We start from the raw sequence: 56,848 nt of genomic DNA, 5'->3' as shown, positions 1-56,848 counted from the left end.
CATTGTCGGCGATCGTCGCGGGATTGCGCGGGTCGTCTTCCGGAATGCCCGCCTCCACCTTGCCGACGAGATCGCCGCCGACATCCGCGCCCTTGGTGAAGATGCCGCCGCCGAGACGGGCGAAGATCGAGATCAAGGAGCCGCCGAAACCGAGCGCCACGAGAGCATCAATTACCTCGCGCGAGGCAGGGTCATGCCCCAGGCCGATGGTGAGGATGAAATAGTAGACAGCAACCCCCAGCAGTGCGAGGCCCGCCACCAGGAGGCCGGTGATGGCGCCTGACTTGAAGGCGATGTCGAGTCCGGAGGCAAGGCTGACCGAAGCGGCCTGGGCCGTGCGAACATTGGCCCTGACGGATACATGCATGCCGATGAAGCCGGCCGCGCCCGAGAGCACCGCGCCGATCAGGAAACCGATCGCGGCCGCACCCGAGAGAAGAAACCAAACGGCGATGAAGACGACAACACCGACGATGGCAATGGTTTTGTATTGACGCATGAGGTAGGCCTGAGCCCCCTCTCTGATAAAGCCTGCAATCTCCTGCATGCGGGCATTCCCCTGATCGGCAGCCAACACCGACTGTGCCGCCCAGACGGCGTAGGCCACCGAAAGCAATCCGCATGCGATAACGGCCAATAAAATGGTCATTCGCACAATCCTCCGTTACAACCTGCGGGCTCACTCCCTGCCGCAGGCCCCTCAAGCCGCGACTCGCGCACCACCTCCTCAAGCGGCACGTCCTCACGGCGCGGCCAGAGTGCGATTGCGAACAGGGAACGTCAAGCCCCTGAAAATACCCGCATCTCCGGGACTGGGGGATTTTCCGGCAAGCCCGTTGCACGCAATTCAGGCCGCGGCGGCTTTCCTGCTCGCACGCATCAGGAGGGACAAAAGAAGGAGGCACAGGCCGGCGACCGGCCAAACGACGGCGTTGAGCATGTCCCAGCCATAGGCAGCCAGCACCTTGCCGGAGGCGAAGGAGGAAACGGCAACGGCGGAAAAGAGCACGATGTCGTGGAAGGCCTGGACCTTGTCGGCCTCGTGCGGGCGGTAGCTCTGGGCTACGATCGCTGTGGCGCCGATGAAGGCGAAGTTCCAGCCAAGGCCGAGTAGAACCAGCGCGGCCCAGAAGTTCCAGAGTTCGACGCCGAGATGCGCGATCGCCGCGCAGGCCATCAGCAGCAGGAACCCCGAGGCGACGATGCGCTCCGCACCGAAGCGGCTGACCAGCCAGCCCGTGACGAAGCTCGGACCGAACATGGCGAGCACGTGCCACTGGATCCCGAGCGTCGCGAGATCGCTCGAGAACCCGCAGCCGACGACCATGGCGATGGGCGCCCCGGTCATCATGAATGTCATCAGCGCATAGGCGGAGATGCCGCAGATCATGCCGGTCAGGAACCGCTGGCTGCCGGCGATCTCGCGCAGCGGCCGGGCGGGCGCCTCCGACTGCGCAGCGGATGCCGGCGAACCGTCGGGCAACCGCAGGGGCGCAAAGAAGAAGAGGGCGACGAGGCAGACTGGTACGAGGGCGACGAATGCGCCGGCAAACCACACGGGGGCAAAATAATCGCCGGCGAAAATGACGATCTGCGGCCCTAGGACCGCCGAGACGATACCGCCACCGAGAATCCAGGAGATAGCCTTTGGCTTGAAGAAGGACGGCGACGCATCGGCCGCGGCGAAGCGCAATTTTTGGGTGAAGCCGTTGGAGGCGCCGAGCACCGCGAGACCGCCTGCGAAGAGCCAGAAACTCTCCCGGAACAGCGCAGCCGCGGCGATCACGCCTCCGGCCGCGGCTATCAGAGCGCCGATCATGAAGGCGGAACGCCTGCCCGTGAGGCGTGACAGCATGGCCACCAGGATAACACCGAGCGCCATGCCGATATTGAAGGCGGTCAGGGGCGCGGTCGCCAGCGACTTGTCGTCGCCAAGCAGCTGGTGGCCGGCGACGCCGCCAACGGCAAAGCTGATCGGCCCGACGATGCCGAGAAGCGCCTGGGCGATGGCGAGCAGCAGAACATTGCGGCGCGCCTCACGAAGAACCGCCCCGACGTCGTCCACCGCCGCAGTAACCATGGGTTACTTCCGCCGCTCGCCGCGGATCTGCTTAGCGATCCGGTCGAGGACGGCGTTGACGAGCTTCGGCTCCTCGTCCTCGAAGAAGGCCTTGGCGATCTCGACATATTCGGTGACGATCACCGGAACCGGTACGTCCTTGCGCTCCAGAAGCTCGAAGGTGCCGGCGCGCAGGATGGCCCGGACCGTGGAATCGAGCCGGGAGAGAGCCCAATCGTCCTGCAGGGCCGAACCGATGAGGGGATCGAGCTTGCGCTGGTCGCGCACGACGCCGGAAACGATCGAGCGGAACCAGGAAGCGTCCGCCTTCAGATAGGTCTCGCCGTCGAGTTCCTGGCCGAGACGATGCGCCTCGAATTCGGCGACGATCTCCAGCACGCCGGTCCCGCCGACATCCATCTGGTAAAGCGCCTGCACGGCCGCCAGACGCGCTGCGCCACGCTGGTTGACCTGCTTCAGCGGCTGATCAGAGGGGGTATTCGTCACTTTTCTGCGCCCAACTTTTTCTTCAATTCGATCATGGTCAGGGCCGCGCGCGCAGCAAAGCCGCCCTTGTCGGCTTCCGACCTGCGGGCACGCGCCCACGCCTGTTCCTCGTTCTCGACCGTCAGGATGCCATTGCCGAGCGCCAGGCTCTCGCTGACGGCAAGATCCATCAGGGCGCGCGCAGACTCGTTGGCCACGATGTCGAAGTGATAGGTATCGCCGCGGATCACCATGCCGAGCGCGACGAAGCCATCATAGTCGGTGCCGCCCTCGTCCGCCGCATCAAGCGCCATGGCTATCGCCGCGGGAATTTCCAGAGCCCCCGGCACGGTGACGATGTCGTAGGTCGCACCGGTCGCGTCGAGCGCATGTTTCGCTCCGTCCAGCATCGCATCGGCCATATCGTCATAGAAGCGCGCTTCCACAATCAGGATGCGGAGAGGCTCGGTCTTCGCCATGGGTCACCTGTCTTGAAATCTAGGACCGGACTTGGCCGGTGCAGGCGGCGGTCAAACCATGACGCGCGCGGAATGGCAAGCAAATTCCGCGACGCGGAGCCATTTGCCGCGCCGATGCCCGTCGTCGCCTCCCGAGAGCCGCAATGTTTGGATGAAGTCACGGACTACTGTCGCGGCAATCAAAAGTTGAAGACACTTATGCATAACGCCACCTTTGGGATGTATATCATACTTGAAACCTCAAGTATCTTTCCGCCTCCACCGCAAGCTGAAGCTGTCGCCAGAACCAGTCCAGCCGCGGCAGGCGACCGCACTCCCTCGGCGGCCGATGTCCGGGGACGGCCGGGGGTGTATTTCAATTGCAGGCGTGGAAACATTTGGAGCGAAAATGCATCGCGTTCCCGTGATCGAGACCGAGCGGCTTCTCCTGCGCCCCTATCGGCGCGAGGATTTTCCCGTCTACTGTGCGCTTTTCGCGGACGAAGAGGTGACCCGCTTTGTGGGCGGCGTGCCGTATACGCGCGAGCAATCCTGGACGCGCTTCCTGCGCCAGGTCGGCATGTGGCACTATTTCGGCTTCGGCTTCTTCGCGATCCAGGAGAAGGAAAGCGGCGCATTCGTCGGCGAGGCGGGCTTCCACGATGCCCATCGCCAGATCACTCCTTCGCTTGAAGGAACGATGGAAGTGGGATGGGCAATCTCGCCGAAGTGCCATGGCCGAGGCATAGCAACAGAGGCGGTCGCCGCCGCCCTCGCCTGGGGCGACCGCGCCTTTCCCGCCCTGAGAAAGACCTGCATTATCGAACCCGGTAACCAGGCTTCGATCCGCGTCGCGCTTAAGCACGGCTTCACGGAATTCTGGCGCACAAACTATCACGGCCGGCCGATGATCATGTACGAAAGGCGTCCGGCGACCACCGCCTGAACCGGTGCGGCCGACCGCATTAGCGACTTCGGCCGCCCCGACAGGTTGCGAACATAAATTTTATTAATTATTTTTCAGAGAGTTACGCCACGGTTTCGGCCATATTCGCGCCCAGCTTTGCAACCGTCGGCACGGCGCGAGACCTTCTGAATGAGGAAACGCCGCCCCGGCAGTTCGAAACAGCCAGACGCCTTTCGCTGTGGGACCTCCCCCCGCAAACGGCCGGCGCTGGCCTGCGGAGCCATGCACGGTCGAGCCAATCGCGGACGCAATGGCCGGCGAAGCGAGCATCGCAAACCAAAGGAGCACGACAATGAACCGCATTGCAAGGGCAACCGTCATCGGCGCTCTTTCCGCCCTGACCTTCGGCGGCATCGCGCAAGCCGCGAGCGTCGAGATGAACTGGCCAAAGCAGATCGAGCAGACGGTGCGCGGTTTCAAGGGCAACAAGCTCAGGATTGTCAATGTCGACACGCTAAGCCGGCAAGACCAGACCCGGAGCTGGATTGACGAAGCCACGCCGCAGCAGCGTGCCGCGCTGCATTCTGCGGTCCAATCCAACAAGCCTCTTGTCGCCAAGCTGAAGGCGCATGACGTCGAGTTGAACAATATCGCCGGCGCCGAGCAAGCTGCCGATGGCGGGCTGACGATCTATCTCCGCTGAGCCTCATACAGAGCCGCGCGTCTTTTCAGGCGCGCAAAGCGGTCCGCCCTCCACGGGGGCGGACTGTTTTGGCGGCAGTGGCGAGCAATCACTCCGGCTTCGGAGCGGGAAACTCCGCCAGGCGCGCCGCATAGCGGGCCATCGTATCGACCTCGAAATTGACGAGATCCCCGGCCTCGCGCTCTCCCCAAGTGGTGACTTCGAGCGAGTGGCGGATCAACAGCACATCGAACTCGGCGCCGTCGACCTTGTTGACGGTGAGCGAAGTGCCGTCGAGCGCCACTGACCCCTTCGGCGCGACGAAACGGGCAAGGTGGTCCGGCACTCGCAGCCGGAAGCGCACGGCGTCGCCTTCCTGCTCCACGGCAAGGATCTCCGCGACGCCGTCGACATGGCCGGAGACGATATGACCGCCAAGCTCGTCGCCGATTCTCAGCGACCGCTCGAGATTGATTCGGGTGCCCTCCCGCCAAGCGCCGATGGTCGTGAGCCTCAGCGCCTCCTCCCATGCCTCGGCTTCGAACCAGCGCCCGTTGCTGCCGGCCGCCGGCAGTCCCGTCACCGTCAGACACACGCCGGCATGGGCTATGGAGGCGCCCATGTCGATCGTCTGAGGATCGTAATTGGTGGCGACGCGAAGCTTGATCCCCTCGCTAAGCGGCGTGACCTTCTCAACCGTGCCGATGTCGGTGATTATGCCTGTGAACATCCGGTATCTCTCTCGTATTCCTCGAAAATGTCGTCACCGTAACGCGCTGTACGCCGGAGCGTAAAGCCGGGCGGAACGGACGTCCGTTCAAATGGTGATCTGATGCCCCTGTCGCCAATGGCTGCCGGACCGGTAAAGAGCAGGATGCGGTCGACCAGATCGGCAACGAGAAAATCGCGAGCGGCACGGGCGCCGCCCTCGACCAGGAGCGAAGAAATGCCACGGGAGGCGAGTGCCGTCAGAAGGTCGGCTATGGAGTCCGCACCGATGACCTCGACGCCGGCCGACTCCAGCGCGGCTCGGCGAGCGGGATAATCGCCCCTTCTCCCCGCCTCGCCCCCCTCACGGGAAGAAGGGAAACTGGCATCGTCCGCCACCACGATGAGCGGCACGTCGCGTGCCGAGCGCACCAATTTCGACTCGATCGGCAGTTCCAGGCGCCGGTCGAGCACGATGCGAACGGGGGAGCGCTTCTCAAGACCGCCGAGCCGCACCGTCAGTTTCGGATCATCGGCACTGGCCGTACCGACACCGACAAGGATCGCGTCGGTTTCGGCGCGCAGGACCTGTACCTGCGCACGGGAGATCGCGCCGGTGATTCTGACCTGACCCTCCCCCTCCTTACCGATCATGCCGTCGGAGGAAACGGCAAGTTTCAGAATCACATGCGGGCGTTTGTTGCGCTGACGCATGAGATAACCCTCCAGCACCCGCTCGCCCTCCTCACTCAGAATGCCGAGATCGACATCGACGCCAGCCTCGCGCAGCCTCACCACGCCGCGCCCAGCGACACGTTCGTCGGGGTCGAGAATGCAAACGACGACGCGGGCCACGCCTGCGGCGACGAGCGCGTCGGCACAAGGCGGCGTTCTGCCGTGATGCGAACAGGGTTCGAGGGTGACGTAGGCCGTTGCCCCCCTCGCCTCTTTGCCGGCCTCCGCAAGCGCCTGCGTCTCCGCATGGGGGCGTCCGCCCGGCGCCGTCGCGGCGCGGCCGACGATCACACCGTTCTTGACGATCACGCAGCCGACGGATGGGTTGGTAGACGTGAGGCCGACGTTCTGCCGAGCGAGACGCAGCGCCGCCGCCATGAATCTTTCGTCTTCATGCACCGGCTCGTTCATGCGCCTTCCTCTCCGCCTCCAAAGCAGGTCCCGCGAAAGTATCCCACGGTTTTGCGATCAGGACCTGCGGCAAACAAAGCAAATCCAAGCAGACCGTCGTGGGTGTGCCCAACAAAAAATCTGCTTAGGCTATTCCCCGGGATCGCGCGCGATCTTGGCGCTGATCTCCGCGATCACCTTCTCGAAATCTTCGGCGTGGGAAAAATCGCGATAGACGGAGGCGTAGCGGACGAAGGCGACGTCGTCCAAACTTTTCAGGGCCTCGAGCACCTGGAGGCCGATTTCCTCCGAGTGGATCTCCGTCTCTCCGGAGCTCTCCAGACGGCGGACAATGCCGGACACCGCCCGCTCGATCCGGTCACGGTCGACCGGGCGCTTCCTGAGCGCGATCTCGAAGGATCGCAAAAGCTTGTCCCGGTCGAAAGGCACCTTCCGACCGGTCTTCTTGATGATCATCAACTCGCGCAGCTGCACCCGCTCGAAGGTCGTGAACCGGCCGCCGCAATCCGGGCAGATGCGGCGGCGGCGAATGGCGTTCCCGTCCTCGGCCGGACGGGAGTCCTTCACCTGGCTGTCTTCTGAACCACAATAGGGGCAGCGCATGCGGCCTTCCGATTACATGTAGCTGTACATGGGGAAGCGATCGGTGAGCTTTACCACCTTCTCGCGGACGGCCGCTTCGACGGGGGCATTGCCCTCGTCGGAATTTGCAACCTTGAGGCCATCGAGGACTTCGACGATGAGCTCGCCGATTTCCTTGAATTCCGCCTCCTTGAAGCCGCGCGTCGTGCCGGCCGGCGCGCCGAGGCGCACGCCCGAGGTGACGAAGGGCTTTTCCGGGTCGAAGGGGATGCCGTTCTTGTTGCAGGTGATGAAGGCGCGGCCGAGCGCGGCTTCGGCACGCTTGCCCGTCGCGTTCTTCTTGCGCAGGTCCACCAGCATCAGGTGATTGTCGGTACCGCCCGAGACGATATCGAGACCGTTGGCCTTCAGCGTTTCGGCAAGGGTGCGGGCGTTCTTGACGATCTGTGCCGAATATTCCTTGAAGGAGGGCTGCAGAGCTTCACCGAAAGCGACGGCCTTGGCAGCGATCACATGCATCAGCGGACCGCCTTGCAGGCCCGGGAAGACGGCCGAGTTGATCTTCTTGGCGATCTCCTCGTCATTGCTGAGAATCATGCCGCCGCGAGGACCGCGCAGCGACTTGTGCGTGGTCGTGGTCGCGACATGGCAATGCGGGAACGGCGAAGGATGCTGGCCGCCTGCAACGAGACCGGCGATATGCGCCATGTCGACCATCAGCCAGGCACCGACCTCGTCGGCAATTTCACGGAAGCGCTTCCAGTCCCAGATGCGCGAATAGGCGGTTCCGCCGGCGATGATCAGCTTCGGCTTGTGCTTGCGCGCCTTCTCGGCAACGTCGTCCATGTCCAGCAGATGGTCGCCTTCGCGCACGCCGTAAGAAACGACGTTGAACCACTTGCCCGACATGTTGACCGGCGAACCATGGGTGAGGTGACCGCCGGAATTGAGGTCGAGGCCCATGAAGGTGTCGCCCGGCTGCAGCAGCGCCAGGAACACCGCCTGATTCATCTGCGAGCCCGAATTCGGCTGCACGTTGGCGAAATTGACGCCGAAGAGCTTCTTGGCGCGCTCGATCGCGAGTTCCTCGGCGATGTCGACGAACTGGCAGCCGCCGTAATAGCGTTTGCCCGGATAGCCCTCGGCGTATTTATTCGTCATGATCGAGCCCTGGGCCTCGAGCACGGCGCGCGAAACGATGTTTTCGGAGGCGATCAGTTCGATCTCATGGCGCTGGCGGCCGAGTTCCTTCTCGATCGCACCGAAGATTTCCGGATCGCTATCGGCGAGAGAGCGGGTGAAAAAGGCGTCGTTGGTTTGTGCAAGCATCGGCTCGAGGCTCCTCTCAAGGGTGGGTGTTCCTTTATCTTCCTCGCACGGCGAGGGCAATATCCGCTATGCGGATTGCGCCATTTCCACCTTCCGGGGCGCACAAATTTCAAGGCATAACTCATACGAAGCCGCGCCCCTTGGAAGAGGCGCGGCCTTATGGATGAAAGAAAGGATTTGCTTATTGCGGCAAGGCGTCCGCGTCGATCGGGCCGGCCGATTGCTCGATTCCCGTCGTAGTCTGCAGGGCGAGTTCGGCCGCGCCGTCGCGCTGGTAGATATCGTCGCGGAACTGGACCACGCGATCCTTCGCCGACCAGGCAGTGACGTAGGTGAAATAGACCGGCACCTCTTCGGCGAGCTTGATCGGCGTGTTGACGCCCGATTTGATCGTCGATTCGATCTGCTGGCGGGACCAGCCCGGCGTTTCCTTGAGCAGCCAGGTCGAAAGGTCACGCACGTTCTGCACGCGTACGCAGCCGGAGGATTCGAAGCGCATAAGCTTGTTGAACAGGCCCTGCTGCGGGGTATCGTGCATATAGACCGCGTGCTCGTTATGGAAGTTGATCTTCGTCGAGGACATCGCGTTGATCTTGCCCGGATCCTGCCGGAACATCAGGTTCGGCGCCTTTTCCGCGTTCCAGTCCACCGTTTCCGGCGAAACCTCATTGCCGCTGGCATCCAAGAGGCGAATCGCATTGCGCTCGAGATAGGTCGGATCCTTGCGCATCAGCGGCATGATGTCCTTCTGGACGATCGAACGCGGCGCGGTCCAATAGGGATTGAGGATGACCTCGTAGATCTTAGAATTGAGGATCGGCGACTGCCGGTCGATCTTGCCGACGACGGCGGTGTGGCGCAGCGCGACGCGGCCGTTTTCGACCGCCTCGATATAGGCCGCGGGGATATTGACCATGACATAGCGCCGGCCGAGATCGCCCGACATGGACTGCAACCGCACGAGGTTGGTCTCGAGCTGTGCCAGCCGGGTTGTGGCGTCGACGTTGAGCGCCTTCAGCGTGAACTCACCGATCACGCCGTCCGCCGGCAGCCCGTGACGTGCCTGGAAGCGCTTGACCGCGCCGTCGACGTAGGAATCGAACGCGGAGGAAATGCCGGCCGCGCGCGGCAGGTCCCCGGAGATCATCAGGCGTTGCCGCAATTGCTGGACGGCGGGGTCGTTGGCCCCGAGTTCCAACCGCACCGTCGACGGGGGCGTGACCATCGGCCAGCCGCCGGCGGCGACGATCTGCTGATAGTCGAAGATCGCCTGCTGAACATGCGCGATCGTCTCCGGTCCGAAGACCGGCGTGTTGGAGAGGACTGCCGTCGCCGTGCGCGAGGCCTTTGCGTCGAACTGGTCGTCCCAGGAGCCGCGGCGCGGCGAATTGATGAGCTCGTCCAGCGCCGTCTGCGCATAGGCAGACCCCGCCCATGCCGCGGCACCGAACGTTACGGCCGAGCGCAGAAATGCGCGACGCGAGTGAGCATCAATTCCGTTCTTTTTCGACATAGTCCCTACCATCTCAATGCGTCGAAACGCGCTGCCCGAGCGCTGCAGCGCCGCGCATCCTTCAGACGCGCAACGGCCCTGCCGCCCTTGAACTGCTGCATGTCTGCTTGAACGAGGCCGATTCAAGCAGGCATGCAGTAGCATGAACATGGTTAACAAAGGTTAACCCGCAAGCCCCATCCGGCCTCTAGCCCCCTCACGATCATGCGAGCGAGAGCCATGCCGGCCGGAGAATGGCGAAGAATCGCAGTCGTTAACGAGACCTGCCGCATGCCTGCGTCGCTGTCACAGCAATATGGCCAATTCGTGTCTCGGCGCCCCAATGGGGACGGGCTCGGCGGAGGGATGCAGCAATCGGTGCGGCAAGATTCAGCAAAGGTCGGACACGCAGGGATTGTGCCCGACCTTTGATGCTGGAGGGTGGGTTATCGCCTGATCAGAGGCGATACATGATACTGTCGTTCCAGAAGCGATCCAGGCGCTGCAGGAGCTTGTTCATCTGTGTGAACTCCTCGGAGCCGATGCCGCCGACCTTGTCGATCGAGCCGATATGACGCTCGTAGAGCTTGGCGACGGTTTCGGCGATCTCCTGGCCCTCCTCCGTCAGGCTGATGCGAACCGAACGGCGGTCGACGCGGGAGCGTTGGTGGTTGATGAGACCAAGATCGACGAGCTTCTTCACATTGTAGGAAACGTTCGAGCCGAGATAGTAACCACGGGAACGAAGCTCGCCGGCGGTCAGTTCTGAATTGCCGATATTGAAGAGCAAGAGCGCTTGGACGGCGTTGACGTCGCTGCGCCCCTGGCGATCGAACTCGTCCTTGATGACGTCCAGCAGGCGCCGATGCAGACGCTCGACGAGGTGAAGGGATTCCAGATAGAGACCACGGATCGTCTCGTCCTGGAGATCGCTTTGGGGGGCTTTGGGCGCTGCGGCCTGCGGCTTCATTTTCGTGTTCATTTTCGTGCCTCACTGTTTCGTTTGGCGGTGTCTCTTTGTTTTCCCGCCTTGAGTGAGACCCTATCGAATACGTATAAAATTCTACTTAAACCGCAGCCTTAACATGTACTTACCATGGGCGGAGCCTGTCTCAGGGTGAATCAACCCTTACCTTCCGCGCCTGGCGCAGCCGCTGGTAAAAAAGCACGGCACGAAAGAGAACGAACGTGACGGCGACACTCCCGTGCAGCAGGAGCAGGAGCGGTCGCGTGCCGAAAATGCCCGGATAGAACTCGTACATCGCGATTTCGACCGCGGCGGCGAGGACCCAGACCACCGGGCCCCAGGAGACGAACAGCCACAGCCCGATGGCCGCGACCGGATAGACCACGGCAAGTGCCGTCGCGGCGGCGCGCCATTGAGGCGGCAAAAGATCGAAACGGCCGGCACCGCCATGGGAAAAGCCGATCAGCATCGCCCAGTATTCGAGCGCGAACCAGAAACAGGCGACGGACACCATGCGCAGAAACCAGCCGAAAAGAATTTCGGCAAGCGATGGCTTCGGCACATGCTGAGAATCATGAAGCATGGGCGGCAAGATAGGCCGAGCGCCTTCGGTGCACCAGCGCGAAGGACGGGAAGGCGGCTCCGGTCACACGTCTGCAAACGAAAAATGCCGCAGGCACGCGGCTCGCAATGCGGTTTTCAACCCGGTCAGGCGCGTGATAAACCGCCTTCACGGACAGAGACGAAGGAAAGGCGCCAAGCGCGATGAACGACAGCACAAATCTTGTGGACAGGATCACCGGGCACCGCCGCATGCGCCGCAACCGCAAGGCGGACTGGTCGCGCCGGCTGGTGCAGGAAAACCGCCTCACCATCGACGACCTCATCTGGCCGATCTTCATCGTCCCGGGCAATGGCATCGTCGAGCCGATCGATGCGATGCCGGGAGTCAACCGAATGAGCGTCGACAGGGCGGTCGAGGCGGCGAAGGAGGCGGCCGATCTCGGCATTCCGGCCATCGCCACCTTCCCCAATATCGACGTGGCGCTGCGCGACGAGACCGGCTCGCACAGCCTCGCGCCCGACAACCTCATCAACCGGGCGACGCGGGCGATCAAGAAGGCCGTCCCCAATATCGGCGTCATCACCGACGTGGCACTTGATCCCTTCACCAGCCACGGTCACGACGGCATCCTGCGCGACGGCGAGATCGTCAATGACGAGACAGTGGAGACGATCGCCAGGGCGGCCGTGATCCAGGCGAATGCAGGGTCCGACATCATCGCCCCCTCCGAGATGATGGACGGGCGGATCGGCGCGATCCGCGAGGCGCTCGATGCGAGCGGGCACCAGAATGTCGGTATCATGTCCTATGCTACGAAATTCGCCTCCGCCTTTTATGGCCCCTATCGCGAGGCGATCGGCACCGGCGGACTGCTCAAGGGCGACAAGAAGTCCTACTATATCGACCCGGCCAACGGCACCGAGGCAATTCGCGACGCCGCGCTGGACGTCGAAGAGGGCGCCGACATGCTGATGGTCAAGCCGGGGCTTGCCTATCTCGACATCTGCTGGCGAATGAAGGAGGCCTTCGGCCTGCCGGTCTTCGCCTATCAGGTCTCGGGCGAATACACGCAGATCAAGGCAGCCGCCGCCAATGGCTGGATCGACGGAGAACGGGTAATGCTCGAAACGTTGCTCGCCTTCAAGCGAGCGGGCTGCGACGGCATCCTCAGCTATTTCGCCGTCGAGGCGGCGAAGATCCTCGCAAAGCGGTGACCCGGTCGACCGCGCATTGTTTTGTCGAAATCGTTCCCCATATGAATCGGGAACGATGCGAGGACTGAAATGAGCATGCACGATCAAGAACTCCGACTTCCTAGCCAGGACTGGCGCGCCTATCAGGGCGTGCTTTCTCGCCGGGTGTTTGCCTTCATCCTCGACTACGTGATCGTCGCTCTTCTTTGGATCCCGGCAGCGGTGGTCGTCTTCTTCATCGGCATTCTGACGCTCGGCCTCGGCTTCTTCCTGTACCCGATCCTCTTCGCGCTGGTGGCAATGCTCTATTTCGGGCTCACTGTCGGCGGACGCGATCAGGCGTCCCCGGGGATGAAGGTGATGGGCGTGGCGATCGCCCGCACCGACGGGCGGCCGATGGATTTCCTGACGGCCATCGTGCACCTGGCGATCTTCTGGATCGCCAATGCGCTGTTGACGCCGCTTATCCTGCTGCTCGGGCTCTTCACCGACCGCGGCAGGCTGCTGCACGATCTTCTGATCGGCACCGTCATGGTCCGGCGCGACATGTACTGATAGCCCGGGCAAGCCCGCCTGAGTTTGCTCGCGCTTTGCAGAACGAGTGTGTTGACGTTTTCTATTCTTCGGCCATCCTATGGCGATGAGCAGCCGCACGAAGAGTGACTCCCACGCTCGATGAACACGCAGACCACACCTTCTCCACAATTCTACCTGACCGCGCCGGCAGCGTGCCCATACCTGCCGAACGAAATGGAGCGGAAGGTCTTCACCCACATGGTGGGTGAACGGGCTCCCGAGCTCAACGATCTCCTGACGCAGGGTGGCTTCCGCCGGTCGCAGAACATCGCCTATCGTCCGGCCTGCGAAACCTGTCGCGCTTGCGTCTCCGTGCGCATCCTCGCCAATGAATTTGCGCCGACCCGGTCGATGCGCCGCGTGCTCGCCGGCAACGGGGACATCGTGTCCGCCGAATACCCGGCCGAGCCTTCGAGCGAGCAATACAACCTTTTCCGCCGGTATCTGGACCACCGCCACCAGAAGGGCGGCATGTCCGATATGTCCGTGCTCGACTATGCGATGATGGTCGAGGACACCCATGTCCACACGCACATCATCGAATACCGGCTAAGGGCCGATGGCGACGGGATCAGCGAAAGGGCCAGGGGTCCGCTCGTTGCCACGGCGCTGACCGACCGTATGGGCGACGGGCTGTCGATGGTCTATTCCTTCTTCGATCCGGCGCTCTCGTACCGATCGCTCGGCACCTTCATGATCCTCGACCACATCCGCAGGGCGAAGGAGCGCAGCCTGCCGCATGTCTATCTCGGCTATTGGGTCAAGGGCTCTCGGAAAATGGGCTACAAGACGAAATTTTTGCCGCAGGAGCATCTTATGGCGCGCGGCTGGGAGCGCTATACTGGCGATCCCTAACCCAGACAAACCTCCACGGACTGATCTTGCGCCCCTCTCCTGACGCGGCCCGGCACCGGCGCGGTCTTGCCATCACCGGCCTTGGCGGCCTTGCGCTTTCCTTCGACATTCCGCTGATCCGCCTGGCGAATGGCGAGGTCTGGTCGCTGCTCGCCTTGCGCAGCCTATCGACCTTCGCCATCGCCATTGTCGCCTGGTTCGTCATCAATCGCGTGCTGCGCCGGCCAATCGCGCTGATCCCCGGCAAGGCCGGTCTCATTGCCGGTCTCTTCTACGGCATCAACTCCTTCACCTTCCTGCTTGCCGTATTCAATACCTCGACCGCGAATGTCGTCTTCATCCTTGCATTCACGTCGATGTTCGCAGCGATGCTCTCCTGGATATTCCTGAAGGAGCGGCCCTCCCGCGCCACGCTCCTGACGATGGCCGTCATGCTTCTGGGAGTCGGAGTAATCGTCGCGGGCGGCCTCGAAAGCGGCCACTTCTTCGGGGATGCCATGGCCGCGTGCTCCGCCTTCCTGCTGGCAAGCGCCATCACCGTCAGCCGCGCCAGCGGTCGGGACATGGCTCTCGTGCCGCTGACGACGGCGATCTTTCCCGCACTCGCCGCTCTCCTTCTCCTGCCGACCAGCGGCTTCTCCGTCGCCGAGCCCGGTTACATTATCTTCAATGGTCTCGTCGTGATCCCCCTCGCCTTCTTCTGTCTGGCGACGGGGCCGCGCTACCTCTCAGCGCCGGAGGTCGGCATGTTCTATCTCCTGGAGACTGTGCTGGCACCGATCTGGGTGTGGATCGTCTTTTCCGAGACGCCCACTGACCAGACGCTCGCCGGCGGTGCGGTCCTGGTCCTTGCTTTGGTCGGCCATTCTCTCCTGCAGATGCGCAAGATGGCAAAGCCGCAGCATTCCTGTCCGGAGCTACCGCTTGCCGGTTAGCGCACCGGCCCGAAATCCTACCCGATTTTCGGGCTTGATGCGCAGATTCAGACACAGCGATCCTTTGCGCGTCTGATAAGACGCGCGGCGCTGTAGATGCCCGCCTCAAGTCTCCTGCATCTGCGAGCGCATCGCCCAGAGTTCGCGGTTGGTGTTGATCCACTCGGCAGCAATTTCCAGCGGCGCAGGATTGGCTGCGACAAGCTCGCCTTCGCCCTGCGGGCGCCGAGAAATCAACTCCGCCTCTTCGAGAATCCTCATATGCATTGAAAGCTCGTCCCGTCGAACACCGACAGCAGTGGCGATATCCGCGTCGGAGGCCTCGCCGGCGAGCAGGACTTCGAGTATGCGGCGGCGCGTCGGGTCGGCGAGCGCCAGCAGGGTGTCGTCAAGGGCCGAAATCATCGCGTTCCTCTCTCCGGGCGCAGGATCCCCCGCGTCTCGTCGGACTTCAGGAATCATGGAACAAAGAGTGATGGCGCCCCTACCGGAAAGTCCCGCCTCGAGAAAAAGACGGGGGCGCTGTCATTCAACATGACGCGGCAACCTATAATTTCAAGATGCCGAATCTTGCAGTCAGCCGCTAAAGCGGCCGCTGCGCGGGAAACCCTTGGGAACGACACGGCCGGCACCGGCACGGTCGCCGAGCCATTCGAGCAGTTCATCCTTGGTCTTGGTGAAGACCCGGCCGGCGCTGTCTTCCCAGGTGAGGCCGTCCGCGATGGCGAAGCAGCGAATGTCGGAAATTCCGCCGTCCTTGTAGCGCTGCAGGCGTACGCCCTTGCCGCGCGCCATTTCCGGGATCTGCACCAAGGGGAAGACGAGCATCTTGCGGTTTTCGCCGACGACCGCGACGTGATCGCCCCTCACGGGAATCACGAGTTTCGCCTCGTCCGGCATGGCGACATTCATCACCTGCTTGCCCTTGCGGGTATTGGCAACGATCTCGCTCTCGGTGACGACGAAGCCGTTACCGGCTGCGGACGAGACGATGAGCTTGCGCATCGGATCATGCACCAGCGCCGTCAGCACATCCTGATCGGTTTCCATGTCGACCATGATGCGCAGCGGCTCGCCGTGGCCGCGCCCGCCCGGCAGCTTGTCGCCGCCGAGCGTATAGACCTTGCCACCGGTGGTGAAGATAAGGATCTTGTCCGTCGTCTGCGCGGGAAACGCGACCTTCAGAGCGTCGCCGTCCTTGAACTGCAATGAGGACGTGTCCGAGATGTGCCCCTTGAGCGCCCGGATCCAGCCCTTCTCCGAGATGACGACGGTGATCGGTTCCTTCTCGATCATCGCCTGCTGGATGGCCTCGACGTCGGCCTCGGGCGCATCGGCGAAGGTGCTGCGCCGCCTGCCGATGTCGGTCGCCTTGGCGAACTTCTTCTTGACCTCGCCGATCTCCCAGGCGACGGCCTGCCATTGCTTCTCATCCGAGGCGAGAAGAGCTTCGATCTCGGCCTTCTCCTTGGAGAGCGCATCGAACTCGGTGCGGATCTCGAATTCTTCGAGCTTGCGCAACGAGCGCAGCCGCATATTGAGGATCGCTTCGGCCTGGACGTCCGTCAGCCCAAAGCGCTCGATCATCACGGCCTTCGGCTCATCCTCCTCGCGGATGATGCGGATGACCTCGTCGATGTTCAGATAGGCAATAAGATAGCCGCCGAGAATCTCCAGCCGCCGTTCGATCGCGGCGAGCCGGTGGCGCGACCGGCGCTGCAGCACTTCGCGGCGGTGCGCCAGCCATTCGCTCAGCACCTCGTTCAGCGCCATCACGCGCGGCACCCGGCCCATCGAGAGGACGTTCATATTGAGCGGAACGCGGCTTTCGAGCTCCGTCAGTTTGAAGAGCGACTCCATCAGGATATTGGCATCGACGGTGCGGCTTTTCGGCACCAGCACGACGCGCACATCTTCGGCCGATTCGTCGCGGACGTCCTCGAGCAACGGCAGCTTGCGCGCCACGAGCAACTCGGCGATCTTTTCGATCAGCCGCGACTTCTGCACCTGGTAGGGGATTTCCGTGACGACGATCTGATAGCCGCCACGGCCCAGATCCTCCACGCTCCAGCGGGCGCGCACGCGGAAGCCGCCGCGGCCCGTGCGGTAGGACTCGATCACGCTGGCGCGGCTTTCGACGATGACACCGCCGGTCGGGAAGTCCGGCCCCTCGATCCCGCCGCGCTGAGGATTGGCCGGATCGAACAGAAGCTCCTCCACAGTCGCATTCGGGTGGCGGATGAGATGGAGCGCCGCGTCGCAGAGCTCATGCGCATTGTGCGGCGGGATCGATGTCGCCATGCCGACGGCGATACCGGAGGCGCCATTGGCGAGCAGGTTGGGGAAGGCGCCGGGAAGCACCGTCGGCTCCTGGTCCTCCTCATTGTATGTCGGGCGGAAGTCGACCGCGTCCTGGTCGATGCCCTCGAGGAGGAGAGCCGCAACCTCGGTCATCTTGGCTTCGGTGTAACGATAGGCGGCAGCGTTGTCGCCATCGATATTGCCGAAATTGCCCTGTCCGTCGACGACCGGGTAGCGCTGGGAGAAATCCTGCGCGAGGCGCACCAGCGCGTCATAGACGGACTGGTCTCCATGCGGATGGAACTTACCGATGACGTCGCCGACGATGCGCGCGCATTTCTTGAACGAGGAATTGGGCCTCAGCCCCATCTCGCTCATGGCGTGGATGATGCGGCGGTGGACCGGCTTCAACCCGTCGCGGACATCCGGCAGCGCCCGGTGCATGATGGTCGACAGCGCGTAGGCGAGATAGCGCTCTTCCAGCGCTGCCTTGAGGTCAACCGGCTGAATGTTGTCGTCCCCGCCAGATGGCGGCAAAAGGCTTTGTCCCATATGCCCTTGCTAGCGCACCGGACCCGCCGCGGCAAGGATTCCGAGGAAATCGCACTGTGGAGAACCTCGCCCTCGCCTTGCCTTACACTCGTCCCGGAGGCATTGCGGCTTACCTTCCGGAAAGCATGATGCGTCATGCATGACGCATGATATCCGGCGGCAATATAAATTTGTCGGGTTTCGTATTAGGGTCGGGCGTGACCGATTGGGACTGAGGGAGAGCGAGTGCCGCAAACGCAACGCACGCATCGGAATGCGCCTGTACGGAAAGGCCGGCGAGGGTTCGCCGGCGGCGTTTCCGCGGCCATTGCCGTACCGGTTTGACGGAAGGCGCCAACATCGCTCAGATTGCAACGGGCAACTCCGGATACGACTTCACAACGAATCATTTTTTCAAAGGAAATCCCACATGATGCACGCGCGCACGATCCGCCTGATGATGGCCAGCGCCGCCGTTCTTACGCTTGCCGGCCCGGCCTTTGCCGTGGACGGCGCGGACATGATGAAGAAGCTGAGCGCCGCCCTCGAACTCAACGGGTCCAAACTCAGCTTCGACAAGGCGGAGGCCGACGGCGATACCGTCACCGCCACGGGCGTCAAGCTGCAGGTGGCGACCAAGTCCGGCCAATCCCTCAATATTGGCGAGGTGACGTTCGAGGGCGTCGAGGAAATGGACGATGGCGGCTACCACGCCGAGACGGTCTCCTTTCCCGACGTCGATGCGACGGACGGAAAGGACGCAATCTCCCTCAAGGATATCGTCATCGGTGGGCTTGAGATCCCCGGCAATCCGTCGGGCGACACCATAGACGATATCCTTCTCTACGAATCGTTCAGCACCGGGCCGCTCGTGCTGACGGTGAAAGGCAGGGAGGCCTTCACCATCGCAAGCATGGAGGGCAATCTGACGCGGCAGGAGAACAATGCCGGGTTCGACTTCGATGCCACGATCGCCGGCGTGCAGGCGGACCTCTCCGAAATGGACGACGCCAAGGCGAAGGAAGCGATCGAGAAGCTCGGCCTGGAGCAGATCGACGGCGAAATCACCATGAAAGGCAGTTGGGAACTGCAGAGCGGCAACCTCGCAGTCGAGGAATACGCCCTGGATTTTCAGAATATCGGGCGGCTGAATATCACGATGGACTTTTCCGGCTACACGCTCGAGTTCCTGAAATCGATGCAGGAAGCGGTCAAGGCCGCCGAGGCAAACCCGAACAAGGAAGAGGCGGAGCAGGCAATGGGCCTTGCCATGCTCGGCCTGATGCAGCAACTGACGTTCAACAGCGCCTCGATCCGTTTCGACGACGCATCGATAACGAGGAAGGCGCTGGATTTCGCGGGCGGCCAGCAGGGCGTCACCGGCGAGCAACTGGCGCAGTCGCTGAAGGGACTGGTACCGATCATGATGGCGCAACTCAACCTGCCGGAACTGCAGAACCAGGTGACTGCGGCCGTCAATGCCTATCTCGACAGCCCGAAGAGCTTGACCATCAGCGCCGAACCGGAAAACCCGGTGCCGTTCCCGATGATCGTCGGCGCGGCCATGGGCGCGCCGAATACAGTTCCCTCCGTTCTGGGCGTGAAGGTGACAGCGAACGACTGATTGCCGCTGCTTCCGACAACCAAGTTCGAGCCCGGCCCTGGCGCCGGGCTTTTTTTCATCCCGACAATTGATGCTATGATGGCGCGCTTGATGCATGCAGGCGGCTGCCTATCTATTGTCTGGGTTGCCGAAAGTCGTGCATCGCCCGACCGATGAAACGGAAGGAGTACGCCATGGGACTGAAGCAGTCGGATATCACCGCTATCCTCGGCCCGGTCGACGAGACTCTGATGGCCGAACTTCTTGCAACGGGCGCGACCGCAAGTGAGCTTGCCGAAGCAATCGCTTGGGTCAACAATGACGAGGCCCTTATCGGCGAGGGCCGCCATCTTCCTGCCGGCCGCGTTGCGGCGCTGATCGACATCCTGACGCCCGACGACGTCGAAGAGTGAGGACAAGTTTACGCCTCGAAGCGGGTTGCTTCCGGGGCCCAGGCGAGAATGCCATAAGGTGCGGACCGGCTGCCTGTGCGGCCGGACGCGGAGGAACGGTAAGGTTTCCGTGTTGAGGGAGGCGCACATGGCTGCCAAAGACGTCAAGTTCAGTACCGATGCTCGCGACCGCATGCTGCGCGGCGTGGATATCATGGCCAATGCCGTCCGGGTGACGCTCGGCCCGAAGGGACGAAACGTCGTGATCGACAAGTCCTTCGGCGCGCCGCGGATTACCAAGGATGGCGTCTCCGTAGCCAAGGAAATCGAGCTTGAGGACAAGTTCGAGAACATGGGCGCGCAGATGCTGCGCGAGGTGGCCTCGAGGACGAGCGACGTCGCCGGCGACGGCACGACGACTGCGACCGTGCTCGCCCAGGCGATCGTTCGGGAAGGCGCCAAGGCCGTTGCTGCCGGCATGAACCCGATGGATTTGAAACGCGGTATCGACCTCGCCGTCGACGCGATCGTCAAGGAACTCAAGGGGCACGCCCGCAAAGTCTCGAAGAACGAGGAAATCGCTCAAGTCGCGACGATTTCGGCCAATGGCGATGCGGAAATCGGCCGCTATCTCGCCGAGGCGATGGAGAAGGTCGGCAATGAAGGGGTGATCACCGTCGAAGAGGCCAAGACCGCCGAAATCGAACTCGAAGTAGTCGAGGGCATGGAATTCGATAGAGGCTATCTCTCGCCTTACTTCATCACCAATCAGGAGAAGATGCGGGCGGAACTGGAAGACGCCTATATCCTGATCCACGAGAAGAAGCTCTCCAACCTGCAGGCGATGATTCCGATCCTGGAATCGGTGATCCAGGCCGGCAAGCCGCTCCTGATCATCGCCGAAGACGTCGAGGGCGAAGCACTCGCCACGCTCGTCGTCAACAAGCTCCGCGGCGGACTGAAGATCGCCGCCGTCAAGGCGCCCGGCTTCGGCGACCGCCGCAAGGCTATGCTGGAGGATATCGCGATCCTCACCGGCGGCACCGTCGTTTCCGAAGATCTCGGCATCAAGCTTGAGAACGTTACAATGGACACGCTCGGACGGGCGAAGCGCATCATGGTCGAGAAAGAGACCACGACCATCGTCGACGGCGCCGGCAGCAAGGAGGATATCCGTGGCCGCGTCGCCCAGATCAAGGCGCAGATCGAGGAAACGACCTCCGACTATGATCGCGAAAAGCTGCAGGAGCGGTTGGCAAAGCTCGCGGGCGGCGTCGCGGTGATCCGTGTCGGCGGCTCGACCGAGATCGAGGTGAAGGAAAAGAAGGACCGTGTCGACGACGCGCTGCACGCGACGCGCGCGGCGGTCGAAGAAGGCATCCTGCCGGGGGGCGGCGTCGCACTGCTCAGGGTGGTCAAGGTGCTCGGCAGCGTGCCCACGGCCAATGACGACCAGCGCGTCGGCGTCGAAATCGTTCGCCGGGCGGTCGAGGCACCGGTCCGCCAGATCGCCGAGAATGCCGGCTCCGAAGGATCGATCATCGTCGGCCGGCTACGCGAGAAGGCGGACTTCTCCTATGGCTGGAACGCCCAGACGAACGAATTCGGCGACCTCTTCGAAATGGGCGTGATCGACCCGGTCAAGGTCGTGCGCGCGGCGCTGCAGGACGCAGCCTCCGTTGCCGGCCTTTTGGTGACCACCGAAGCGATGATCGCCGAAAAGCCGAAGAAGGACGGGCATGCACCGATGCCACCGGCACCGGGCATGGACTTCTGAACGAAATGCCTATCGAGCCTGGATGCCGCCAGGCTCCCTTTTCACGTCCCCATCCGTCAAACACCTCGAAGAGGCTACTGCATGTCTCCTAATCTAGGGACAAAGACATGCAGCAATTTAAAGTGCTGCAGCGACCTTTTGCGCGTCTGATAAGACGCGCGGCGCTGTGGGCCTGGGCTCGTCAGGCAAGCCAGCGATCGCGATGCGCTTGTCTTCGCGGGGACCGGCTGGCGTCCAATTGAATAAATCGAATTCTTTGATATAGAAGGTCGGCAGGATCGTCATTCGTATCAGATCGGAGCCCCATGAGTCGCAATTTTCTTGTCGTCGACCCGGAGGAAGGCATGCCGATTCTGAAAGGGCTGGCCTCCCCCGCAAGGGTCGCTGTCTTGAAGCTGCTGCACGAGCAAGGGCCCCTGAACGTCAACGAGATTGCCGATATTCTCGATATGCCGCAGTCGAGCGTGTCGACAAACGTTCAGATGCTGGAGGAGGCGGGGCTCATCCGCACCGAGGCGCAGAAGGCGCGCAAGGGCAACCAGAAGGTCTGCCACAGCGTCTATGACGAGGTCCTTGTCGTCTTCAAAAATGATATCAAGGAAACCGAACCGGACGCGATCGAAGTGTCGATGCCACTCGGGCTCTATACGAGCGTCGAGGTGACCGCCCCTTGTGGGCTGTGCTCGGTCGACGGCATTATCGGCCTGCTCGACGTCCCCGACACGTTTCTCGATCCCGACCGCATGAAGGCGGCACTCATCTGGTTCACGCGCGGCTATGTCGAGTATCAGTTTCCCAACAATGCGCGACTGACGAATACCAGCATTCGCGAGGTCGAATTCGTCATGGAGTTGAGCTCGGAAGTGCCCGGAACCAGTGCCGACTGGCCTTCCGACATTACGCTGACTGTCAACGGCGTCGACATCGGCACCTGGACCTCTCTGGGTGATTTCGGGGACAAACGCGGGGTTTTCACGCCCGATTGGTGGAAACTCAAGGGCTCTCAATACGGCAAGCTCAAGAGCTTCAGGGTCAATGACGACGGCGCCTTTGTCGATGGGCTGCGTATCTCCAATGTCAAGCTCGCGGACCTGAAGGTCGAAGAACATCACTCAATCCGGCTTCGCGTCGGCGTACGCGACAATGCCCGCCACCCCGGCGGTATCAACATCTTCGGCCGCGGCTTCGGCAACTACGGGCAGGACATCCTGTTGCGCCTCCAGAGGCGCTGAGAGCGCACGGCTCAAATTTCGCCTCTTGACCAACGTCAAAGCTTCCGCTTAGTTATCTCAATTTGTGATATGAATCATGGATTATGATTCACTAGGAGGAGAAGCATGAAGGCTGCGGTTACGGCGCACAGCAAATATACTATCTCGGATATCGATCCCCGCCTTTACGGCTCCTTCATCGAACACCTCGGCCGCGCCGTCTACACCGGCATCTACGAACCCGACCATCCGGCCGCCGACGAGAACGGCATGCGCCGGGACGTGATCGACCTCGTCAGGGAACTCAAGGTTCCGATCGTCCGCTATCCGGGTGGCAATTTCGTTTCCGCTTATAACTGGGAAGACGGAATCGGGCCGAAGGAGAGCCGGCCGACCCGCCTCGATCTCGCCTGGCACACCTCAGAGAGCAACCAGGTCGGCATCCATGAATTCGCCGAGTGGTGCGCGGCCGCCAACACCGAGATGATGCTCGCCGTCAATCTCGGCTCGCGCGGGCTCGACGACGCGCGCAACTTCCTCGAATACGTCAATCACCCGTGCGGCAGCGAATGGAGCGACAAGCGTCGCACCAATGGCCGCGCCGAACCCTGGGGCGTCAAGCTTTGGTGCCTCGGCAACGAGATGGACGGCCCCTGGCAGATCGGCCACAAGTCCGCGGACGAATATGGCAGGCTGGCGCACGAGACCGCCAAGGCGATGCGCGCTTTCGACAGTTCGCTCGAGCTCGTCGTCTGCGGCTCCTCCAATGCGCATATGCCGACATACCCCGAGTGGGAAGCGACCGTTCTCGATCACACCTACGACGAGGTCGATTACATCTCGCTGCATATGTATTTCGAGAACCGCGGCAAGAACACCGCCAACTATCTCGCCCGCAGCATCGAGCTCGACAACTATATCGGCACCGTCGCCGGCGTGATCGCCTATATCAAAGCGAAGAAGCGCTCGACCAAGGACATCTACATCTCTTTCGATGAATGGAACGTCTGGTACCATTCCAAGGAGCGCGACAAGGCGACACTTGCGGGCGCCCATGGCTGGCCGCATGCACCAGCCCTGCTCGAGGATGATTACAATTTCGAGGACGTGCTTCAGGTCGGCTGCATCCTCAACACGTTCATCAACCGCGCCGACGTCGTGAAGATCGCCTGTCTGGCACAACTTGTAAACGTCATCGCTCCGATCATGACGGTGCCGGGCGGCCCGGCCTGGCGTCAGACGATCTTCTATCCCTATTATTTCGCCTCGGTCTTTGGCCGCGGGACGGCGCTCAAGCTGCATGTCGACAGCCCGACCTATCGGGTCGACGGTCTCGGCGACGTGCCGTATCTCGATGTCTCGGCCGTCCACGACGCGGACCAAAAAGCCATCACCTTCTTCATCGTCAACCGGCACCACACGGAAACGCTCGATCTCGATGTCCGCCTGATCGAGTTTGGCGCGCTGACGATTGTCGATGACCAGGTGCTCGCCCATTCGGACATCAACGTCACCAACACGGCCAAAAGGCCGGACAACGTGGTCCCGAGGAAGGGAGACGGTGCCGTGGCTTCGGATGGGAGACTCGGCGCCAGGATTCCGCCCCTCTCCTATCGCATGATTCGACTGCAAGGATTACTATCATAATATTTGATATGTATCGTAAATGGTTGACAGCATAATTGTATGATTTAATGTCGGGGACAGGCTCGACGTGCCGCTAGGAGGAGAAGATGGGAGCCAGCGCTTCTGTTTTGGCACTATCGCTGACGGGTCGGGGCTCGCCAAACGACGCGAAAATCAAGGCGTCCGGCGTGTTTCGGCCAAACGTTATCAGGTTTTCCTGTTCTGACTGCCCGAGCGGAGCGGCAGGATGACGGCCCAAATCGACATCCAGAATGTCAGCAAGCGCTACGGCTCGCTGACCGTCCTTGACGACCTGTCGCTGTCGATCAGGGCCAATGAGTTCATGGTCTTCCTGGGGCCCTCGGGCTGCGGCAAGTCAACGCTTCTGCGCATGATCGCCGGTCTCGATAGCGTCGACGAGGGAACGATCGAAATCAACGGCCAGCGCATCGACAATCTGCCACCGGGAAAGCGCGACATCGCCATGGTGTTCCAGAGCTATGCGCTCTACCCGCACATGACCGTCGCCGACAACATGGCCTTCGGACTGCGCAACATCAACGTGCCGGCCGATGTCATTTCCGCCCGCGTCGCGGAAGCCGCACGCATGCTGGAGATCAGCCATTTGCTCGAACGAAAGCCCGGCCAGCTTTCCGGCGGCCAGCGCCAACGCGTCGCGATCGGCCGCGCCATCGTCAAGGAGCCGAAGGCCTTCCTATTCGACGAGCCGCTCTCCAATCTCGATGCGGCGCTGCGCGTGCGCACCCGCGTCGAGATCGCGCAGCTTCGCAACCGCGTCAAATCGACGATGGTCTTCGTCACCCACGACCAGATCGAGGCGATGACGCTCGCCGATCGCATTGTCGTCATGAACAATCGCAAGGTCGAGCAGATCGGCACGCCGATGGAGATCTATTCGCGGCCGGCAAGCCGCTTCGTCGCGACCTTCGTCGGCTCGCCGACGATGAACTTCCTGCCAGTCAGCCTTTCGAACCAGGGAGGCTTTGTTCGAGCCAGATTGCCGGACGGGACCGAACTCCAGACTGCGATCCCTCTTGCCGGCATTGACGGCAGCGAGCACGCGCTCGGCATTCGCGCCGAGGCGGTCAAGCTCGCGAATGGCGGGACGGCGACGACCACGGGCAAGGTCGACGTGATCGAAAGGCTCGGCGACCGCACGCTGCTCTACACTCGCCTCAAGGAGGGAAGCGTCATCGTCGCCGAGGATATCGGCAATAGCCGCGCCGCGATCGGTGACGAAATTGCGCTTTCGCTCGACGGCGTCCGCACCCATCTTTTCAACACCGAGGGTCGGGCCTGGCACAATGAGGAGGCGGGCCATGGCTGAGGCGGCCCTCCCCGGCAGCAGTTCGACCGCGAGCGCAGCCGCTCGGCGGGCGGTGCAAAACATCAATGCACCGCTTTGGCGCAACGCCATCTTCATCGCGCCCTACCTCCTCTTTTTCGTGACGCTGCTCGTTGTGCCGCTCTTCTGGGGAATTTGGCTCAGCCTGCACAAGGCCGATGCCTTCGGTACCGGGCGGTTCGTCGGCCTCGACAATTATCTTCGGCTCTTCAGGGACAAGATCTTCCTCCAGGCCGTCGGTAATACATTTTATTTCGTTTTCCTGACCGTTCCCGCGCTTGCCCTCATCGGCCTCTTCCTGGCGCTGGCGCTCAATCGCAAGACCAAGACAGCGGCAGCGCTCCGCGCCGTATACTTCTCGTCGTCGGTGCTGTCGGTGACGATCGTGACGCTGATCTGGCGCATTGTCTTCATCGGCAATTTCGGGCTGCTCGCCACCATCTACGGCTGGTTCGGTGCAACCGCGCCGGCATTCCTCTCCGATCCGAAGCTGACAATGATCGGGATTGCGATCGCGACCGTATGGTGGTGCATCGGCCTGCCGATGATGCTGTTTCTCTCAGCCCTGCAGCAGGTGCCTCAGGAGATCTACGAGGCTGCGGCGCTCGACAATGCGAGCCGCTGGCGCACACTTTGGCACATCACCCTGCCCTCGATCCGGCGCACCTTCGTCCTGGTGATCATCATCGAGATCGTCCTGCAGTTTCAGCTCTTCGGGCAGGCGCGGCTCATGACCCAGGGCGGCCCCAACAACGTCTCGAAGCCGATCGTGCTCTATATCTACGAAGCCGCCTTTACCAAATGGGATCTCGGGCTTGGCGCCGCAGCATCCGAGATCCTCTTCATCCTGATCATGATCGCAGCGCTCGCGCAGTACTTCATCTCGCGTCGAAAGGGAGTAGAAGGATGAGCTCCGTCTCTTCCGGCATGGTCGGGCGCTCAACCGGCGATCGCATCATCCTGATCCTCGCGATCAGCCTTGCGCTTCTGATGATGGCGCCGATCGCCTGGGTCGTCGCGATGTCGCTCAAGGACAACAAGGAGTTGATGACGGATATGAACTCCGTCTTCCATGCGCCGTATACGATCATCAACTACATCAATATCCTCGCGACATCCTCGGTCTTCCGCTGGATCCTGAACAGTGTGATCGTCTCGGGCACGCTGACGATCTTCACGCTGGTCCTCTCATCGCTCGCCGGCTACGGCTTTGCTCGATTGAACTTTCCTTTTCGCAATACGCTGTTCGTCATTGTGCTGCTCGGACTTGCCGTTCCAGAGCAGGCGGTGCTGATCGCCCGCCACCAGCTCTTCAGCTGGCTGAAATTTCACAACACCTATCACGGGCTGATTCTGCCGGGCCTGGCGGCACCCTTCGGCGTGTTCCTGATGACGCAATATTTTCGCGCCATTCCGAAGGAACTCGACGAAGCAGCACTGCTCGACAATGCCAGCCGCTTCAAGATCTTCTGGAAGGTGCTCCTACCGCTCACGCTGCCCGCTCAGGCGACCCTCGGGATCTTCACCTTTCTGACTTCGTGGAACGACTACTTGTGGCCACTGATCTCCGGCACGAAGAAGGAAATGTACACGCTAACGATCGGCATCGCTTCGAGCCAGACGAACTTCGCGCAATCGGAAGGGCTGGGCTTCCTGATGTCGCAAGCGGTGTTCGCAGGCGCGCCGATCCTTATTCTCTACCTGTTCTTCCAGAAATACATCGTGACGGCCGTCTCCGGCGCCGCCGTGCGCTGAAGACTTTCTATCGATGGGTCGCAACCGGCTCTCGGGAGGAGGGCCAAACTGGGTCTCGATACCCGAAGGAGGAGATGGAAATGACGCATACCCTGCGCAGATTTATGCTGACGGCCGCCTCGGTGCTCGCCCTCACCGCGGCGGCGCCCGCGCTGGCGGCAACGGAACTCACCGTGCAGCGCTTCTTCGGGGCGTGTGATGCGGAATTCGGCACCAACACCGATGCCAGCAAGGCCGTCGGAGAATGCGGCATCATGACGTCGCTGATCAACAAGTTCAATGCCGACAATCCAGACGTGCACGTGACCGTGACCACCGTCGAATGGCCGGGTTACGACCAGCTCACGGCGCAGTTTGCAGCCGGCGACCCGCCGGACATCGTGACGATCCACCATTCCGTCCTCGGCGACTACCAGTCCAAGGGCCTGCTGATGGGGCTCGACGACCTTCTGAAGTCGGTCGGCGTCGCACCCTCAGACTTCACCGAAGCAAGCCTCAGCGGCGTCACGAAGGACGGCCAGATCTATGCCTTGCCGATCGACAACTGGACGATGCTGTTCCACATCAACATGGACCTCTTCAAAAAGGCCGGCCTCGTCAATGCCGACGGCACGCCGAAGCTGCCGACCAGCGTCGATGAACTGATGGCCCAGGCCAAAGAGTTCAAGGAGAAGACCGACAAACCCTATTTCGTCCAGAACCTGGCGAACGAGGTCGCGCTCTATACTCGCAACCTCTACACCTATCTCTTCCAGCAGGATTCCGGTGCCTTTGCCGATCCCAAGCTGGTGAAAATCAATACGCCCGAGGCCAAAAAGGTCCTCGAAATGTACAAGGCGATCTACGACAACGACTACACGACAAAGGACATGGACTATGCCGCCGGCATCAATGCCTTCCTCGCCGGCGAAGGCGGTGTGCATTTGAACGGCACATGGGTAATCGGCGACTATACGGCCTCCTCGGAAACGCCCGGGACGGCACTCAATGCGGGCGGTTATGCCGTCTATCCCTACCCGCAGCTCTTCTCCGGCAAAAAGGCGCAATATGCGGACGGCCACAGCTGGGCCGTCTCGCAGAAGGATCGCACACCAGAGGAAGAAGCGGCGATCGGCAAATTCCTGAAGTTCTTCAACGACAACGACTTCGAATGGTCGCGCACCGGCCACCTTCCGGCGGTGAAGGCCGTGCTTGGGTCGGAGGAGTTCAAGGCACTGCCGCATCGCGACACGATCTCGGCCGTCGCAACGCTTGGTACGCCGCTCCCGTCGACCGTGCAGCGCCAGTTCGCCATCCAAGACATCATCGGCCAGGAGATGAATGCGGCGGTCACCGGTCAGAAGGAGATCGACGCAGCTCTGGCAGACATGGAGTCCCGCATCAACGACCTGCTCGCCAATATCTAGGCCCGCGTTCTCCGAGCATCGGGGGCGATCTCGCCCCCTCATCCGGCCTGCCCATCCTCCGCAGCAGCTCAGCTGGAGCTGCGGAGGGTGGACCGGCCACCGTCTCCCCGCAAGCGGAGCGAAAGAGACTCGCGGCGCCGATTGGCGCACACCCACATCGCCGGGGGACATGCTGCCGGTGCACCTCGCCCCGCTTGCGGCGAGACAGTTATTAGTTCTCGGGTCAAACCAGGTCAAACCCGAGGAGAGGAGCAATCGGGCACTTGCTGCGCCAGCGCCGGGTTTTCTCAATTCGCCCGGGCGAAATTCAGTCCTTCTTCTGCGGGATTGGACGGATCGACAGTTCCCGCAGTTGCGCGGGCGTCGCCGGCGACGGCGCGCCCATCAGAAGGTCGACCGCCTGCTGGTTCATCGGGAAGAGGGAGATCTCGCGCAGGTTCTTGGCGCCGACCAGCAGCATGACGATGCGGTCGATGCCGAAGGCCATGCCGCCATGCGGCGGAGCGCCGTACTGGAAGGCGCGGTAGAGGCCGCCGAACTGCTCTTCCACATCCGCCTGGGTGAGGCCGACATTCTCGAAAGCCTTGACCATCAACTCCGGCGACTGGTTACGGATCGAGCCCGACGCGATCTCAAAGCCGTTGCAGACCATGTCGTACTGGAACGCCTTGGTCGAAAGCAGGTCGTCGCCCGAGAGCGCCCCGAGGCCGCCCTGCGGCATGGAGAAGGGGTTGTGGGCGAAGTCGACGCGCTTTTCGTCCTCGTTCCATTCGTAGAACGGGAAGTCGACGATCCAGCAGAGTTCGAAGCGGTCACGGTCGACGAGGTTCAGTTCCTCGCCGGCCCGGCTGCGGGCTTCGCCGGCAAACTTGTAGAACTTGGCGGGCTCACCGGCGACGAAGAAGCAGGCGTCGCCATCCTCGAGGCCGAGCTGCGTGCGGATTGCGTCCGTGCGCTCCTCGCCGATGTTCTTGGCGAGCGGACCGGCGCCTTCCAGCTTTTCGCCTTCCTTGCGCCAGAAGATGTAGCCTAGGCCGGGCTGGCCCTGGCTCTGGGCCCAGCTGTTCATGCGGTCGCAGAAGGCGCGGCTGCCGCCGGTCTTTGCCGGAATCGCCCAGATCTCCACCTTCGGGTTGGAGGCGATCATGTTGGCGAAGACCTTGAAGCCGGAGCCGGCGAAATGTTCGGTGACTTCCTGCATTTCGATCGGGTTGCGGAGGTCCGGCTTGTCGGAGCCGTATTTGCGGATCGCCGTGTCATAGGGGATGCGCGGGAATTTCTCCGTGACCGGCTTGCCGCCTGCGAAATCCGCGAAGATCGAGCGGATCATCGGCTCCATCGTGTCCCATACGTCTTCCTGCTCGACGAAGCTCATCTCCAGGTCGAGCTGGTAGAATTCGCCGGGCAGGCGGTCGGCGCGCGGATCCTCGTCGCGGAAGCAGGGTGCGATCTGGAAGTAGCGATCGAATCCGGCGACCATCAGAAGCTGCTTGTACTGCTGCGGCGCCTGCGGCAGCGCGTAGAAGCTGCCGGGGTGAAGGCGGCTCGGAACCAGGAAGTCGCGCGCACCTTCCGGCGAGGAGGCGGTCAGGATCGGCGTCGTGTATTCGGTGAAGCCGATCTCGTTCATGCGCCGGCGCATGGCGCCGATGATCTCGGTACGCTTGACGATGTTCTTGTGCAGCGTCTCGCGGCGCAGATCGAGGAAGCGGTACTTGAGGCGGACGTCTTCCGGATAGTCCGGCTCTCCGAAGACCGGCAGCGGCAATTCCTTGGCGGCCGAAAGCACCTCTATCTCGCCGGCATAGAGCTCGATCTCGCCGGTCGGCATGGTCCTGTTGATGGTTTCATCGGTACGGGCCTTGACCGTGCCGTCGACGCGGATCACCCATTCGCCGCGCACCGTCTCGGCCATCTTGAAGGCCGGGGAATCCGGATCGGCGACGACCTGGGTCACGCCGTAGTGGTCGCGCAGGTCGATGAAGAGCACGCCGCCATGGTCGCGGACGCGGTGAACCCAGCCGGAAAGGCGAACGGTGGAGCCGACATCCGACTTGCGGAGGGCGGCACAGGTGTGGCTGCGGTAACGGTGCATCGTCTAGTCCTGGAAATCGCAAAGACCGCGCGGGGCTCGCAAAGGCGGCGCGCGGCGGCACGGGTCAAAATCGGGCGGAAAAGCGCATGATGCGCCGCTTTTGTCAAGGCCGCGGCGCCATCCAACGGCGATCGGCCCGTCCGAGTGCCCCTCCCGCCGCATTCTGTCGGAGCCGACCCAAAGCGAATGCAGAGGCTACAAATAGCTACTGTCCCCGATCGCCTGCGACCGGTAGATAGAGCGAGCCTCTTCCGCCCCCCAAGCCGCGACTGCAAGTCCGGATGCGACCATGTCAAATATCCGTCCGCTCATCCCGCTCCTCGCCACCGCCGGCATCCTCATCGGCGGCAACGGCCTTCAGGGCACCTTCATTTCGCTCCGGGCACTGGAAGAAGGCTTTTCGACTTCGCTCATCGGCGTGATCGGCGCGGGCTACAATGTCGGATTCGCGCTTGGCTGCGTCTATGTGACCCGTATCCTGCGTTCGATCGGCCATATCCGCACCTTCTCCGCCATGGCGGCAATCGCCTCAGCGGCGGCGATCGCGATGGTGCTCGTCATAGAGCCGTGGTTCTGGTTCCTGATGCGACTCGTCGCCGGCATTTGCTTCGCGAGCCTGTTTGCGACGGTCGAAAGCTGGCTCAATGCCAGCGTCACCAATGCCAATCGAGCGCGCACGCTGTCGATCTACCGTCTCGTCGACCTCGGCTCCGTCACCGCTGCGCAATACCTCATCCCGGGCGTCGGGATCGGCGGCTTCGAGCTCTTCGCCATCATATCCATGGCGCTGACGCTTTCGCTGGTGCCGATTTCCTTTGCCGACCGCTCCAGTCCGGTCGCACCGGAAGCGATCCGTTTCGACGTAAAGGCGCTCTGGAACATCTCGCCGCTCGCCACGATCGGCTGCATCGTCGTCGGGCTCACCAATGCCGCCTTCCGTTCTCTCGGGCCGATCTATGCGCAGGAGATCGGCCTTTCCGTGACCGCAATCGCCACCTTCATGAGCGCCGGAATCATTGGCGGCGTCGTCTTGCAATATCCGCTCGGGCATTATTCCGATCAGCTCGACCGACGTCTGATCATCCTGATCGCCACTTTCGGCTCACTCCTGGCGGGGCTGTTCCTGGCATTCGGCGCCGGCAGCGACGAATGGCTGAACTTCGCCGGCATCTTCGCCTTCGGCGCCTTCGCGATGCCGCTCTATTCACTCTGTTCGGCCCATGCGAACGATCACGCGGCGGAAGGCCAGCATGCGCTCGTTTCCGCCGGAATGCTCTTCTTCTGGTCGCTCGGCGCCATCATCGGGCCGCTCCTCGCCTCCTTTCTGCTCGACCTCTTCGGCCCCCAGGCACTCTTCATCTACACGGCCGTTATCCTCGCCCTTTTCATGCTCTATACGATCCGGCGCATGACGGCCCGAGGCCCGGTTCCAGCGGCGGAACGGTCGATGCCGTTCCGCAGTCTGCTGCGCACTTCCTCCTTCTTCAACAAGCTGGTCGGCGGCCACTCGAAAAACGATCGGTGATCGCCTGCGGCAAGGTGCGCGGGTGATGCGAAATGCTGAAAGTAAACATCAGCTTTAGAAGCGATAGAAACGATCGAGAAGAGCGGGAGGCGACCTCACTCCCGCCCAAGTCCGGGACAGAACGCCATGACGCCGATGCTCAGCCGCCGCTCCTTCCTGCAAGGCTCGGCCGCGCTCGGCGGCGCCTTTGCGCTCGGCGCAGGGCTCTCGGCAAGGGCCGGGGCTACACCGGAAGCACAGATCCTGACCGCGCAAACGGCAGAGACGCAGATCGCGGCCGAGGGCGCCAGTCCGGTCATGACCTATGCGCACGGCGAAACGCCCCATGCCGGCATGCCGCCGACCTTGCGGATGCGCAAAGGCGAAACCTTTGCGGCAAGGCTCGTGAACAGGCTCGACGAGCCGACGACCGTCCACTGGCATGGCTTGCGCATCGCCAATGCGATGGACGGAGTGCCGGAACTGACGCAACCCTATGTCTATCCCGGCGACCAGTTCGACTATGTTTTCCCCCCCCCTGACGCAGGCACCTTCTGGTATCACCCCCATTGCAATACGCTGACGCAGATGGGTCGGGGGCTGACCGGGGTGCTCATCGTCGAAAATTCCGAAGACCCGGACTTCGACGCGGAAATCGTCCTCAATCTCCGCGATTGGCGGCTCGGCGCCGGCGGCAAGTTCATCGCTCCCTTCAAGCCGCGCGATGCCGCGCGCGGCGGAACCTACGGCACGGTCAGGACGGCCAACTGGCAGCGCGAACCGATCTACGACGCACCCGCCGGCGGTCTCGTTCGGGTACGCATCGCCGCAACCGACGTCACCCGCATCTACACGCTCGGTCTAGAAGGCGCGGAAGCGAAAGTCGTCGCGCTCGACGGCAATCCTGTCGAGAGCCCATTCCTGCTCGATCTCTACGACATCGGGCCGGGGCAGCGCCTGGACCTCGTCCTGCGCATGCCAGAAAGCGAGGGCGCGCAGGTCACGCTCGGCAATTTTCGTGGATCGCACCCGTGGACGATCGCCGGCTTCCGCTCGGTTGGCGCCTCGCTGAAGCGGGACCTCGGCGACCTCACGCCCCTCCCCGCCAATCCAATCGCCGAGGCGGACCTCTCGACGGCAAAGCGGATCCCAATCGACTTGACGGCGACGGCCGAGCACAAGGCCGTGTCCTCGATCTGCGGTTCCCTCGGCTACACCTTCTGGGCGCTCAACAAGGTGTCGTGGCCCGGGGACACGCCGGACTCGATCGCGCCCATCGAGGAAATGAAGCTCGGTGAAAGCTATGTGCTGGAGATCGCCAATCGCACGCCGCATGCGCATCCGATCCACCTGCACGGCCTCAGCTTCCGCATCCTGAGCTCGAACAAGCGGAGCTTCCTGCCGCCGCCGACCGACACGATCCTGCTCTTGCCCGATGAGCGGGCGGAAGTGGCACTGGTTGCCGACAATCCCGGCGACTGGGTGATGCATTGCCACATCATCGAACATCAAAAGACCGGCATGACCGGTTATTTCAAGATCCTCTGACATTTTCGATTGTGACAGGTGATGCGAAGCGATACACGGGGGGCACAAGCCTCATTTTCGCCACAGTGAATAAAATTCCAATGATACAAACGACAGCAGATTTGGAGGCCGCCTGCCAGGCGCTGGCCCGCTCGAGCTACATTACCATCGACACCGAGTTCCTGCGTGAAACCACCTTCTGGCCGGAGCTCTGCCTGATTCAGATGGCCAACCCCGAAATGGCCGTCATCGTCGATCCGATGGCGCCGGGGATCGATCTCGCGCCGTTCTTCGCGCTGATGGCCAACGCGGACGTCGTCAAGGTCTTCCATGCCGCGCGCCAGGATATCGAGATCATCCATCATCTCGGCGACCTCATCCCGCATCCCCTGTTCGACACGCAGGTGGCCGCCATGGTGTGCGGCTTCGGCGACAGCGTCTCCTACGACCAGCTCGTCAGTCGCATCAAGAACGAACAGATCGACAAGTCCTCACGCTTCACCGACTGGAGCCGCAGGCCGCTGACGGACAAGCAGCTCGAATATGCGCTGGCCGACGTCACGCATCTCCGAGACATCTACGAGTATCTCAGGACGGAACTCGAGCGTGAAGGACGCTCCTCCTGGCTCGCCGAGGAAATGGCGATCCTCGAAAGCCGCGAGACCTACGACCTCCATCCGGACAATGCCTGGCAGCGCCTGAAGCTGCGCGTCAGAAAGCCGATTGAGCTTGCAGTGCTGCAGAAGTTGGCAGCCTGGCGCGAGCGCGAGGCGCGCGGCCGCAACGTGCCGCGCGGCCGCATTCTGAAGGACGACGCGATCTACGAGATCGCCCAGCAGCAGCCGAAAGATGCGGAGGCGCTCGGCCGCCTCCGGACTATTCCGAAGGGCTGGGAACGCTCCAGCTCCGGCGCGGCCATCGTCGAGGCGGTGAACGAGGCACTTGCGATTCCCAAGGCCGAACTGCCGCGATTGCCGCGACAGAATCATGCCCCGGAGGGCGCGGGGGCAGCGGGCGAGATGCTGAAGGTGCTGCTGAAGCTTATCTCCGAGAAGGAAGGCGTTGCGGCCAAGATCATCGCCAATAGCGAAGATCTCGACCGGATTGCCGCGGAAGGCGAGAAGGCGGACGTCGCCGCGCTCAAGGGATGGCGCCGCGAGCTTTTCGGCGACAAGGCGCTCAAGCTCATCAATGGCGAGGTTGCTTTGCGTTTCGTCGACAAGAAGATCGAGACGATGACGATCAGCGATTGAAGGCGCGCGCGAACAACAACTTTCCGCCCGAATCCGGCCCTATAGGGGGCCTCTGAATCGCTGCATGCCTTTGTCCTTCAATCCAAGTTTCAAGGAAGAGACATGCAGTAACCAGCACGAACGAAAAACTGATCCCGGCGAGACTGCCGAAACTCAGACATTCGCCCTTCCCGGCTGAGATTCTTCATCGTGTTCTCTTTTCCGAGGGCCTTGTGCATGCGCTGGAGGTTCTCCCGGTTCGAATTCATCCTGTCGCTGCTCGTCGTTGCAGGCAGCGGCGTGGCTTATGCCTGGGCCGTCTATGGCGACGGCGCTCTGATCGGAGCGACCTTCGCGGTTTTCGTCTGCATGCCGATCCTCGCCTTCGAACGGCGCCTTATCCTGCGGCGGCTTTATCAAAAGATACACAGCCTTCCGACGCCCGGCTTTCTGCTTTCGTCGGTCGCCGTCTATTTCGCCGTGGAAAATTTAGGTTTCGTGGCGGCGGGCACGGTGCTGAAGCTGACTGGTGTGCTGCAGCAGAACTGGGCCGATGCCGTGGTTCCATCCTTCGAAGTGCTCCTATACGCGCTTGTGGTATCCGGCCCGATCATCTTCGTCCTGCGCGTACGCGAACTGCTTGGTCGCGACGTTTTCCTGAGCCTGCTGACCGGCCGCTATCGTAAGCCGGTCCAGGAAGAGCGCGTGTTTTTATTCATCGATCTCGTCGGTTCGACCTCCTTTGCCGAACGCTTCGGCGATCTCAAGACGCAGGAATTTCTGGGGAAGCTGTTTGCAGCCATGGCCGATCCAGTGCTGCGCTACCGGGGCACGATCGACGACTATATCGGTGATTCCGCGATCATCAGCTGGCCCTTCGACCGTGCCGTCGCCGATGCCGCCTGTATCCACTGCATATTCGACATCCTCGCCGCGATCGAAGCGGATGCCGGTCGTTGGAAAAAGGACTATGGCGAAGTGCCCCGCCTGCGGGCGGCGATCCATGGCGGAACGATCGTCGCCGCCGAAATCGGCGTCGACAAGCACAAGATCACCTATTTCGGAGACACGGTGAACACGACGTCCCGCCTCGAAGGCTTCTGCCGAACGCTCAACCGGCAGGTACTGATTTCCGCCGACCTGCTGCGGCGCATCCGTCTGCCGGACTTCATCCGTGAGGAGGATCTCGGCGCGCACGAGGTCAAGGGCCGCGGCCAAAAACTCGGCGTGCTCGCGCTCCATCGCACCGGGCATGGGCTGCAGCGGCAAGATCTGCAGCAGCACGAGGAGCTCCGTGCATGGGCAAAGCCCGGCTGAATTGAGCTGTCCGCCTTCAGCGCATCGGTTCGAAAATCGTATCCGATTTTCGGAAAACTCGATACGCAGATTCAAAGAGTTACGGTGACCTTCGCGCGTCTGAAAAGACGCGCGGCGCTGTAAGCGCTACGGCGCGTGCATCAGCGCTCGAACCGGAAGGCGAGCCTCTTGCCCGTCAGCTTGGCCAGCTGCTGCAGACGGGCCTCCAGCCGCTCGCCCTCGAAGTCCGCATAGGCGGCAGGCACCACGAATTCGAGGTCGGTGTCGGGCTGAGACGACGGCCGCAATGTGAGGTGACGGGCAACGCCCGGCATGGACGCGGAGAAGAGATAGGCCACACGCAGCAGGCCGCCGAGAAGCTTAGCCAGCTCCAGCAGGCGCGGCGTCGTGACCCGGGCGAGCGGCCCCGTCGCCCCATCGTCGTTAAGCCCCTCGAGCCGGTAGTAATTCGCGAGCGCGATGTAGGCGCGGCCGGCGTGGGTGATTCCGGAGAAGGCGGAGTGGGCGATGATGTTCAATGCCTGCAGACCGCGGTAGTCCGGATGCGCGCGCCAGCTTATATCCGCCAGCAAACAAGCCGCCTGGCGGTAGCGGCTTTCCTCCTCGGTTTCCTCGACGCCGAAGAACGGCACCATGCGGCCGGTCCATTCGGCAAGTTCGCGCGCATGCTCCGGGGACCGCGCCCGCAATATCGCGAGTTCGTCGGCGGCCGTGAGCAGAGGATCCCGCGAGCGCTCCGCCTCCGACAGCAGCGAGAAGAGATACCCTTCGCGCACCCCAAGCGCGGAAAACGAGATGCTCGCGGGCTTCATGGTCGAAATCGCCTCCTGCATCGTCACCGCCCCGAAGGGAAGCAGGCTGCGGCGGCTCTTGGAAATCGTCGAAAAGGCCGATGGCTTGAGGAGCTTCGGCTCGATCACCTCCGCCAGGATCGCCATCGCCTCGTCGGGGGAAATCTCATAGCCCTGCATCATGTGCAGCGGGTAGTTGCGCATTTCCATGTGAAGCTTGGCGATCGCGCGCCAGGTGCCGCCGACAGCGTAGAAAGTCCGCCCTGCTCCTCTTTTGACGACCTCGGCTTCCCTCATGAACTTGCGGGCCCATGTCCTGGCCTTCGGCAGCGAGCCGCCGGAGTGTTCGAAGAGACGAATGCCTCCGAGGGGCAGCGTTATGCCCTTGCCGATCTCCTTGCCCTTGATATCGACGAACTCGAGCGAGCCGCCGCCGAGGTCGCCAACGATGCCATCGGTGTCGTAGTAACCGCTGAGGACGCCCATTGCGGAGAAATAGGCTTCCTCTTCCCCCGTCAGGATGCGTACCTTCTGTCCGAGAATGGCTTCGGCCTTTGCAATGAAGGGGGGGCCGTTTGACGCCTCGCGCGCAGCGGCCGTGGCCAGCACAAACATATTTGTGGCGCGCGCCTGATCCGACAGGGCGCGAAAGCGCTGCAGCGCTTTGAGCGCCCGTTCAACGCTTTCCTCTTCCATGCGGCCGGTCGCATCGATGCCCTTGCCGAGACCGCACATTACCTTCTCGTTGAACAGCGCCGCCGGCGCACGGCTCAAGCCCTCATAGATAACGAGGCGAATGGAGTTGGAGCCGATGTCCACAACGGAAACGGGGCGGATGCCGGGCAGACGCCCCTGCGCTTCAGATTCGACCATGCGATTCCAGTTTACTTGCGCCAACCGCTTTTCCAGCCGGCAATCAGCTTCGGTGCACTGGACTTCAGGGCCTCACCCCGGCCCGAAAGGCTGGGATTGGTCATAAAGTAATGCTGCGCATTGAACGGCTCGGCATCCTTGCCGACTTCCAAGCGGCGCGAGGTGCCGTCCGGAAGAATTTCGTAGCTCTGCTGGTTGTCGATGAGATTGCCCAACATGATCTGCGAAAGAACCTGTTCGTGCACAGTCCGGTTGATCAGAGGCACGAGCGTCTCGACCCGCCTGTCCAGATTTCGCGGCATCATATCCGCCGAACCGATATAGACAAGCGCATTTTCTGAGGGAAGCCCATGGCCGTTGCCGAAGCAGAATATGCGGGAATGCTCGAGGAAACGGCCGACGATGGACTTGACACGAATATTGTCGGAGAGTCCCGGCACCTGCGGACGCAGGCAGCAGATGCCGCGCACGACGAGATCGACCTCGACGCCGGCGCGGCTTGCCTTGTAAAGCGCGTCGATGATTTCCGGGTCGACGAGCGAGTTCATCTTCATCCAGATTTCCGCCGGCCGGCCAGCCTCCGCATGCGCGATCTCCTCGTCGATATGCTTGAGGATGCGCGGGCGCAGCGTGTGCGGCGAAACCGCGAGCTTCATGCCCGCCTCCGGTTCGCCATAGCCGGTGATGAAGTTGAAGATGTTCGCCATGTCGTGGGCGATCACGGCGTTGCAGGTAAAGAACGACAGGTCCGTATAGATCTTCGCCGTCACGGGATGGTAGTTGCCGGTGCCGAGGTGGCAATAGGTGCGGAGCTTGCCCTCCTCCCGGCGCACGACCATAGACATTTTCGCATGCGTCTTGAGCTCGATGAAGCCGAAGACGACCTGAACGCCCGCGCGCTCCAGGTCGCGCGCCCAGCGAATGTTCGCCTCCTCGTCGAAGCGGGCCTTGAGCTCGACCAGTGCCGTCACCGACTTGCCGGCATCCGCCGCGTCGATCAGCGCGCGCACGATCGGGCTGTCGTTCGAGGTGCGGTAAAGCGTCTGCTTGATGGCGAGCACGTCCGGATCGCGCGCCGCCTGCAGCAGGAACTGCACCACGACGTCGAAGGACTCGTAAGGATGGTGGACCACCATGTCCTTCTCGCGAATCGCTGCGAAACAATCGCCGCCATGTTCACGCACGCGTTCCGGAAAGCGCGGATTGTAGGGTTCGAAACGCAAGTCCTCGCGCGGCGCCTTGGTGATTTCGGAAAAGGTGTTGAGCGCCAGGAGGCCCGGCAGGACGGCGACGCGATTATCCGGAACGCCGAGTTCGTGCACCACGAACTGGCGCAGCGAGGCCGGCATTTCGGAATCGGTTTCAATGCGGATCACCGAGCCTCGGCGGCGGCGCTTCAGGGCCGTCTCGAACAGGCGGACCAGGTCCTCGGCCTCTTCCTCGACTTCGATATCGCTATCGCGGATGATGCGGAACGTTCCGGAGCCTTTCACTTCGTACCCGGGAAAGAGGCGGTCGATGAACTGGCCGACGACGTCTTCCAGCGTAATGTAGCGGATGACGTTCTTGACGTCGGGCAGGCGGATGAAGCGGTCGAGGGCAACCGGCAGGCGCAAGAGCGCCGTCATCGGCTCGCGGCCCGTCTTGCTGACGAGCTGGAGGCCGATCGAGAAGCCGAGATTCGGAATGAAGGGGAACGGGTGCGCCGGATCGATCGAGAGCGGCGTCAGGACCGGGAAAATCGCCTGGTCGAATTCGTTGGCGAGCCAACTCCTGTCCTGGGCGGACAAGGCGGCCGGGCGGACGATGAGGATGTCCTCCTTGGCGAGATATTGCTGCAGAACCGCGAGCGATGCCTGCTGCTCCATCTGCAGATTGACGATTTCCTTCAAGATTTCCTCAAGCTGTTCGGCCGGCGTTTTGCCGTCGGGGCTGCGCAGCGAAACGCCGGAACGAACCTGTCCCTCGAGGCCGGCGACGCGAACCATGAAGAATTCGTCAAGGTTGGCGGCCGAGATGGAGAGAAAGCGGACGCGTTCGAGAAGCGGATGCGCCGTGTTCAGCGTCTCCTCGAGGACGCGACGGTTGAACTGCAGCCAGGAGAACTCACGGTTGACGAAGCGCTCCGGGCTCGTGAGCAGGTCCACAGCCTCCGCCGGGGCCTTTTGCTCAATAGCCGGCTTCTGTTCGGTTGCTGCAGACGTCGCGCTATCCATCCAATCAAACCCCATTGCTCCGGTTGAACGAGCTATCTCAGTTTGACGACGGAACTGTGACAGTCAATCGACGCAACGGGCATTTGCCAGTTCATCCAAGACTTCCGCCGCGAGCGCGCGCGTAAGCCGCGTACCGCGCGCGAGCGCCAAATGGTCCAGCCGCTCGACGACGATCTGCGCCGCCTCCAGCGAGCGCTCCATCCGATTGACGATATAGGCGACGAGGCGCTCGTCGACGAGAAGCTGGCGATCGGCAAAGAGCTTGAAAAGCACCTGAGTCAAGAGTTCGTCGTCCGGCTCGCCGATCTCGACAACCGTGGCGGCCCTGAGCCGGGACCGCAGATCCGGAAGCGTCACCGGCCAGGACATGGGCCACAGCCTCGAGGTCATCAACAGGGCCGTGCCGTTCTGGCGCACGCTGTTGATGACATGGAAAAGCGCCGTATCGTCGAAACCCTGCCGATCGACATCCTCGAAGAGGACGGGCTTTGCGGCGGCAATGTCGGAGGCGTTCGAGCCCGCAATCGGGTGGATCGACTCGGCACCCGTCTTCTCCCGCCAGATGCTGGCGAGATGCGATTTACCGGAACCGACCGGTCCGGCGATGATGACGACAGGCGACGGCCAGTCGGGCCAGAGGTCGACGATGGCAATGGCCGCGCTCAAGCGGTCGGAAACGAGCAGATCCTCTCTGCCCGTAGCCGGATCATGCCTGAAGACGAGCGGCAGTTGTTCGTACGGACTTCTTGTCATGCTTTGCTCTGGACAATTCCGTCAGCGGGGCTCCTCGCCCTTCGACGGCTGGTTCGCGGCTGTCCTATGCCCGTGATAAAGGTCGCTTTCAAGGTATCGCTGGATGCCGAAGCGAACAAGGACGCCGATCGCGGCTGCGGCCGGCACCGCCACCAGTAGGCCGACGAAGCCGAACAGCGCGCCGAAGGCAAGCAGCGCGAACATCAGCCAGACCGGATGGAGACCGACGCTTTTGCCGACCAACTTCGGCTGGAGAACGTTACCTTCAAGGAATTGGCCGCTGAAGAAGATGACGAGGACGAGCACGATCCAGAAATATTCCGGCCAGAACTGGACGATGGCGACGCCGGCCGCCAGGACAAGGCCGACCAGCGAGCCGACATAGGGGATGAAGCTGATCATGCCGGCAAAGAGCCCGATCAGCAGTCCGAAGTTGAGGCCGACGAGCGACAGGCCGATGGCATAATAGAGACCGAGAATGATACAGAGCGAGCCCTGCCCGCGAACGAAGCCGGCAATGGTGGCGTTCATGTCCCGGGCGATCTGGCGGACTACCTCGACGTGATCGCGCGGTATCCAGCTATCCACGGTCTCGATCATCCGGTCCCAGTCGAGCAGCAGGTAGAAGGCAACGACCGGCGTGATGATGAACAGCGACAAGATGTCCAGAAGTGCCATGCCCGAGTTCCAGATCTGCTGGAACAGCGTGCCGAGAAAGCTTGCCCCCTGCTCCAGCAGTTTGGCCGAATTCTGCTTTATGGCCGTCATCTCGTCGCCGAGCCAGTCCGGCAGCAGCATCGCCTGCGAGTCGGTCAGGAACGCCTGCAGCCTGGTGATGTAGCCGGGCATCTTCTGGATGAAATCAGCGGCCTGCGAGAAGACCAGCGGAATGATGATCACTAGGGACAGCGCGAAGATGACGATGAAGGTGGCGAGAATGACGATCGTCGCCATCAGACGGCTGAGGCCCAGGCGCTCCAGTCGATCCGCGACGGGGTCGAGGAAATATGCAAGCGCCATGCCGGCGAGGAACGGCAGCAGGATCGAGCTGAAGACCATCAGGAACAGGATGAAAGTGGCAAGAACGAGCATCCAGAAAAAGATCTGGCGCCGAAGTCCCAAACCGCTCACCCGATTGCTCATGTCACTTCCTGCCCCGGCCCGTGCATCCATGTGGACGAGATAGGGTCCTGCGCGCGCCGAGGTCAAGCCCGGCTACTGCATGTCTCGTTATATCGCCCTCGATTTGAGAAGACATGCAGCAATTCAAAGCCCTGCAGCGATCTTTGCGCGTCTGATGAGACGGCGGCGCTGTGGGCCAGAACGCCGGAACTTCACCCGCCGGGCCGGTCATTGACGCTGCCCATCGGCAAAAAGGTGAAAAAACAGCGCGCCCGCCGGCATGCGCGCTTGCACTCCCCGGCCGACCGTGCCAATCGCATCCGCAAATACGACGAGCCTTGGAGAACGAGCATGAGCCAGTCGGGCAAGAACGGCCTCACCTATAGCGACGCGGGTGTGGATATCGATGCCGGCAACCTGATGGTCGAGAAGATCAAGCCGCATGTGCGCTCGACCCGACGTCCGGGCGCCGATGGCGAGATCGGCGGTTTCGGCGGGCTTTTCGACCTAAAGGCCGCGGGTTTCAGCGATCCGGTCCTGGTGGCGGCCAATGATGGGGTCGGCACCAAGCTCAAGATCGCCATCGACGCCGACAAGCACGATACGGTCGGCATCGACCTCGTGGCCATGTGCGTCAACGACCTCGTCGTGCAGGGTGCGGAACCCCTGTTCTTCCTCGACTATTTCGCCACCGGAAAGCTCGATCCGGACCAGGGCGCGGCGATCGTCGCCGGCATTGCCGCCGGCTGCCGCGAAGCGGGCTGCGCGCTGATCGGCGGGGAAACGGCCGAGATGCCGGGCATGTATTCCGGCGGCGACTACGACCTTGCCGGCTTCGCCGTGGGGGCTGCCGAACGCGGGCAGCTGCTTCCGGCCGGTGATATCGCCGAAGGCGACGTGATCCTCGGGCTCGCCTCCTCCGGCGTGCATTCGAACGGCTATTCGCTGGTGCGCAAGATCGTCACACTGTCCGGCCTCGGCTGGGACGCGCCGGCGCCCTTTGGCGAGGGTACGCTCGCCGACCTCCTGATGACGCCCACCCGCATCTATGTGAAGCCGCTCTTGAAGGCAATCCGCGAGACCGGAGCGATCAAGGCGCTCGCCCACATCACCGGCGGCGGTTTTCCGGAAAACATCCCGCGCGTGCTGCCGAAGCATCTTGCCGCGGAGATCGACCTCGGCGCCATCAAGCCGCCGGCCGTCTTCTCCTGGCTCGCCAGGACCGGCGGCGTCGCCGCCAACGAGATGCTGCGCACCTTCAATTGCGGCGTCGGCATGATCGCCGTGGTGCCGTCCGCGGAGGCAGACCGCGTCGCGGCAGTGCTCGCCGGCGAGGGCGAAACGGTCTTCACGCTCGGCCGCATGGTCGCGCGCGAGGAAGACGCCGCCGGCACGATCTACAAGGGCAGCCTCGCCCTATGAGCCCATCCGCAGCCAGGAAAAGGGTTGTCGTCTTCATCTCCGGCGGGGGGTCGAACATGCTGTCGCTGGCAAAGGCCGCTGCCGAGCCAGATTTCCCTGCCGAGATCATCGCCGTCATCTCGGACAAGGTGGAGGCCGGCGGCCTCGCCAAGGCGGCGGCGCTCGGCATCCCGACCTCCTCCTTCGTCCGCAAGGATTTTGCCAGCAAGGAAGCACATGAGGCGGCGATCCTTGCCGAACTCGACCGGCTGCAGCCGGACGTCATCTGCCTTGCCGGCTACATGCGGCTGCTCTCCGAGGCCTTCATCCATCGCCACGAGGGCAGGATCCTCAACATCCATCCCTCGCTCCTGCCGCTCTTCCCGGGGCTCCACACGCACCAGCGCGCGATCGACGCGGGCATGAAGATTGCGGGCTGCACGGTCCATTTCGTGACCGAGGGCATGGATGACGGCCCGATCATCGCCCAGGCCGCCGTTCCGGTCCTCGCCGGCGACACGCCCGAGACCCTTGCCGCCCGCATCCTGACCGTCGAGCACAAGATCTATCCGCTGGCCTTGAGGCTGGTTGCGGAGGGCAAGGTCGAGATGAAGAATGGCTGCGCCGTCAGCCATGCCCTTAGCGAAGAAATGGGAGCGCTAATTTCTCCCGCCGTTTAGTACGATAGCGCCGCGCCCCACTCTGTCCTGCCGCAAGGGATGCTCTTCAGGCGTTCATTCCGACAGGAAAGCGCGGTTCAGCATCGCCCATTGCACCAGCATGATGGTCTTGGCGTCGCAGATCTCGCCGGTGCCGACCATCCGGATCGCCTCTTCGAAGGGGATTTCCAAAACCTCGATGTCCTCGCCCTCATGGGCAAGCCCGCCGCCCGCTGCCACCTTCTTGGAGGTGTCGATATGGCCGAGGAAGAAACTCGTCCGCTCGGTTATCGAGCCGGGACTCATATAGGCGTCGAAGAGGTGCATGGCGCTTTCGATGTGGTAACCGGTTTCCTCCATAGCCTCGCGGCAGATCGCCACCTCCGGCGCCTCGCCATCGAGAAGACCCGCCGGCGTCTCGATCAGGTAGGCCGGCTCACCCTGCATGAACACCGGAATCCGGAGCTGGCGCACGAGCACGACCACCTGCCGCACCGGGTCGAAAAGCAGGATTGTCGCCGCGCGGCCGTGGTCGTGCACCTCGCGCACGAGACGCGCGGTGGTCCCATTGGACATCTGCTGCTCAAGCGTGACCTGCTCGAGGCTGATGAAGCCGTTCCAGAGCGGCCGCCGGTCGATGATCCGGACGCGTGAGTCGGAATGTTCCTTCATGGCCAGTCCTTGTTTGAGAAAGCGAAGCCTATGTCTGGGAAGTGTTCAGGCTCGGCGCAACCAGACTCGATTGTCGTGGAAGGCCGCGCCGCCATAGGGCGCGACCGCGTCGGCGCCGGTCAGCACGTTGATTCCCTCGCCGTCGAGATGGGCGCCGTTCGGCCAGAGCCCCTCGGCGACGAGGACGCCACGGCGGGCGCCGCCGCCGATCCTGGCGTGCAGGCGGATTTCGCCGCGCTCGTTGCCAAGACAGACGACGTCGCCGTCGGCAATGCCGAGTCCGGCCGCGTCCTCCGCATGGATCATGACCTCCGGTCGCCCTTCCTTGGCGATCGAGGACGGCGTTTCGGCGAAGGTCGAGTTCAGGAAGGAGCGCGCCGGCGAGGTCGCAAGCCGGAAAGGATGGCGCTCGTCGGCGACTTCGATCAGTTCCACGTGATCCGGGAATTGCGGCAGCTCAGTGTACGGCCCTTGGGAGCCCATCGATTTTGGCGGCCGGTTCGGGGCGGGTGTGCCGGTCCAGTCAGCCCTGAAGCGGAACTTGCCGTCCGGATGCCCGAAGCCGTTCAGGAAATGCGCGGTCTCGAAGGCCGGCTGGCAATCGAGCCATTTCCTCTCTTTCATCTCCTCGTGGCCGATGCCGTAATTGGCGAGCAACCGGTCGATATGCTGCCGCTCCGTCAGGCCGAAGCCGGGGAGATCGGCGACGCCGAGACGCGTTGCCAGTTCCTCGATGACGAAGAGGTTCGTGCGCACCGTCGGCGGCGGCTCGACGAGCTTCGGGCCGATCAGGATGTGCTGGTGACCGCCGCCGCGATAGAGATCGTCGTGCTCCAGGAACATCGTGGCCGGCAGGACGATGTCGGCGACTTGCGCCGTATCGGTCATGAACTGCTCGTGCACGGCGACAAACAGGTCGTCACGCAGGAAGCCTCGCTTCACCAGCCGCTGCTCCGGCGCGACGTTCACCGGATTGGTGTTCTGAATGAGCATCGCCGTCACGGGCCCGCGGTGGCGCAACGCCTCTGCGTCGCCCGTCAGCACGCGGCCGATCTGCGACTGGTCGAGCATGCGCACGTCGGGATCGTGCAGCGCGGAGCCGACGAGTTCGCGCTTGTCGATCTTGAAGATGTCGTTGTTCGAATGGAAGGCACCGCCGCCTTCGTGTTTCCACGAGCCGAGCACGGTGGCGACCGAGGCGGCCGCATGGATGGCGACGGAGCCGTTGCGCTGGCGGGTGAAACCGTAGCCGAGGCGGAAATACGTCTTCTGCGTCGTGCCGACGAGCTTCGCAAAGGCCTCGATTTCCTCGACCGGCAGCCCGGTAATGACCGATGCCCATTCGGGCCCGCGCGTCCTGAGGTGCTCCTCGAGACCCGCCGGATCGTCGGCGAACCTGGCCATGTAGTCGCGATCGGCATAGCCGTCACGGAAGGCGACGTGCATGACGGCGCAGGCGAGCGCGGCATCGGTGCCGGGCTTGAGCACCAGCCCCATATCGGCCTGCTTCATTGTCGGGTTGTCGTAGATGTCGATGACGACGATCCGGGCGCCGCGCTCCTTGCGCGCCTTGACGGCATGAGTCATCACATTGACCTGTGTCGCCACCGCGTTGGTGCCCCAGATCACCACGCAATCGGACTTCGCCATTTCACGCGGGTCGGGACCGCGCAAGGCACCGGTCGCCATGGTGAAACCGGTCCAGGCCATGTTCGTGCAGATCGAGCCGAAGAAGCCGGAGTAGCGCTTCGCGTGACGCAGCCGTTCGATCGAGTCGCGCTGAACCTGCCCCATGGTGCCCGCATAGAAATAGGGCCAGACCGCTTCCGCACCGTGCCTCTGCTCGGCCTTCAGGAAGCGGTCGGCGATCTCGTCGAGGGCGGCTTCCCAGGACATCTCCTGCCATTTGCCCCCGCCCTTGTCGCCGATGCGGCGCTGCGGCACCATCAGTCGGGCGGGATGGTAGATACGCTCGCTGTAGCGCGCCACCTTGGCGCAGATGACGCCGGCCGTATAGCTATTGTCGGCGGCACCGCGCAGCCGCCCGATCCGCCCCTCCGCGGTCAGGTCGACCTCCAGCGCGCAGGCCGAGGGACAGTCATGCGGACATACCGAATGGCCAACGGATTTTTCTGGCTTGATAGGGGTCGCTACGGTCATGGCTTTTCTATATGGCATGGTTCCTGGCGCTCAAAGCCACTTTCGCCATTCATCGAAACAATTGATCATAGCCATCGGCGACTCTTATGAACTATCGGCACATCTACCATGCTGGCAATTTCGCCGATGTCCTGAAGCACGCAGTGCTGGCGCGGCTCGTCACCTATCTGAAGCAGAAGGACAAAGCCTTCCGGGTGCTCGACACCCATGCCGGCATCGGGCTCTACGATCTTTCGAGCGAGGAAGCGCAAAAGACGGGCGAATGGCGCGAGGGCATCGGACGGCTGATCGATGCCGACCTGCCTTTACCGGTCGCGGCCATTCTGGAGCCCTATCTCTCGGTTGTGCGCGACCTCAATCCGGAGGGCGGGCTCACACATTATCCGGGCTCGCCGAAGCTCGTGCGCATGCTCTTTCGCCCGCAAGATCGACTTTCGGCAATGGAACTTCATCCAGAGGACTACGAGACGCTGCACCGTCTGTTCGAGGGCGACTTCCAAAGCCGGGTGACGCAGCTTGACGGCTGGCTGGCGCTCGGCGCCCATCTGCCGCCGAAGGAGAAGCGCGGTCTCGTCCTCGTCGATCCGCCCTTCGAGATCGAAGGCGAGTACGAGCGGCTGGTCGACGGCCTCGCCAAGGCATATCGCCGCTTCGCAGGAGGCATCTATTGCCTCTGGTATCCGCTGAAGAAGGGGGCACCGGTCAAGGATCTTCACGCGGCACTGAAGGCGCTGGATATCCCGAAAATGCTTGTCGCCGAGCTTTCCGTCCGAAGCGACCGTGACACGACGGGGCTTGCCGGATCAGGCCTAGTCATCGTCAACCCGCCCTACACGCTCAAGGGCGAACTCGACATTCTGCTGCCTTACCTGAAGGAGAAGCTGCGGCAGGATCGGTTCGCTTCGGCACGCTGCTTCTGGCTGCGTGGGGAAGCGCCTCTCAACCGAGGGGCTTGACGGAGCCAAGCTGCTGGCCGCAATCTCTCCAGGTGATTCAGGGAGGTAGCCATGACCTGCAAGCTTGCCGCAATGCTTCTCACCTCGCTTTCCCTCGCCGCCGGAGCAGTCGGCCACGCCGCGGCTGCCGATTATGCCGAGGCGCCCGTCGTCAAGCCGACCTACGATATCGGCGCTTGCGGCAATCCCTCCGTCCTCGGCTTCATTACCCGGCGCTTCGACTACAAGGCAGTGAATTATCTGCACGCGAACATCGCCATTTCCGAGATCCGCGACATGGGCCTCACGCGGTACGAGCCGCGTGATTACACGCATCTGGTAGAGCGCGAATATTGCTACGGAACGGCCGTGACGACGGACGGCGTGCGCCGCCCGATGTGGTACGTGATCGAGCGGCCATGGGGCTTTGCCGGCGTCGGTTCCAATGTCGAGTTCTGCATTGGGGGGCTTGATCCCTGGTATGTCTACGGCGCCCATTGCGCTTCGTTGCGTTGATCGCGGCAGAAAGGTTCTTACCGGCGTTCGTCGCCCTGTTGGCGATCGCGGGATGTAGCGGCGAAGACGGCGGCAGGGCGGCGTCGCCCACAGCGAATGCGGCAGCAATTCCCGTCGGCACGGGATTTGATTTCTACGTGTTGTCGCTTTCCTGGTCGCCGACTTGGTGCAAGGCCAACGACGCGAAGGGAAAGACGGATCAATGCGAAGAGGGTGACGGGCATGGTCTCGTCGTTCATGGCCTGTGGCCACAATACGAAAGCGGCTATCCGGAAAATTGCCCAAGTTGGGCGCCGCGGCGCGTGCCCGAGGTGCTGGGGCGGCAATATCTCGATCTCATCCCGTCCATGGGCCTGATCGGCCATCAGTGGCGCAAGCATGGCACCTGCTCCGGGCTTGATCAGGCCGATTATCTCGCCGCAACACGGGCCGCCCGCGAAAGGCTCGCCGTCCCGCCGGACCTCCTGAGCACGAGTCAATCGCGCAACCTGTCCATCGCGGCAATCGAAACAGCTTTCGTGGAGAGAAATCCGGGGATGACACCGCAGACGATCGCCGTTACCTGCGAGGGCCGGCTTCTCGACGAAATCAGGATCTGCTTTGACAAGGAGCTGAACTTCAGGACTTGCCCGGAAGTGGATAGCCGCGCCTGCAGAAGAAGCGTGGTCGTCCTGCCTCCCGCCCAATGAAACAGAAAGTCGCCGCATGAAGATATTCTATTCCCCCGCCTCCCCCTATTCGAACAAGGTCCGCATGGCGGCGCATCACGTCGGCCTGGCCGCGGAAAGCGTCCTCACGGATACCAACGCCAATCCGCCGGAACTCGTCACCAATAATCCTCTCGGCAAGATTCCGACCCTCGTCACCTCGGAGAGCCAGGCGATCTACGACAGCCGCGCGATCATGCACTTCATCGATCGAGAGACCAAGGGCAACCTCTACCCCAAGAAGCCTGCGAAACGCACGGAGGTGGAAGTGCTCGAAGCGCTTTGTGACGGCATTTGCGACAGTCTTCTCGCCATCGTTTACGAAAAACGCTCCCATCCGCCGGAAAAGGTGCATCAGCCCTGGATCGACCGGCAATGGGAAAAGGTGGAGCGCGGCCTCGACTACCTTGAGGCCAATCTGCCGAAGACCGGTGGCAAGCTGCATGCCGGCCACTTCGCGCTTGCCGCCATGCTGCGCTACATCGAGCTGCGCTTTACCGGTGAGTGGCAGAAAGGCCGGCGCAGACTCGAAAAATGGCCCGCCAAATTCGAGAAGCACTTCCCCGACTATTCGAAATTCAAGGCCTGACAGACAGGCCATATGTTAAAAGGCCGGGTCACCCCGGCCTTTTAGCGCCGCACCTCTTTTCAGACGCGCAAAGTTCTCTATAACCCTTTGAATTTGCGCAGCAATGCACCCTTGAGGATCAGAACTTCACGCCCATGCCGAGGCGAACGCTGTGCTCGTCATAGCCCGACGAGACGGTCGTGCCGCCCGGGCGGAAGTCCTTCGAGGCGTAATCGGTGTAGCGGTATTCGGCACGCGCGGTGATGTTGTCGGTGACGAAGGTCTCCGCGCCGACGCCGGCGGTCCAGCCGACCAGCGTCTTGTCATCCGAGCCCGCCGAGGTCGAAAGCTTGGCGTTGCCGAGCGCGACACCGGCCGTGCCGTAAACCAGAACCGGGTTCACATCGACGCCGACGCGACCGCGGACCGAGCCGTTGACGCCCTGCTTGACGCGGCGGTCACCGAGGGTGGAATCATTGCCGGCATAGTTGATGTCGGCTTCACCGCCATAGACCATCTGCCCGTCCTGGACGTTGTAGCCGCCGTAGAGGCCGCCGCCGAAGCCGGCCGAGGTATTGTCGCCGGTTGCGTCAGCTTCGCCGTAATGCCAATTCGCCGTGCCGCCTACATAGGCGCCCGACCAGTTCTTGACCGCCGGCTCGGTGTATTCGGCGGCCGGGGCAGCCGGGACTTCGTAGACCGCGTCGGCGGCGTGGGCGGCCTGGAAGGCAACGAGAGCAATGGCCGATGCCATGAGGGTGGTGGTGAGGGTACGCATACTATTCTCCTTTTCGAACCGGCGCCCCTAAGCAAGCATGACGTGCTCCTTAGGGGAACACCGGACATCTGTAATTAACCCGCCCGGTTGACCGAAAATTGGACAGCAAATGCGGATTCTCAAGAGCTAAAATATGAAATTTCAGTGGCGCCAGCGCGGCAGAAATTTGGTGTTGTTTTCAAACAACAGGGTATTTGTTAACCAAATCTCAAGATTAACGAAAACTATACTTTAACTACGGAAAATAACTCGATTTGCGCCGATCCCGTTAAAATTTTGGAAATGAATCGTCCGGGCAGTGGTTAGGCCACCCGCTTATGGCCTATATCTTGAACCTGTTGGAACAGGATTCGCGAACGGGACGACACGTTGAAAAGGGCACTAAAGGCGGCGCTGGTAACGGGCGGCGCCCGACGGATAGGCAGGGCAATAGTTGAGGACCTGGCGACGCACGGCTTTGCGGTTGCCATTCATGCGAACGGCTCCTTCTCAGAGGCGGAGGCATTGGCAGCGGAGCTTGGCGCCTCCGGCGTCAGGGCCGTCGCGCTGCAGGCGGACCTGACCGATGCCGAGGCGGCGACGCGACTGGTCGCCGAAGCTGTTGACCGGATCGGCCCTCTCGATCTTCTCGTCAACAATGCTTCCGTCTTCAGCAAGGACAGCCTCGATCAGTTCGACGAAGCAGTGTGGGAGCGGCATTTCGCGCTCCATGTGAAGGCCCCTTCCCTGCTTGCCCGTGATTTCGCCCGCCAGCGCCCAGGCGGCGTCTCCGGCCTCGTGGTCAATGTGATCGACCAGCGCGTCTGGTCTCCAAATCCCCGCTTTTATTCCTATATGCTGTCCAAGTCGGCGCTCTGGACGGCCACCCGGACGATGGCACAGGCGCTTGCCCCCAACATCCGCGTCAACGGCATCGGACCGGGCCCGACGCTGCCAAACGACCGGCAGAACCGGACGGACTTCGAGGCGCAGGTCGAGGCGCTGATACTCAGGCGCGGCCCGACCCTCGACGAGTTCGGACGCGCGATCCGCTTCCTTTTCGAGACGCCCTCGGTTACCGGACAGATGATCGCGCTCGACGGCGGCCAGCACCTCGCCTGGGAGACGCCGGATATTCGGGAGATAGTGGAATGAACGGGCGAACGCCCACGGACGGTGGCATCCTTTATGACGGCAGCGAGACGGACGATGACGAAGACCTCGTCGAGGTGAGCGAGAGCGAGCGGCCTGCCCCTGCGGTTGCTTGGGCGGAAAGCCAGCCGGAAACGGAAGGGCTCAAAGGAGCCGAGTTGATCCAGGCTTTCGTCAAGCGCTTGCCGAACGGGCCGGGCGTCTATCGCATGCTCAACGCGGCCGGCGACGTGCTCTATGTCGGCAAGGCGCGCAGCCTGAAAAAGCGGGTGAGCAACTACGCGCAGGGGCGCGGCCACTCCAACCGCATCGCGCGCATGGTCCGCGAGACGGCGAATATGGAATTCGTCACGACGCGGACGGAGATCGAGGCGCTGCTGCTCGAGGCGAACCTCATCAAGCGCCTGCGTCCGCGCTTCAACGTGCTTCTGCGCGACGACAAGTCCTTCCCCTATATCGTTGTCACCGGCGACAGCCGTGCCCCTGCGCTCTACAAGCATCGCGGCGCGCGCAGCCGAAAGGGTGAGTATTTCGGCCCCTTCGCCTCCGCCGGCGCCGTCGGGCGAACGATCAACTCGCTGCAGCGCGCCTTCCTGCTTCGGACCTGCACGGACAGCGTTTTCGAAACGCGCACGCGCCCTTGCCTGCTTTACCAGATCAAGCGCTGTGCGGCGCCCTGCACCGGCGAGATCAGCGATGAAGATTATGCAGAGCTCGTCCGAGAGGCGAAGGATTTCCTCTCCGGCAAGAGCCAGGCCGTGAAGCAGACGATAGCCGCCGCCATGGCGGAAGCTTCCGAAAATCTCGACTTCGAGCGCGCGGCCCTCTATCGCGACCGCCTGGCGGCGCTGAGCCACGTCCAGAGCCATCAGGGCATCAATCCCTCGGGCGTCGAGGAGGCGGATGTCTTCGCCATCCATCACGAGGGCGGGATTTCCTGCATTCAGGTGTTCTTCTTCCGCACCGGGCAGAACTGGGGCAACCGCGCCTATTTCCCCAAGGCCGACCCGGCGCTCCCGGCAAGCGAAGTGCTCAGTGCCTTTCTCGCGCAGTTCTACGACGATAAGCCCTGTCCGCGGCAGATCCTGCTCTGCGAGGCTGTCGCGGAACAGGAACTGCTCGCTCAGGCGCTCAGCGAAAAGTCCGGTTACAAGGTATCGGTCCTCGTGCCGCAGCGCGGGGAGAAGAAGGATCTCGTCGACCATGCGCTCGCCAATGCCCGCGAGGCACATGGACGCAAGCTGGCGGAAACGGCGTCGCAGTCACGGCTGCTCGAGGGCTTTGCGCAGACATTCAGGCTTCCTTCCGTGCCACGCCGCATCGAGGTCTACGACAACTCGCACATCATGGGCACCAATGCAGTCGGCGGCATGGTGGTGGCCGGCCCGGAAGGCTTCGTCAAAGGCCAGTACCGCAAGTTCAACATCAAATCGACCGACATCACGCCCGGCGACGATTTCGGCATGATGCGCGAGGTCATGACGCGCCGCTTTTCGCGTCTCCTGAAGGAGGAAGGCAAGCCGGACCGCTCGGCTGAGCCAGGCGAGGAGACCGGCTTTCCGGCCTGGCCCGACGTCATCCTGATCGATGGCGGCCAGGGACAGATGACGGCCGTTCGCGCCGTTCTGAAGGAACTCGACATCGGAGAATGCGTGACGGCGATCGGTGTCGCCAAGGGCGTTGATCGCGATGCCGGACGCGAGCGCTTCTTCGCGCTAGGCCGGGAAAGCTTCACGCTGCCGCCGCGCGATCCGGTGCTCTACTTCATCCAGCGGCTTCGCGACGAGGCGCACCGCTTCGCGATCGGCTCGCATCGGGCGCGGCGGAAGAAGGAGATGGTCAAGAACCCGCTCGACGAGATCGCCGGCATCGGTCCGACCCGAAAGCGGGCGCTTCTCACCCATTTCGGCACCGCCAAGGCGGTGTCGCGCGCCGGCATCAACGATCTGATGGCGGTGAATGGCATTTCCGAATCGGTAGCCCGCCTCGTCTACGAGCACTTTCACGAGGACGCCACCAAATGAGTTCCCGGGTGGCGCAATTCAGGCTGCATTCAGCCGGAATCCGGGAAATATGGCAGAGGTATTCGATGACCTGTTGACCTTGCGGTCACAAAGTCATTCTGTACACGTGAAATTTTGGGGGGGACGGGAAGACCGTCGTCAAGCTTATCCCGCTCCACCCGTAACCAGAACAGCCAGCGCCGATAACCCTAGACCGCGGGAAATGGGGGGTGTCGTGTCCAGAGAAACCGAGTCCATGCCAACGCCTGTAGCCTACAGCATCCCGAACCTGCTAACCTATTTCCGGATCCTCATCGTGCCGTTGATCGTGTTCTGCTTCTTCGTCGAGGGGCGGCTGCACAGCTCCGATTTCGCGCGCTGGACGGCGCTCGTGCTCTTCGTCACCGCTTCGATCACGGATTTCTTCGACGGCTATCTCGCGCGCATCTGGAAGCAGACCTCCAATATCGGTCGGATGCTGGACCCGATCGCCGACAAATTGCTCGTCGCCTCGATCCTTCTGCTCGTAGCCGCCGACGGCACGATTGCCGGCTGGTCGATCTGGGCGGCGATCATCATTCTTTGCCGCGAGATCCTTGTTTCGGGCCTGCGCGAATATCTCGCCGCGCTCAAGGTCAGCGTGCCGGTGACGCGGATCGCCAAGTGGAAGACGACGATCCAGATGGTGGCGATCGCCTTCCTGCTTGCCGGTCCGGCCGGCGACAAGATCGTGCCCTATACGACGGAAGCGGGTATCCTGCTTCTGTGGATCGCCGCAGCAATCACGCTCTATACGGGCTATGATTATTTCAGGGCCGGCCTCAAGCACGTGGTCAACGAATGAATACCGTCAATCTCGTCTATTTCTCCTGGGTCCGCGAGCGGATCGGCAAGGGTGAGGAAACGCTGGAACTGCCCGCGGATGTCGTCACGATCGCCGATCTGCTGGCGCATCTGAAGACGCTCGGCGAAGAATACCAGTCGGCGTTGGAGCATGAGAACGTCATCCGCGCGGCAATCGACCAGGAACATGTCCAACATGGCAAATCGATCGCCGGCGCCCGCGAGATCGCCCTCTTCCCGCCGATGACGGGCGGCTGAGGCAATGCGTGTACCCATCACCGTGCGCGTCCAGCGCGAGGACTTCGATCTTGGCACCGAGATCTCGGCGCTCTGCCGCGGACGGGCGGACATCGGCGCGGTGGTGACGTTTTCCGGGCTCTGCCGCAATGAGGCAGGCGCCCTCAATGCGCTCGAGCTCGAACATTATCCGGGCATGGCCGAGGCCGAGATTAACCGCATCTGCCGCGTGGCGGTGACCCGCTTCGGCCTGCAGGGGGCAACGGCCATCCATCGCTTCGGCCGTATTGCACCCGGCGAGAACATCGTCCTGGTGATTGCCGCCTCGCCGCACAGGCAGTCGGCCTTCGACGGCGCGAATTTCATCATGGACTTCCTGAAGACTTCCGCCCCCTTCTGGAAGAAGGAGCATCGCGCCGACGGCAGCATCGGCGAATGGGTCAGCGCCAGGGATGCCGACGACGCCGCGCGCGGCAGGTGGGCTCGCGAGGACTGACCCACTTTTGCGGCGGGGAGCACGCCCCCGCTGCCTGCTACGGCGTGAGCCGCACCACGTCCGCGCGAAATGGACATGCTTGCGCATTTCGGAGCCGAAGGACTTCGCTGCAGGCAATTCTATGGGATCGCCTTCTCCCGGCGCGTGACGGCCAGAACGACAACGAGGAAACCGAAGATCGCGAAATCCCGCCAGAGGATCGGTCCATAGGCGCTCCATAGCGTCTCCAGGAACCCCACGCCGGCCGCGCCGCAGGCTGCAAGAAGAGGTGCCGTCTGGCCGCCGATCGCGGCGATGAAGAGCACCTTGACGCCGAAACTCAGGCCCATTCCGAAATCCATGTTACCGTAGTAGGACGCGGCAAGAATTCCGCAGAAGGCGGCAATCAGCGAGGCCGCGCCATAGGCGACGATGTAGACGATCGACGGATCGACGCCGCAAAGGGCTGCCGCCTCACGGTCCTCCGAGACGGCGCGCCAGTAACGGCCGGCATAGGAATGGGTGAGCAGCCAGTGCCCACCGGCGACCAGCGCGACCATCAGCCCCGTATTTACCAATTGGACGGCGGTCAGCGTCACGGGAAACTGCGGGTCCGGCCAGAAGACGACGACATTGTTCAGAAAGGGCGGCAGCCAGAGGCTGCGCGTATCCGAAGCGAGACGCGCCGTTTCCATGAGCACCAGCAGGCTGCCGAGAGAAGCAACGACCACGGCGTTTGCGGATGAAAAGGCGAGCGGACGCATGACATAGCGCCCCGCAACGAGGCCGGCACCAAGACCGAATGTCAGTGCCGCAGCCGCCCCGACGCCGAGAGCTGCGGGCAGCACGAGCCAAAGGCGGTTCCAGCCGAAATCGGCAAAGAGCACGAAGATCTGTCCGGCGAAGGCAAAGAGAGCGCCATAGGTCAGATCGGCGCGCCGGGTTACGGCGAAGGCGATGGCATAGCCGAAGGCGAGTGCCGCATAGAGCGCGGCCACGGGTACAGCGTTGGCGATCTGCTGAAGAAAATAGGCCATGGCACATCCCGTAACGCGGCGCCCCCGAGATGAACCGCCCTTCACAGAAGCTCGGTTTACATCGCGAACTGCGGCGGCGGAGCGGAACCCGCCTGTAGCTTTGCCATGCGGCCGCCGACGGATGTAATATAACTTGCAACATGCGTTTTACCAGTTAGATTTTATGATATGAGCTTCACCTGGACAGCACATAGATTCGCCGGCGGCGCCTTGGCCCTGGACGTCGCCAATACCGTCGTCCTGCGTTTCGATCCGCAGCGCCGGATCGATCGTTTCGCCGATTTCGCGGCAATGGATTCCTTCGCCGACGCCGCCAATCTCTACGGCGCCGAGCGGGAGCGCTTCGGGCCGCTCGGTCCGGCGCGGCCCGAAGACCGCAAATCACTTC

General features: G+C 62.4%; 53 protein-coding genes (2 of these 53 only partly in view). 31 read left to right on the top strand and 22 right to left on the bottom strand.

All coding sequences use genetic code 11. From position 1 onward, the window contains the following. The 4 genes from SJ05684_RS04130 to ribH form a co-directional block, all read right to left on the bottom strand. Positions 1-649 carry the 5' end (the start) of a sodium-translocating pyrophosphatase gene (locus SJ05684_RS04130; RefSeq protein WP_034854177.1) on the bottom strand. 1,487 nt of this gene lie to the left of the window's left edge, so only the first 649 of its 2,136 coding nucleotides appear in the window; the start codon lies at positions 647-649; the stop codon falls past the left edge of the window. A gap of 198 nt (positions 650-847) precedes the next feature. Next, complete coding sequence (locus tag SJ05684_RS04125) at positions 848-2,080, bottom strand: MFS transporter (RefSeq protein WP_034854178.1); 1,233 nt, start codon at positions 2,078-2,080, stop codon at positions 848-850. A gap of 3 nt (positions 2,081-2,083) precedes the next feature. Then, entirely contained in the window at positions 2,084-2,566 is a 483-nt protein-coding gene (nusB, locus tag SJ05684_RS04120) for a transcription antitermination factor NusB (RefSeq protein ID WP_034854179.1), read from the bottom strand. After that, the gene (gene ribH, locus SJ05684_RS04115; protein WP_034854180.1) at positions 2,563-3,024 is read right to left on the bottom strand and encodes a 6,7-dimethyl-8-ribityllumazine synthase; all 462 of its coding nucleotides are present in this window, start codon (positions 3,022-3,024) and stop codon (positions 2,563-2,565) included. Before ribH ends, nusB begins: the two co-directional genes overlap by 4 nt. Positions 3,025-3,412: 388 nt before the next feature. Between ribH and SJ05684_RS04110 the strand changes: the two genes are divergently transcribed. Then, positions 3,413-3,949: a GNAT family N-acetyltransferase gene (locus tag SJ05684_RS04110; protein WP_034854181.1), complete on the top strand. Its 537-nt coding sequence runs from the start codon at positions 3,413-3,415 to the stop codon at positions 3,947-3,949. Between the two features lie 313 nt (positions 3,950-4,262). Further along, on the top strand, positions 4,263-4,613 hold the full coding sequence (locus SJ05684_RS04105; RefSeq protein ID WP_034854342.1) for a hypothetical protein: 351 nt from the start codon (positions 4,263-4,265) through the stop codon (positions 4,611-4,613). 88 nt (positions 4,614-4,701) lie between these two features. On the opposite strand, the gene SJ05684_RS04100 is transcribed toward SJ05684_RS04105, so the two are convergent. The 7 genes from SJ05684_RS04100 to SJ05684_RS04070 all read right to left on the bottom strand — a co-directional run bounded on the left by SJ05684_RS04100 (position 4,702) and on the right by SJ05684_RS04070 (position 11,399). After that, complete coding sequence (locus tag SJ05684_RS04100; protein WP_034854182.1) at positions 4,702-5,322, bottom strand: riboflavin synthase; 621 nt, start codon at positions 5,320-5,322, stop codon at positions 4,702-4,704. Then, positions 5,307-6,446: a bifunctional diaminohydroxyphosphoribosylaminopyrimidine deaminase/5-amino-6-(5-phosphoribosylamino)uracil reductase RibD gene (gene ribD / locus SJ05684_RS04095; RefSeq protein ID WP_034854183.1), complete on the bottom strand. Its 1,140-nt coding sequence runs from the start codon at positions 6,444-6,446 to the stop codon at positions 5,307-5,309. The genes SJ05684_RS04100 and ribD overlap by 16 nt, the downstream gene beginning before the upstream one ends. A 129-nt stretch (positions 6,447-6,575) precedes the next feature. Further along, entirely contained in the window at positions 6,576-7,049 is a 474-nt protein-coding gene (gene nrdR / locus SJ05684_RS04090) for a transcriptional regulator NrdR (RefSeq protein ID WP_028000007.1), read from the bottom strand. Positions 7,050-7,061: 12 nt separating this feature from the next. Further along, positions 7,062-8,357, bottom strand: coding sequence for a serine hydroxymethyltransferase (glyA, locus tag SJ05684_RS04085; protein WP_095694203.1), 1,296 nt, complete (start codon positions 8,355-8,357; stop codon positions 7,062-7,064). 181 nt (positions 8,358-8,538) lie between these two features. Further along, entirely contained in the window at positions 8,539-9,870 is a 1,332-nt protein-coding gene (locus tag SJ05684_RS04080; protein WP_034854185.1) for a L,D-transpeptidase family protein, read from the bottom strand. A 436-nt stretch (positions 9,871-10,306) separates the two neighbouring features. Beyond that, positions 10,307-10,831, bottom strand: a complete 525-nt coding sequence (gene ldtR, locus SJ05684_RS04075; RefSeq protein WP_034854186.1) for a transcriptional regulator LdtR — start codon at positions 10,829-10,831, stop codon at positions 10,307-10,309. Between the two features lie 130 nt (positions 10,832-10,961). Beyond that, on the bottom strand, positions 10,962-11,399 hold the full coding sequence (locus SJ05684_RS04070) for a DUF6163 family protein (RefSeq protein WP_034854187.1): 438 nt from the start codon (positions 11,397-11,399) through the stop codon (positions 10,962-10,964). A gap of 182 nt (positions 11,400-11,581) precedes the next feature. Between SJ05684_RS04070 and hemB the strand changes: the two genes are divergently transcribed. The 4 genes from hemB to SJ05684_RS04050 all read left to right on the top strand — a co-directional run bounded on the left by hemB (position 11,582) and on the right by SJ05684_RS04050 (position 14,940). After that, entirely contained in the window at positions 11,582-12,595 is a 1,014-nt protein-coding gene (hemB, locus tag SJ05684_RS04065; protein ID WP_034854188.1) for a porphobilinogen synthase, read from the top strand. Between the two features lie 69 nt (positions 12,596-12,664). Beyond that, positions 12,665-13,129, top strand: coding sequence for an RDD family protein (locus SJ05684_RS04060; protein ID WP_034854189.1), 465 nt, complete (start codon positions 12,665-12,667; stop codon positions 13,127-13,129). A 120-nt stretch (positions 13,130-13,249) separates the two neighbouring features. After that, positions 13,250-14,005: an arginyltransferase gene (locus SJ05684_RS04055; RefSeq protein ID WP_034854190.1), complete on the top strand. Its 756-nt coding sequence runs from the start codon at positions 13,250-13,252 to the stop codon at positions 14,003-14,005. Positions 14,006-14,031: 26 nt separating this feature from the next. Next, complete coding sequence (locus SJ05684_RS04050; RefSeq protein ID WP_034854191.1) at positions 14,032-14,940, top strand: DMT family transporter; 909 nt, start codon at positions 14,032-14,034, stop codon at positions 14,938-14,940. A gap of 105 nt (positions 14,941-15,045) precedes the next feature. On the opposite strand, the gene SJ05684_RS04045 is transcribed toward SJ05684_RS04050, so the two are convergent. Next, positions 15,046-15,345, bottom strand: coding sequence for an ArsR/SmtB family transcription factor (locus tag SJ05684_RS04045; protein ID WP_034854192.1), 300 nt, complete (start codon positions 15,343-15,345; stop codon positions 15,046-15,048). Between the two features lie 171 nt (positions 15,346-15,516). Beyond that, positions 15,517-17,793: a DNA topoisomerase IV subunit A gene (gene parC, locus SJ05684_RS04040; protein ID WP_034854193.1), complete on the bottom strand. Its 2,277-nt coding sequence runs from the start codon at positions 17,791-17,793 to the stop codon at positions 15,517-15,519. A gap of 409 nt (positions 17,794-18,202) precedes the next feature. Between parC and SJ05684_RS04035 the strand changes: the two genes are divergently transcribed. The 9 genes from SJ05684_RS04035 to SJ05684_RS03995 all read left to right on the top strand — a co-directional run bounded on the left by SJ05684_RS04035 (position 18,203) and on the right by SJ05684_RS03995 (position 28,908). After that, positions 18,203-19,396, top strand: coding sequence for an aq_1923 C-terminal domain (locus SJ05684_RS04035; RefSeq protein ID WP_034854194.1), 1,194 nt, complete (start codon positions 18,203-18,205; stop codon positions 19,394-19,396). A 173-nt stretch (positions 19,397-19,569) separates the two neighbouring features. Then, entirely contained in the window at positions 19,570-19,788 is a 219-nt protein-coding gene (locus SJ05684_RS04030; RefSeq protein WP_034854195.1) for a hypothetical protein, read from the top strand. 127 nt (positions 19,789-19,915) lie between these two features. Then, positions 19,916-21,544: a chaperonin GroEL gene (gene groL, locus SJ05684_RS04025; protein ID WP_034854196.1), complete on the top strand. Its 1,629-nt coding sequence runs from the start codon at positions 19,916-19,918 to the stop codon at positions 21,542-21,544. A 305-nt stretch (positions 21,545-21,849) separates the two neighbouring features. Then, the gene (locus SJ05684_RS04020) at positions 21,850-22,776 is read left to right on the top strand and encodes an ArsR/SmtB family transcription factor (protein WP_034854197.1); all 927 of its coding nucleotides are present in this window, start codon (positions 21,850-21,852) and stop codon (positions 22,774-22,776) included. A 105-nt stretch (positions 22,777-22,881) separates the two neighbouring features. Beyond that, complete coding sequence (gene arfA, locus SJ05684_RS04015) at positions 22,882-24,402, top strand: arabinosylfuranosidase ArfA (RefSeq protein ID WP_034854198.1); 1,521 nt, start codon at positions 22,882-22,884, stop codon at positions 24,400-24,402. Positions 24,403-24,628: 226 nt separating this feature from the next. Then, complete coding sequence (locus SJ05684_RS04010; RefSeq protein WP_034854199.1) at positions 24,629-25,729, top strand: ABC transporter ATP-binding protein; 1,101 nt, start codon at positions 24,629-24,631, stop codon at positions 25,727-25,729. Continuing rightward, positions 25,722-26,657: a carbohydrate ABC transporter permease gene (locus tag SJ05684_RS04005; RefSeq protein WP_034854200.1), complete on the top strand. Its 936-nt coding sequence runs from the start codon at positions 25,722-25,724 to the stop codon at positions 26,655-26,657. Before SJ05684_RS04010 ends, SJ05684_RS04005 begins: the two co-directional genes overlap by 8 nt. Further along, positions 26,654-27,502: a carbohydrate ABC transporter permease gene (locus tag SJ05684_RS04000; RefSeq protein WP_034854201.1), complete on the top strand. Its 849-nt coding sequence runs from the start codon at positions 26,654-26,656 to the stop codon at positions 27,500-27,502. Before SJ05684_RS04005 ends, SJ05684_RS04000 begins: the two co-directional genes overlap by 4 nt. An 80-nt stretch (positions 27,503-27,582) precedes the next feature. Next, positions 27,583-28,908 carry an extracellular solute-binding protein gene (locus SJ05684_RS03995; RefSeq protein WP_034854343.1) on the top strand — a complete coding sequence of 442 codons (1,326 nt, stop codon included), beginning with the start codon at positions 27,583-27,585 and terminating at the stop codon, positions 28,906-28,908. A gap of 307 nt (positions 28,909-29,215) precedes the next feature. Here the strand turns inward: SJ05684_RS03995 and aspS are convergent, their stop codons facing one another. After that, positions 29,216-31,003 (bottom strand): aspartate--tRNA ligase, encoded by a 1,788-nt coding sequence (aspS, locus tag SJ05684_RS03990; RefSeq protein WP_034854202.1) that lies wholly within the window; start codon positions 31,001-31,003, stop codon positions 29,216-29,218. Positions 31,004-31,292: 289 nt separating this feature from the next. Here aspS and SJ05684_RS03985 point away from each other — a divergent pair, with 289 nt between their 5' ends. The 4 genes from SJ05684_RS03985 (at position 31,293) to SJ05684_RS03970 (ending at position 36,583) form a co-directional block, all read left to right on the top strand. Beyond that, positions 31,293-32,528, top strand: a complete 1,236-nt coding sequence (locus SJ05684_RS03985; RefSeq protein ID WP_034854203.1) for an MFS transporter — start codon at positions 31,293-31,295, stop codon at positions 32,526-32,528. 126 nt (positions 32,529-32,654) lie between these two features. Continuing rightward, positions 32,655-34,055: a multicopper oxidase family protein gene (locus tag SJ05684_RS03980; RefSeq protein ID WP_095694202.1), complete on the top strand. Its 1,401-nt coding sequence runs from the start codon at positions 32,655-32,657 to the stop codon at positions 34,053-34,055. An 80-nt stretch (positions 34,056-34,135) separates the two neighbouring features. Continuing rightward, positions 34,136-35,287, top strand: coding sequence for a ribonuclease D (rnd, locus tag SJ05684_RS03975; protein WP_034854205.1), 1,152 nt, complete (start codon positions 34,136-34,138; stop codon positions 35,285-35,287). A gap of 216 nt (positions 35,288-35,503) precedes the next feature. Next, entirely contained in the window at positions 35,504-36,583 is a 1,080-nt protein-coding gene (locus SJ05684_RS03970; protein WP_050979975.1) for an adenylate/guanylate cyclase domain-containing protein, read from the top strand. A 140-nt stretch (positions 36,584-36,723) separates the two neighbouring features. Here SJ05684_RS03970 and ppx read toward each other — a convergent pair whose 3' ends face one another. From ppx to SJ05684_RS03950, 4 genes are all read right to left on the bottom strand, one after another. Further along, positions 36,724-38,247 carry an exopolyphosphatase gene (gene ppx, locus SJ05684_RS03965; RefSeq protein WP_034854206.1) on the bottom strand — a complete coding sequence of 508 codons (1,524 nt, stop codon included), beginning with the start codon at positions 38,245-38,247 and terminating at the stop codon, positions 36,724-36,726. A gap of 11 nt (positions 38,248-38,258) precedes the next feature. Further along, on the bottom strand, positions 38,259-40,463 hold the full coding sequence (locus tag SJ05684_RS03960) for an RNA degradosome polyphosphate kinase (RefSeq protein ID WP_034854207.1): 2,205 nt from the start codon (positions 40,461-40,463) through the stop codon (positions 38,259-38,261). Between the two features lie 63 nt (positions 40,464-40,526). Then, complete coding sequence (hdaA, locus tag SJ05684_RS03955; RefSeq protein ID WP_034854208.1) at positions 40,527-41,216, bottom strand: DnaA regulatory inactivator HdaA; 690 nt, start codon at positions 41,214-41,216, stop codon at positions 40,527-40,529. Between the two features lie 21 nt (positions 41,217-41,237). Further along, complete coding sequence (locus tag SJ05684_RS03950) at positions 41,238-42,359, bottom strand: AI-2E family transporter (RefSeq protein ID WP_034854209.1); 1,122 nt, start codon at positions 42,357-42,359, stop codon at positions 41,238-41,240. Positions 42,360-42,689: 330 nt separating this feature from the next. On the opposite strand from SJ05684_RS03950, the gene purM reads away from it, so the two are divergent. Together purM and purN are read left to right on the top strand one after the other, a co-directional pair. Further along, positions 42,690-43,760 carry a phosphoribosylformylglycinamidine cyclo-ligase gene (purM, locus tag SJ05684_RS03945; protein WP_034854345.1) on the top strand — a complete coding sequence of 357 codons (1,071 nt, stop codon included), beginning with the start codon at positions 42,690-42,692 and terminating at the stop codon, positions 43,758-43,760. After that, positions 43,757-44,419 (top strand): phosphoribosylglycinamide formyltransferase, encoded by a 663-nt coding sequence (purN, locus tag SJ05684_RS03940; protein ID WP_034854210.1) that lies wholly within the window; start codon positions 43,757-43,759, stop codon positions 44,417-44,419. Before purM ends, purN begins: the two co-directional genes overlap by 4 nt. Positions 44,420-44,473: 54 nt before the next feature. On the opposite strand, the gene SJ05684_RS03935 is transcribed toward purN, so the two are convergent. Then, positions 44,474-45,070, bottom strand: a complete 597-nt coding sequence (locus tag SJ05684_RS03935; protein ID WP_034854211.1) for an NUDIX domain-containing protein — start codon at positions 45,068-45,070, stop codon at positions 44,474-44,476. Between the two features lie 45 nt (positions 45,071-45,115). Further along, positions 45,116-47,248: a molybdopterin-containing oxidoreductase family protein gene (locus tag SJ05684_RS03930; RefSeq protein WP_095694201.1), complete on the bottom strand. Its 2,133-nt coding sequence runs from the start codon at positions 47,246-47,248 to the stop codon at positions 45,116-45,118. A 68-nt stretch (positions 47,249-47,316) separates the two neighbouring features. Between SJ05684_RS03930 and SJ05684_RS03925 the strand changes: the two genes are divergently transcribed. From SJ05684_RS03925 to SJ05684_RS03910, 4 genes are read left to right on the top strand one after another with little or no spacing between them, the layout of a single operon-like run. Then, on the top strand, positions 47,317-48,186 hold the full coding sequence (locus SJ05684_RS03925; protein ID WP_034854213.1) for a 23S rRNA (adenine(2030)-N(6))-methyltransferase RlmJ: 870 nt from the start codon (positions 47,317-47,319) through the stop codon (positions 48,184-48,186). Between the two features lie 51 nt (positions 48,187-48,237). Then, on the top strand, positions 48,238-48,681 hold the full coding sequence (locus SJ05684_RS03920) for a hypothetical protein (RefSeq protein ID WP_034854214.1): 444 nt from the start codon (positions 48,238-48,240) through the stop codon (positions 48,679-48,681). After that, positions 48,663-49,370: a ribonuclease T2 family protein gene (locus SJ05684_RS03915; protein WP_083846111.1), complete on the top strand. Its 708-nt coding sequence runs from the start codon at positions 48,663-48,665 to the stop codon at positions 49,368-49,370. The genes SJ05684_RS03920 and SJ05684_RS03915 overlap by 19 nt, the downstream gene beginning before the upstream one ends. A 16-nt stretch (positions 49,371-49,386) precedes the next feature. Beyond that, positions 49,387-49,977, top strand: a complete 591-nt coding sequence (locus SJ05684_RS03910; RefSeq protein WP_034854216.1) for a glutathione S-transferase — start codon at positions 49,387-49,389, stop codon at positions 49,975-49,977. A 118-nt stretch (positions 49,978-50,095) separates the two neighbouring features. Here the strand turns inward: SJ05684_RS03910 and SJ05684_RS03905 are convergent, their stop codons facing one another. Then, positions 50,096-50,734 carry an outer membrane protein gene (locus tag SJ05684_RS03905; protein ID WP_034854217.1) on the bottom strand — a complete coding sequence of 213 codons (639 nt, stop codon included), beginning with the start codon at positions 50,732-50,734 and terminating at the stop codon, positions 50,096-50,098. Positions 50,735-51,103: 369 nt separating this feature from the next. Between SJ05684_RS03905 and SJ05684_RS03900 the strand changes: the two genes are divergently transcribed. The 5 genes from SJ05684_RS03900 (at position 51,104) to SJ05684_RS03880 (ending at position 55,444) form a co-directional block, all read left to right on the top strand. After that, positions 51,104-51,868 carry an SDR family oxidoreductase gene (locus SJ05684_RS03900; protein ID WP_034854218.1) on the top strand — a complete coding sequence of 255 codons (765 nt, stop codon included), beginning with the start codon at positions 51,104-51,106 and terminating at the stop codon, positions 51,866-51,868. Beyond that, a complete protein-coding gene (gene uvrC / locus SJ05684_RS03895) occupies positions 51,865-53,889 on the top strand; it encodes an excinuclease ABC subunit UvrC (RefSeq protein ID WP_034854219.1) in 2,025 nt (674 codons plus the stop codon). The genes SJ05684_RS03900 and uvrC overlap by 4 nt, the downstream gene beginning before the upstream one ends. 235 nt (positions 53,890-54,124) lie before the next feature. After that, on the top strand, positions 54,125-54,712 hold the full coding sequence (gene pgsA / locus SJ05684_RS03890) for a CDP-diacylglycerol--glycerol-3-phosphate 3-phosphatidyltransferase (protein ID WP_034854220.1): 588 nt from the start codon (positions 54,125-54,127) through the stop codon (positions 54,710-54,712). Continuing rightward, a complete protein-coding gene (gene moaD / locus SJ05684_RS03885) occupies positions 54,709-54,969 on the top strand; it encodes a molybdopterin converting factor subunit 1 (protein ID WP_034854221.1) in 261 nt (86 codons plus the stop codon). The genes pgsA and moaD overlap by 4 nt, the downstream gene beginning before the upstream one ends. A gap of 4 nt (positions 54,970-54,973) precedes the next feature. Then, a complete protein-coding gene (locus SJ05684_RS03880) occupies positions 54,974-55,444 on the top strand; it encodes a molybdenum cofactor biosynthesis protein MoaE (RefSeq protein ID WP_034854222.1) in 471 nt (156 codons plus the stop codon). Between the two features lie 119 nt (positions 55,445-55,563). Here the strand turns inward: SJ05684_RS03880 and SJ05684_RS03875 are convergent, their stop codons facing one another. Beyond that, positions 55,564-56,460, bottom strand: a complete 897-nt coding sequence (locus SJ05684_RS03875) for a branched-chain amino acid ABC transporter permease (RefSeq protein ID WP_034854223.1) — start codon at positions 56,458-56,460, stop codon at positions 55,564-55,566. 168 nt (positions 56,461-56,628) lie between these two features. Here SJ05684_RS03875 and SJ05684_RS03870 point away from each other — a divergent pair, with 168 nt between their 5' ends. Then, positions 56,629-56,848 carry the start of a CGNR zinc finger domain-containing protein gene (locus tag SJ05684_RS03870; protein ID WP_034854224.1) on the top strand. It continues 341 nt past the right edge of the window, so the window shows 220 of its 561 coding nt (coding positions 1-220); it begins with the start codon at positions 56,629-56,631; its stop codon lies off the right edge, out of view.

Source organism: Sinorhizobium sojae CCBAU 05684, assembly GCF_002288525.1.
GTDB classification, from domain to species: domain Bacteria; phylum Pseudomonadota; class Alphaproteobacteria; order Rhizobiales; family Rhizobiaceae; genus Sinorhizobium; species Sinorhizobium sojae.
This window is presented reverse-complemented; position numbering and strand designations above follow the sequence as displayed.

Bases quoted from the DNA above. Each gene is read 5' to 3' on its own strand.
- SJ05684_RS04125 (WP_034854178.1), bottom strand. From the start codon at position 2,080: ATGGTTACTGCGGCGGTGGACGACGTCGGGGCGGTTCTTCGTGAGGCG.
- ribH (WP_034854180.1), bottom strand. From the start codon at position 3,024: ATGGCGAAGACCGAGCCTCTCCGCATCCTGATTGTGGAAGCGCGCTTC.
- SJ05684_RS04110 (WP_034854181.1), top strand. From the start codon at position 3,413: ATGCATCGCGTTCCCGTGATCGAGACCGAGCGGCTTCTCCTGCGCCCC.
- SJ05684_RS04105 (WP_034854342.1), top strand. From the start codon at position 4,263: ATGAACCGCATTGCAAGGGCAACCGTCATCGGCGCTCTTTCCGCCCTG.
- SJ05684_RS04100 (WP_034854182.1), bottom strand. From the start codon at position 5,322: ATGTTCACAGGCATAATCACCGACATCGGCACGGTTGAGAAGGTCACG.
- ribD (WP_034854183.1), bottom strand. From the start codon at position 6,446: ATGAACGAGCCGGTGCATGAAGACGAAAGATTCATGGCGGCGGCGCTG.
- nrdR (WP_028000007.1), bottom strand. From the start codon at position 7,049: ATGCGCTGCCCCTATTGTGGTTCAGAAGACAGCCAGGTGAAGGACTCC.
- glyA (WP_095694203.1), bottom strand. From the start codon at position 8,357: ATGCTTGCACAAACCAACGACGCCTTTTTCACCCGCTCTCTCGCCGAT.
- SJ05684_RS04080 (WP_034854185.1), bottom strand. From the start codon at position 9,870: ATGTCGAAAAAGAACGGAATTGATGCTCACTCGCGTCGCGCATTTCTG.
- ldtR (WP_034854186.1), bottom strand. From the start codon at position 10,831: ATGAACACGAAAATGAAGCCGCAGGCCGCAGCGCCCAAAGCCCCCCAA.
- SJ05684_RS04070 (WP_034854187.1), bottom strand. From the start codon at position 11,399: ATGCTTCATGATTCTCAGCATGTGCCGAAGCCATCGCTTGCCGAAATT.
- hemB (WP_034854188.1), top strand. From the start codon at position 11,582: ATGAACGACAGCACAAATCTTGTGGACAGGATCACCGGGCACCGCCGC.
- SJ05684_RS04060 (WP_034854189.1), top strand. From the start codon at position 12,665: ATGAGCATGCACGATCAAGAACTCCGACTTCCTAGCCAGGACTGGCGC.
- SJ05684_RS04055 (WP_034854190.1), top strand. From the start codon at position 13,250: ATGAACACGCAGACCACACCTTCTCCACAATTCTACCTGACCGCGCCG.
- SJ05684_RS04045 (WP_034854192.1), bottom strand. From the start codon at position 15,345: ATGATTTCGGCCCTTGACGACACCCTGCTGGCGCTCGCCGACCCGACG.
- parC (WP_034854193.1), bottom strand. From the start codon at position 17,793: ATGGGACAAAGCCTTTTGCCGCCATCTGGCGGGGACGACAACATTCAG.
- SJ05684_RS04035 (WP_034854194.1), top strand. From the start codon at position 18,203: ATGATGCACGCGCGCACGATCCGCCTGATGATGGCCAGCGCCGCCGTT.
- SJ05684_RS04030 (WP_034854195.1), top strand. From the start codon at position 19,570: ATGGGACTGAAGCAGTCGGATATCACCGCTATCCTCGGCCCGGTCGAC.
- groL (WP_034854196.1), top strand. From the start codon at position 19,916: ATGGCTGCCAAAGACGTCAAGTTCAGTACCGATGCTCGCGACCGCATG.
- SJ05684_RS04020 (WP_034854197.1), top strand. From the start codon at position 21,850: ATGAGTCGCAATTTTCTTGTCGTCGACCCGGAGGAAGGCATGCCGATT.
- arfA (WP_034854198.1), top strand. From the start codon at position 22,882: ATGAAGGCTGCGGTTACGGCGCACAGCAAATATACTATCTCGGATATC.
- SJ05684_RS04010 (WP_034854199.1), top strand. From the start codon at position 24,629: ATGACGGCCCAAATCGACATCCAGAATGTCAGCAAGCGCTACGGCTCG.
- SJ05684_RS04005 (WP_034854200.1), top strand. From the start codon at position 25,722: ATGGCTGAGGCGGCCCTCCCCGGCAGCAGTTCGACCGCGAGCGCAGCC.
- SJ05684_RS04000 (WP_034854201.1), top strand. From the start codon at position 26,654: ATGAGCTCCGTCTCTTCCGGCATGGTCGGGCGCTCAACCGGCGATCGC.
- SJ05684_RS03995 (WP_034854343.1), top strand. From the start codon at position 27,583: ATGACGCATACCCTGCGCAGATTTATGCTGACGGCCGCCTCGGTGCTC.
- aspS (WP_034854202.1), bottom strand. From the start codon at position 31,003: ATGCACCGTTACCGCAGCCACACCTGTGCCGCCCTCCGCAAGTCGGAT.
- SJ05684_RS03985 (WP_034854203.1), top strand. From the start codon at position 31,293: ATGTCAAATATCCGTCCGCTCATCCCGCTCCTCGCCACCGCCGGCATC.
- SJ05684_RS03980 (WP_095694202.1), top strand. From the start codon at position 32,655: ATGACGCCGATGCTCAGCCGCCGCTCCTTCCTGCAAGGCTCGGCCGCG.
- rnd (WP_034854205.1), top strand. From the start codon at position 34,136: ATGATACAAACGACAGCAGATTTGGAGGCCGCCTGCCAGGCGCTGGCC.
- SJ05684_RS03970 (WP_050979975.1), top strand. From the start codon at position 35,504: ATGCGCTGGAGGTTCTCCCGGTTCGAATTCATCCTGTCGCTGCTCGTC.
- ppx (WP_034854206.1), bottom strand. From the start codon at position 38,247: ATGGTCGAATCTGAAGCGCAGGGGCGTCTGCCCGGCATCCGCCCCGTT.
- SJ05684_RS03960 (WP_034854207.1), bottom strand. From the start codon at position 40,463: ATGGATAGCGCGACGTCTGCAGCAACCGAACAGAAGCCGGCTATTGAG.
- hdaA (WP_034854208.1), bottom strand. From the start codon at position 41,216: ATGACAAGAAGTCCGTACGAACAACTGCCGCTCGTCTTCAGGCATGAT.
- SJ05684_RS03950 (WP_034854209.1), bottom strand. From the start codon at position 42,359: ATGAGCAATCGGGTGAGCGGTTTGGGACTTCGGCGCCAGATCTTTTTC.
- purM (WP_034854345.1), top strand. From the start codon at position 42,690: ATGAGCCAGTCGGGCAAGAACGGCCTCACCTATAGCGACGCGGGTGTG.
- purN (WP_034854210.1), top strand. From the start codon at position 43,757: ATGAGCCCATCCGCAGCCAGGAAAAGGGTTGTCGTCTTCATCTCCGGC.
- SJ05684_RS03935 (WP_034854211.1), bottom strand. From the start codon at position 45,070: ATGAAGGAACATTCCGACTCACGCGTCCGGATCATCGACCGGCGGCCG.
- SJ05684_RS03930 (WP_095694201.1), bottom strand. From the start codon at position 47,248: ATGCCATATAGAAAAGCCATGACCGTAGCGACCCCTATCAAGCCAGAA.
- SJ05684_RS03925 (WP_034854213.1), top strand. From the start codon at position 47,317: ATGAACTATCGGCACATCTACCATGCTGGCAATTTCGCCGATGTCCTG.
- SJ05684_RS03920 (WP_034854214.1), top strand. From the start codon at position 48,238: ATGACCTGCAAGCTTGCCGCAATGCTTCTCACCTCGCTTTCCCTCGCC.
- SJ05684_RS03910 (WP_034854216.1), top strand. From the start codon at position 49,387: ATGAAGATATTCTATTCCCCCGCCTCCCCCTATTCGAACAAGGTCCGC.
- SJ05684_RS03905 (WP_034854217.1), bottom strand. From the start codon at position 50,734: ATGCGTACCCTCACCACCACCCTCATGGCATCGGCCATTGCTCTCGTT.
- uvrC (WP_034854219.1), top strand. From the start codon at position 51,865: ATGAACGGGCGAACGCCCACGGACGGTGGCATCCTTTATGACGGCAGC.
- pgsA (WP_034854220.1), top strand. From the start codon at position 54,125: ATGCCAACGCCTGTAGCCTACAGCATCCCGAACCTGCTAACCTATTTC.
- moaD (WP_034854221.1), top strand. From the start codon at position 54,709: ATGAATACCGTCAATCTCGTCTATTTCTCCTGGGTCCGCGAGCGGATC.
- SJ05684_RS03880 (WP_034854222.1), top strand. From the start codon at position 54,974: ATGCGTGTACCCATCACCGTGCGCGTCCAGCGCGAGGACTTCGATCTT.
- SJ05684_RS03875 (WP_034854223.1), bottom strand. From the start codon at position 56,460: ATGGCCTATTTTCTTCAGCAGATCGCCAACGCTGTACCCGTGGCCGCG.